46 protein-coding genes, 2 pseudogenes and 1 riboswitch are annotated in these 57,671 nt (G+C 71.8%); of the genes and pseudogenes, 23 read left to right on the top strand and 25 right to left on the bottom strand.

The window, feature by feature from the left end; translation table 11 throughout:
- Positions 1–29: 29 nt before the first annotated feature.
- Positions 30–1,517 (top strand): PASTA domain-containing protein, encoded by a 1,488-nt coding sequence (locus MXD59_RS17500; RefSeq protein ID WP_248825767.1) that lies wholly within the window; start codon positions 30–32, stop codon positions 1,515–1,517.
- A gap of 99 nt (positions 1,518–1,616) precedes the next feature.
- Here the strand turns inward: MXD59_RS17500 and MXD59_RS27010 are convergent.
- The 5 genes and pseudogenes from MXD59_RS27010 to MXD59_RS17480 all read right to left on the bottom strand — a co-directional run.
- A pseudogene (locus tag MXD59_RS27010) lies at positions 1,617–2,294 on the bottom strand (rhomboid-like protein); the annotation flags it as partial.
- A gap of 459 nt (positions 2,295–2,753) precedes the next feature.
- Positions 2,754–3,908, bottom strand: a complete 1,155-nt coding sequence (locus MXD59_RS17495) for an alpha/beta hydrolase (RefSeq protein ID WP_248825766.1) — start codon at positions 3,906–3,908, stop codon at positions 2,754–2,756.
- Positions 3,909–3,982: 74 nt separating this feature from the next.
- The gene (locus MXD59_RS17490; protein ID WP_283097065.1) at positions 3,983–6,160 is read right to left on the bottom strand and encodes a phosphatidylglycerol lysyltransferase domain-containing protein; all 2,178 of its coding nucleotides are present in this window, start codon (positions 6,158–6,160) and stop codon (positions 3,983–3,985) included.
- A 229-nt stretch (positions 6,161–6,389) separates the two neighbouring features.
- Complete coding sequence (locus tag MXD59_RS17485) at positions 6,390–7,889, bottom strand: MFS transporter (RefSeq protein ID WP_372512120.1); 1,500 nt, start codon at positions 7,887–7,889, stop codon at positions 6,390–6,392.
- Positions 7,890–8,222: 333 nt separating this feature from the next.
- Positions 8,223–8,846, bottom strand: a complete 624-nt coding sequence (locus MXD59_RS17480) for a TetR/AcrR family transcriptional regulator (RefSeq protein ID WP_248825765.1) — start codon at positions 8,844–8,846, stop codon at positions 8,223–8,225.
- A 271-nt stretch (positions 8,847–9,117) separates the two neighbouring features.
- Between MXD59_RS17480 and MXD59_RS17475 the strand changes: the two genes are divergently transcribed.
- The 12 genes and pseudogenes from MXD59_RS17475 (at position 9,118) to MXD59_RS17420 (ending at position 22,827) form a co-directional block, all read left to right on the top strand.
- On the top strand, positions 9,118–9,954 hold the full coding sequence (locus MXD59_RS17475) for a sulfite exporter TauE/SafE family protein (protein WP_248825764.1): 837 nt from the start codon (positions 9,118–9,120) through the stop codon (positions 9,952–9,954).
- On the top strand, positions 9,951–10,400 hold the full coding sequence (locus MXD59_RS17470; RefSeq protein WP_248825763.1) for a DUF1634 domain-containing protein: 450 nt from the start codon (positions 9,951–9,953) through the stop codon (positions 10,398–10,400). The genes MXD59_RS17475 and MXD59_RS17470 overlap by 4 nt, the downstream gene beginning before the upstream one ends.
- A 148-nt stretch (positions 10,401–10,548) precedes the next feature.
- Positions 10,549–10,663, top strand: a riboswitch (SAM riboswitch).
- A gap of 47 nt (positions 10,664–10,710) precedes the next feature.
- Positions 10,711–12,153 carry an aminotransferase class V-fold PLP-dependent enzyme gene (locus MXD59_RS17465; RefSeq protein WP_248825762.1) on the top strand — a complete coding sequence of 481 codons (1,443 nt, stop codon included), beginning with the start codon at positions 10,711–10,713 and terminating at the stop codon, positions 12,151–12,153.
- Between the two features lie 63 nt (positions 12,154–12,216).
- On the top strand, positions 12,217–13,308 hold the full coding sequence (locus MXD59_RS27005; RefSeq protein ID WP_248825761.1) for a methylenetetrahydrofolate reductase C-terminal domain-containing protein: 1,092 nt from the start codon (positions 12,217–12,219) through the stop codon (positions 13,306–13,308).
- Positions 13,309–13,482: 174 nt separating this feature from the next.
- Entirely contained in the window at positions 13,483–14,775 is a 1,293-nt protein-coding gene (locus MXD59_RS17455; RefSeq protein WP_248825760.1) for an amidohydrolase family protein, read from the top strand.
- Between the two features lie 209 nt (positions 14,776–14,984).
- A complete protein-coding gene (locus tag MXD59_RS17450; protein ID WP_372512122.1) occupies positions 14,985–15,743 on the top strand; it encodes an ABC transporter ATP-binding protein in 759 nt (252 codons plus the stop codon).
- A gap of 5 nt (positions 15,744–15,748) precedes the next feature.
- Complete coding sequence (locus tag MXD59_RS17445) at positions 15,749–16,714, top strand: ABC transporter permease (protein ID WP_248825759.1); 966 nt, start codon at positions 15,749–15,751, stop codon at positions 16,712–16,714.
- A gap of 107 nt (positions 16,715–16,821) precedes the next feature.
- Entirely contained in the window at positions 16,822–18,018 is a 1,197-nt protein-coding gene (locus MXD59_RS17440; RefSeq protein WP_248825758.1) for an ABC transporter substrate-binding protein, read from the top strand.
- A gap of 60 nt (positions 18,019–18,078) precedes the next feature.
- A complete protein-coding gene (locus tag MXD59_RS17435; protein WP_248825757.1) occupies positions 18,079–19,494 on the top strand; it encodes an FAD-binding oxidoreductase in 1,416 nt (471 codons plus the stop codon).
- 118 nt (positions 19,495–19,612) lie between these two features.
- Positions 19,613–19,961, top strand: a pseudogene (locus MXD59_RS17430) (toll/interleukin-1 receptor domain-containing protein); the annotation flags it as partial.
- A 112-nt stretch (positions 19,962–20,073) separates the two neighbouring features.
- Positions 20,074–21,510 (top strand): FG-GAP repeat domain-containing protein, encoded by a 1,437-nt coding sequence (locus MXD59_RS17425; protein ID WP_248825756.1) that lies wholly within the window; start codon positions 20,074–20,076, stop codon positions 21,508–21,510.
- 261 nt (positions 21,511–21,771) lie between these two features.
- On the top strand, positions 21,772–22,827 hold the full coding sequence (locus MXD59_RS17420) for an ABC transporter substrate-binding protein (protein WP_248825755.1): 1,056 nt from the start codon (positions 21,772–21,774) through the stop codon (positions 22,825–22,827).
- A gap of 34 nt (positions 22,828–22,861) precedes the next feature.
- On the opposite strand, the gene MXD59_RS17415 is transcribed toward MXD59_RS17420, so the two are convergent.
- The 5 genes from MXD59_RS17415 to MXD59_RS17395 form a co-directional block, all read right to left on the bottom strand.
- Positions 22,862–24,193, bottom strand: a complete 1,332-nt coding sequence (locus tag MXD59_RS17415) for an MFS transporter (protein ID WP_248825754.1) — start codon at positions 24,191–24,193, stop codon at positions 22,862–22,864.
- 119 nt (positions 24,194–24,312) lie between these two features.
- Positions 24,313–25,275 (bottom strand): tyrosine-protein phosphatase, encoded by a 963-nt coding sequence (locus MXD59_RS17410; protein ID WP_248825753.1) that lies wholly within the window; start codon positions 25,273–25,275, stop codon positions 24,313–24,315.
- A gap of 157 nt (positions 25,276–25,432) precedes the next feature.
- The gene (locus MXD59_RS17405; RefSeq protein ID WP_248825752.1) at positions 25,433–27,058 is read right to left on the bottom strand and encodes a phytoene desaturase family protein; all 1,626 of its coding nucleotides are present in this window, start codon (positions 27,056–27,058) and stop codon (positions 25,433–25,435) included.
- Positions 27,059–27,063: 5 nt separating this feature from the next.
- Positions 27,064–27,942: a creatininase family protein gene (locus MXD59_RS17400; protein WP_248825751.1), complete on the bottom strand. Its 879-nt coding sequence runs from the start codon at positions 27,940–27,942 to the stop codon at positions 27,064–27,066.
- Between the two features lie 31 nt (positions 27,943–27,973).
- Positions 27,974–29,188, bottom strand: coding sequence for an LLM class flavin-dependent oxidoreductase (locus MXD59_RS17395; RefSeq protein ID WP_248825750.1), 1,215 nt, complete (start codon positions 29,186–29,188; stop codon positions 27,974–27,976).
- A gap of 199 nt (positions 29,189–29,387) precedes the next feature.
- Between MXD59_RS17395 and MXD59_RS17390 the strand changes: the two genes are divergently transcribed.
- The gene (locus MXD59_RS17390) at positions 29,388–30,611 is read left to right on the top strand and encodes an amidohydrolase family protein (RefSeq protein WP_248825749.1); all 1,224 of its coding nucleotides are present in this window, start codon (positions 29,388–29,390) and stop codon (positions 30,609–30,611) included.
- Positions 30,612–30,798: 187 nt separating this feature from the next.
- On the opposite strand, the gene MXD59_RS17385 is transcribed toward MXD59_RS17390, so the two are convergent.
- The 3 genes from MXD59_RS17385 to MXD59_RS17375 are packed head-to-tail and all read right to left on the bottom strand — an operon-like array spanning position 30,799 to position 34,373.
- Entirely contained in the window at positions 30,799–32,985 is a 2,187-nt protein-coding gene (locus tag MXD59_RS17385; RefSeq protein WP_248825748.1) for an amidase family protein, read from the bottom strand.
- Positions 32,982–33,464 carry a cupin domain-containing protein gene (locus MXD59_RS17380; RefSeq protein WP_248825747.1) on the bottom strand — a complete coding sequence of 161 codons (483 nt, stop codon included), beginning with the start codon at positions 33,462–33,464 and terminating at the stop codon, positions 32,982–32,984. The genes MXD59_RS17385 and MXD59_RS17380 overlap by 4 nt, the downstream gene beginning before the upstream one ends.
- Positions 33,465–33,467: 3 nt before the next feature.
- Complete coding sequence (locus tag MXD59_RS17375) at positions 33,468–34,373, bottom strand: cysteine hydrolase family protein (protein ID WP_248825746.1); 906 nt, start codon at positions 34,371–34,373, stop codon at positions 33,468–33,470.
- A gap of 458 nt (positions 34,374–34,831) precedes the next feature.
- On the opposite strand from MXD59_RS17375, the gene MXD59_RS17370 reads away from it, so the two are divergent.
- The 5 genes from MXD59_RS17370 to MXD59_RS17350 all read left to right on the top strand — a co-directional run bounded on the left by MXD59_RS17370 (position 34,832) and on the right by MXD59_RS17350 (position 40,746).
- Positions 34,832–35,002 (top strand): hypothetical protein, encoded by a 171-nt coding sequence (locus MXD59_RS17370; RefSeq protein WP_248825745.1) that lies wholly within the window; start codon positions 34,832–34,834, stop codon positions 35,000–35,002.
- Between the two features lie 1,177 nt (positions 35,003–36,179).
- Positions 36,180–36,398, top strand: coding sequence for a hypothetical protein (locus MXD59_RS17365; RefSeq protein WP_248825744.1), 219 nt, complete (start codon positions 36,180–36,182; stop codon positions 36,396–36,398).
- A gap of 491 nt (positions 36,399–36,889) precedes the next feature.
- On the top strand, positions 36,890–38,071 hold the full coding sequence (locus MXD59_RS17360; protein ID WP_248825743.1) for an acetamidase/formamidase family protein: 1,182 nt from the start codon (positions 36,890–36,892) through the stop codon (positions 38,069–38,071).
- Positions 38,072–38,228: 157 nt separating this feature from the next.
- The gene (locus MXD59_RS26530; RefSeq protein ID WP_283097070.1) at positions 38,229–39,017 is read left to right on the top strand and encodes a helix-turn-helix domain-containing protein; all 789 of its coding nucleotides are present in this window, start codon (positions 38,229–38,231) and stop codon (positions 39,015–39,017) included.
- 229 nt (positions 39,018–39,246) lie between these two features.
- Positions 39,247–40,746, top strand: a complete 1,500-nt coding sequence (locus MXD59_RS17350) for a hypothetical protein (RefSeq protein WP_248825742.1) — start codon at positions 39,247–39,249, stop codon at positions 40,744–40,746.
- A gap of 52 nt (positions 40,747–40,798) precedes the next feature.
- Here MXD59_RS17350 and MXD59_RS17345 read toward each other — a convergent pair whose 3' ends face one another.
- The 5 genes from MXD59_RS17345 to MXD59_RS17325 all read right to left on the bottom strand — a co-directional run bounded on the left by MXD59_RS17345 (position 40,799) and on the right by MXD59_RS17325 (position 45,659).
- On the bottom strand, positions 40,799–42,427 hold the full coding sequence (locus tag MXD59_RS17345; RefSeq protein ID WP_248825741.1) for a long-chain-fatty-acid--CoA ligase: 1,629 nt from the start codon (positions 42,425–42,427) through the stop codon (positions 40,799–40,801).
- A 154-nt stretch (positions 42,428–42,581) separates the two neighbouring features.
- Entirely contained in the window at positions 42,582–43,220 is a 639-nt protein-coding gene (locus tag MXD59_RS17340) for an ATP-dependent Clp protease proteolytic subunit (protein WP_248813769.1), read from the bottom strand.
- Positions 43,217–44,008, bottom strand: a complete 792-nt coding sequence (locus tag MXD59_RS17335) for an ATP-dependent Clp protease proteolytic subunit (protein ID WP_283097062.1) — start codon at positions 44,006–44,008, stop codon at positions 43,217–43,219. Before MXD59_RS17335 ends, MXD59_RS17340 begins: the two co-directional genes overlap by 4 nt.
- Positions 44,009–44,170: 162 nt before the next feature.
- Entirely contained in the window at positions 44,171–44,818 is a 648-nt protein-coding gene (locus tag MXD59_RS17330; protein ID WP_225438313.1) for a MerR family transcriptional regulator, read from the bottom strand.
- Positions 44,819–45,206: 388 nt separating this feature from the next.
- Positions 45,207–45,659 (bottom strand): MerR family transcriptional regulator, encoded by a 453-nt coding sequence (locus MXD59_RS17325; RefSeq protein ID WP_175084463.1) that lies wholly within the window; start codon positions 45,657–45,659, stop codon positions 45,207–45,209.
- Positions 45,660–45,956: 297 nt separating this feature from the next.
- On the opposite strand from MXD59_RS17325, the gene mce reads away from it, so the two are divergent.
- A complete protein-coding gene (mce, locus tag MXD59_RS17320; protein WP_248825803.1) occupies positions 45,957–46,382 on the top strand; it encodes a methylmalonyl-CoA epimerase in 426 nt (141 codons plus the stop codon).
- Positions 46,383–46,459: 77 nt separating this feature from the next.
- Here mce and MXD59_RS17315 read toward each other — a convergent pair whose 3' ends face one another.
- From MXD59_RS17315 to MXD59_RS17305, 3 genes are all read right to left on the bottom strand, one after another.
- Positions 46,460–46,981, bottom strand: a complete 522-nt coding sequence (locus MXD59_RS17315) for an LppP/LprE family lipoprotein (RefSeq protein ID WP_248825740.1) — start codon at positions 46,979–46,981, stop codon at positions 46,460–46,462.
- A gap of 191 nt (positions 46,982–47,172) precedes the next feature.
- A complete protein-coding gene (locus MXD59_RS17310) occupies positions 47,173–48,756 on the bottom strand; it encodes an aldehyde dehydrogenase family protein (protein WP_372512118.1) in 1,584 nt (527 codons plus the stop codon).
- 32 nt (positions 48,757–48,788) lie between these two features.
- Complete coding sequence (locus MXD59_RS17305; protein WP_248825739.1) at positions 48,789–50,057, bottom strand: thiamine pyrophosphate-dependent enzyme; 1,269 nt, start codon at positions 50,055–50,057, stop codon at positions 48,789–48,791.
- 332 nt (positions 50,058–50,389) lie between these two features.
- Here MXD59_RS17305 and MXD59_RS17300 point away from each other — a divergent pair, with 332 nt between their 5' ends.
- Both MXD59_RS17300 and MXD59_RS17295 read left to right on the top strand, forming a co-directional pair.
- On the top strand, positions 50,390–50,899 hold the full coding sequence (locus tag MXD59_RS17300) for a protealysin inhibitor emfourin (protein WP_248825738.1): 510 nt from the start codon (positions 50,390–50,392) through the stop codon (positions 50,897–50,899).
- A gap of 286 nt (positions 50,900–51,185) precedes the next feature.
- Positions 51,186–52,400 (top strand): RtcB family protein, encoded by a 1,215-nt coding sequence (locus tag MXD59_RS17295; protein WP_248825737.1) that lies wholly within the window; start codon positions 51,186–51,188, stop codon positions 52,398–52,400.
- A 38-nt stretch (positions 52,401–52,438) separates the two neighbouring features.
- Here MXD59_RS17295 and MXD59_RS17290 read toward each other — a convergent pair whose 3' ends face one another.
- The 3 genes from MXD59_RS17290 to MXD59_RS17280 form a co-directional block, all read right to left on the bottom strand.
- Entirely contained in the window at positions 52,439–53,086 is a 648-nt protein-coding gene (locus MXD59_RS17290; RefSeq protein ID WP_248825736.1) for a methylated-DNA--[protein]-cysteine S-methyltransferase, read from the bottom strand.
- Between the two features lie 64 nt (positions 53,087–53,150).
- Positions 53,151–53,735, bottom strand: coding sequence for a GNAT family N-acetyltransferase (locus MXD59_RS17285; RefSeq protein ID WP_248825735.1), 585 nt, complete (start codon positions 53,733–53,735; stop codon positions 53,151–53,153).
- A 242-nt stretch (positions 53,736–53,977) separates the two neighbouring features.
- Positions 53,978–54,868: an NAD-dependent protein deacetylase gene (locus MXD59_RS17280; protein ID WP_248825734.1), complete on the bottom strand. Its 891-nt coding sequence runs from the start codon at positions 54,866–54,868 to the stop codon at positions 53,978–53,980.
- A 114-nt stretch (positions 54,869–54,982) separates the two neighbouring features.
- Between MXD59_RS17280 and MXD59_RS17275 the strand changes: the two genes are divergently transcribed.
- Positions 54,983–56,272 carry a hypothetical protein gene (locus MXD59_RS17275; RefSeq protein ID WP_248825733.1) on the top strand — a complete coding sequence of 430 codons (1,290 nt, stop codon included), beginning with the start codon at positions 54,983–54,985 and terminating at the stop codon, positions 56,270–56,272.
- A 31-nt stretch (positions 56,273–56,303) separates the two neighbouring features.
- Here MXD59_RS17275 and MXD59_RS17270 read toward each other — a convergent pair whose 3' ends face one another.
- Complete coding sequence (locus tag MXD59_RS17270; RefSeq protein ID WP_248825732.1) at positions 56,304–57,515, bottom strand: YihY/virulence factor BrkB family protein; 1,212 nt, start codon at positions 57,513–57,515, stop codon at positions 56,304–56,306.
- Positions 57,516–57,671 lie beyond the last annotated feature (156 nt).

The raw sequence follows: 57,671 nt of genomic DNA, 5'->3' as shown, positions 1-57,671 counted from the left end.
GCGCGCTACGTTTCCCGGTCACATGGACGATGAACCGGGATCCCGCGGCCCGCCCGAGCGCCACCGCCCTGCTGCTCCGGCTGACCGGAGCCACCCCGCACCCCGTCGTCGCGGCCGATGCGGCCCCTGCGCCCCCGACCGCCCCACCACCACCGACGGCGACACAGTGGTCCCCCCTCGCCAGGGCGGACCACGCGTCCATGCCTCGCCCGCTGGACGTCCCATCGGCGGACGCGCCGACGAGCCTGACCCCCGCGCCGGTGCTGCCCCCGCCCCCGGCCGTCGGGCCGACCGCTTCCGGGCCTACCAGTGCCGGGCCTACCAGTGCCGGGTCGACCCGTGCCAGTGGGGGGAGGCGTCCGTGGCTGCGGCCGGCGCTGGCGGCGGCCGTCGTCGTCGCGGTCGCCGCGGCCGGGGTGGGGCTCGCGGTCGGGCTGCGTGACGATCCACCGGCCAACGCGACTCCCCCGGTCTCGCCCACGCCGTCCGCGAGCGCGTCCGCGTCCGCCGGGCCATCCGCCGGATCGGTCACCCTGACCGACTACCGGGGGCGGGAGAGCACGCTCATCGTGGCGCGGCTGCGGCGTGCCGGACTCACGGTGCGGACGGTGTCCGAACCGAGCGTGACCTCCGCGCGCGGCCGCGTCCTGGACACCACGCCGCCGTCGGGGACCCGGGTGGCGCCGGGCAGCGTCGTGGTGGTCAAGGTCGGCGACGGATCGCGGGCCGAGGCGCGTGGCTGGCGGGTGTTCCCGCGCTACGCCGACGGCGCCTCGATGAACGGGAGCCCGATCATCGTGGTCGACCCGGCCGGCACCGAACATCAGGTCGGCGTCGGCGACCATCCGTCGCTGTCCCCGGACGCGTCCCGGGTGATCTTCACCGGCACGGACGGCGAGATCGTGAGCGTCCGGACGTCCGACGGCGGCGACCCCCGCCAGATCACCGACGAACCCGACGGCTCGTCGGACTACGCCACCTTCTCCCCCGACGGGCGCACCATCGCCTACGCCCGCAACATCGGCGGCATCTTCCTCATCAACACCGACGGCAGCGGACGGCGCCGCATCAGCGCCCTCCGCGACGCCTTCGAACTGTCCTTCGCCCCGGACGGCGACCGGCTCGCCTACCGCTCCGGTCGCGACCAGGCGCTGCACGTCGTGCGCCGCGACGGCACCGACACCACGCTGGCCACCTCGCCCGTCGCCGGTGACGGCATCGCCGAACCCACCTGGTCACCGGACGGCAGGACGATCGCGTTCAGCACGGCGACCGGCGGCCTCTACCTGTACACCGTCGACGGCGGTGGGACCCGCGCCGTCGGCCCGCCCGGATCATGGCATCCCAGCTGGTCGCCCCAGGGCGGGCTGGTGTACGTCCAGGACACGTCGGCGGGACGTTTCTTCGCCGCCACCGGCCCCGTGCGCGTCCGCAACCCGGACGGGACCGGCGACAGTCTCCTCGACACCCACCCCGCCAGCGGACCCGTCCGCTGGGCCGCACCGACCGGCAGCTGACCTGACCGCACGGCCGACCGACCCGGCCGTGGCGTGGCTGGCTGACCCGGCCGCGCGGCGGCGCAGGGCCGGCAGGGCGGCGGCCAGGGCGCCGAGGGCGAAGGCCGCGGTGTGGCCGATCCCGTCCACATCGCCGTAGACCAGGTCGAACATCATCGCCGGGGCGATGGCGCCCAGGGCGACAGCGCAGCTCAGCCGCAGCCGGCGGGACGTCGGCAGGACCGCGACGGCGGCGAGCGCGGTCGCGACGACATAGCTGGGACCGACATCCAGGATGTGCAACGCGCTGGAGGGCAGGTTGCCCGTCGCGACCCGCAGGCCGAGTATCCCCTCGGAGATCAGGGTGGCACCCGTGTGCCCGCCGAACACGACGGCGAACGCCGCCACGCTGCCCAGGGTCGCCTCCAGCCCTCCCACCGCGAGCGCCGCCAGCGCCAGCCACGGGATGACCGGACCCCCCGTCACCCACGGGATACTGCCGAACAGCACCCCCAGCGGATGATGCGCCAGCTGGTCGAGGCTGGTGCTGGTCGCCCACCACCACCGGTGGACGAGCTCCGGGGTCACATGCCGCAGGATCCGCGCGGTCAGCAGCGCGGTCATCAGCAGCGCCGTCACCGGGTAGGCGCGTGGCGCCCCGACCAGCCGGACCGCCACGCCCGCCGCCCGCCGTCGACCCGCCGACACCTCCCGCACCGCCGACACCTCCGGCACCGCCGACACCTCCGGCAGCGCCACCACCGCACCCGGTGACCGGGCCCCGGCGGGTGGTGTCATGTGCCGCCCGTGCTGCGCGGGCAGGGCACCAAGCGTGCGGAATCCGGCGATCGGCAGACAGCACATCATCTCGGACCTGCGCCACGGTCGTCTCACCAAGCACCCCCACCCCGGAGGACAGTCACCCGTCGGCAGGCGCCACCTGCCGCTGTCACACCGCCGCCCACGAGGACCGGCCATCCACCCGGGACCGCACCAACCGCGGGTACGCCTCCCGGCGACGGCGGTGGTCCCTGCCTGAACAGCGGTGCTCACTACACGGTGATGCTCACTGAGATGACGCTGCGCTGAGCACGGACATTCCCCGTTGAGCCGCGAGGCACTCCTCACGTCCCTACCCGCACTCCCCCGTTCACCCTCCGCGACCGTCCCTCGCGGTCTGGGCAACCCCTACCGCCCTGGTTTCCCCAGGAGTCCCCAGCCGTCCCCAGGTGTCCCAGGGGGCGGCCCGCGGGGTGATCAGGCGCGGGCGATGTGAGATGCCGGGTGACGAGCGGGGACCGAGGACGGACGGCGATCACCTACGGCGACCGAGACGGGGCTGGAGGTGTCGAGGGTCCAGGCGAGGCTTTCACGCAGGGCGGGGCGCCACACGGTGAAGTCGTGGCCGCCGGGGCGCAGGTGCAGCTCGACCCGGAAACCGGGGCGGGCACCGAGGGTGGCGGCGAGATAGCGGGTGTCGGAGTACGACTCGCGGTCACTGCGGCCACAGTCGAGCCAGACCCGCATCGGTGGGGACGCCGCCAGGTGCGCCGCGTACCCGGCGGGGGTGTTCGCCGCGACGACCTGGGCCAGGTCACGGCGGCGGCCGAACAGGCCGATCATGCCGCCGTCATGGGTGGGGCGGTCCATCCCGGACATATCGATGATCGTGGCGACCTGGTCGCGGTGGCGCAGGCCCAGGTTGAGGGCGCAGAATCCGCCGGCGGACATCCCGGCGAAGATCCGGTCGGCGCGGTCCGTGCGGGCGCGCAGGTCGGCGTCGACGGTGGGGATCACGTCCTCGACGACGTAGGTCTCGATGCGCTCGCCGGGGCGGTCGACGCATTCGGAGTCGTCCAGCCAGCCGTGGCTCAACCGCGGGGCGACCATGATCACCGGATGTCCGCTACCGGCGAGCCAGGAACCGGTCTGGGCGGCCCGGTCCGCCCGGAACCAGTCGACGGGCACTCCCGGTGATCCGTGCATGAGGTAGACGACGGGGAAGCGGGCGTGCGGCTCGGTGAAGTACTGCGGCGGCAGGTACACCAGGGCCTGCTGGGTGCCGAACCCGCTGTGCACGCCGGGTACGGACAACCCGATGACGGTGCCCTGCGGATGTCGGCGCACCGGCGCGGCGACCACCGCCTCCCGCGCGGACGCGGTGGGCCAGGAGTGCACACCGAGCGCATCGTCGAGTCGCGGCAGGTAGCTGTAGTGGGCGTTGACCAGGTCCGCGGCCATGGCCAACGTCAACGTGGCCGCCAAAGCGCCGGCCCCCGCGGCCAGCACCCGCCCCTCACGTGGACGCCGCCGCAGCCGACGGACGGCACAGCCGCAGCCCACCCAGGCCACAGCCGAAAGCGACCCGAGCGACAGCAGGAACCACCGCCCGATGATGACCAAAGACCCCACCGATCCACCCCCCTGCGCGTGCCGACCCCGCAGCGTCCGCCGCGCGGGTCAGGGGCCGCCTCCGGCCGACCGTGTCACTCCCGCTCCGTCCGGCGCAGTCGGGGACGCCACCGCGGCCAGACCAGGAACGCCTCGGCCTCGAGTATCGCCAGGGCGATCCGGGGCAGTTCCGCGCTCGCTGGATAGCAGACGAAACGGGGTGTCCACCGCGGGGCGAACTTGGCGTTGAAGCGGTACAGACTGTCGATCTGGAACCAGCGGGACATGAACATCAGCAGCCCACGCCAGCAGCGGATCACCGGGCCCGCACCGAGGCGCTCGCCGCGTTCGAGCGCGGACCGGAAGAACGCGAAGTTCAGCGAGACCCGGCGAACCCCCAGGTCGCCAGCCTGGCGCAGCGTGTTGACGATGAGGAACTCGTTCAGGCCGTTGTCGGCGTCCCGGTCGCGGATCATCGCGTCCAGGGAAAGCCCGTCGGCGCCCCACGGGACGAAGTGCAGCAGCGCCCGCAGCCGTGGTGGCGCACCGGTGGCGCCCGCCGCCGCGACGGACTCGCCCGCGCCGGCGACGGATACGCCAGTGACAGATGGGCCGGCGACGGATGCGCCGGTGTGGGCGGTCGACTCGTCCGCGCCGACGGCGGTGGCTTCGGGGACGCTGTCGTAGGCGAGCACGAGGACGCAGTCGCCGTCGGCGGGATCACCGATCCGGCCCAGCGCCATCGAGAAGCCACGTTCGGTCGCCGCGCCGCGCCAGGTCCTGGCCTGGGCCTCCACGGTGGCGATGGCCGCCGGGTCGAGGTCACGCACCCGGCGGACGCACACCGTGTACCCGGCCCGTTCCACCCGCTTGACGGCCTGGCGGACGTTGCGCATCGAGCGGCCCTCCAGCGAGAAGGCCGCGGTGTCGACGACGGCCTCGTCGCCGAACTCGAGCGCGGTCAGACCGGCCCGGGTCCAGGCGAGACCGGCGGGTTCGGAACAGCCAATGACGGCGGGGGTCCAGGCGTGGTCGGCGGCCTCGCGCAGGAACGCGCTGATCGCGCCGGGCCAGGCCTCCCGGTCACCGAGCGGGTCGCCGCTGGCGAGCATGACGCCGTTGACCACCCGGTAGGCGACACATGCCTTGCCCGACGGCGACCAGATCACCGACTTGTCCGAACGCAGCACGAAGTAGCCGAGTGAGTCGGCGCTGCCGTACCGGGCGAGCAGGTCGCGTACCCGGGTCTCGTCGTCCTCGGTGAGCCGCGGCGCCGGGCAGGGCGGGCGAAGCGCCAGGTAGCCGGTGACACCGATGGTGACGACGCCGAGGGTGAGCAGCACCCGTTCGGCGAGGTCGGCGAAACGGTCGGAGCTGAAGTGCAGCGGGCCGGGGATACCGACCAGGCCCAGCAGGATCTGTTCGAGCTGCGCCGACCAGGAGTGCGCGCCGACGATCCGGTGCTCACGCAGGTGGAAGAGCAGAAAACCGCAGCAGATCGACAGCGCGGCCAGCGTGACCGCGGCGCCCAGCGCCCGCCATCGGGTGGACGGATCGCCCTTGGCCCGGAACTCGCCGCGGGCCAGGACCAGCATCGCCAGCAACCCCGCCGACACCGCGGCCTCGTCGTAGTCGAGGCCCTTGGCGACATGCAGGACGACACCGATGCCCAGCAGGCTCACCACCGCCCGCCACGCCCGCCTCTTGCGCCGACGCAGGCCGGCGGCGAGCAGCATGAGCAGCAGGCCGACCACGACCGTGAACGCCGCCGCCTGGCGGGACGCGGCCGCCGGCACCAGCGCCCGCAGATCGGCGAGCCGGGTGCGCCACTCGGGTGTGAGGGCGGAGACGACGTCGAGCAGCCCGACGACGAAGGTCAGCAGCGCCGCGACCCGCGGCACCCACGGCCGACCCCACGCCGGCAGACCCGGCGTCCACCGGGGACGCCCTCCGCCGCGTGGCCGCTGCGCGCTCCCCCGCTCCCGCTCGCCGCGACTGCCACCCGCCTGATCCGGACCAGCCGGACCAGCCGGATCACCCGGACCGGGTGAACGCCCCGAACCACCCGCACCCGCCGGACCACCCGGGGCGTCCCGGGTGCCACGTCCGCCGCCGGGATGGGGAGCGGAACCGCCGCGGGCGGAGCCACGGCCACGGGCCCCGGGCGCGCCGACGAGGCGCCGACCCACGGCCGGACGGTCCGCGGCAGGACGCTGCGGGCCGGTCGAGCCTGGGGTGCCCGCGATGCGGCCACCCCCACTGGACGTACTCATGCAGGCATCGTCCCCCCGACGGGTGACTGGGACAGCACGGGACCCGGGAGACGATAATCCCTTGCGCTCCAACCGCCCCGTAAACCACCCCGAACGAGGTGGCCGAGGGTCGAACCGACCGCATCGACCCGCCGGGCTTACCCCGCTGGCCCGGTCCGGGCCACCCCGCGGGATGGCGCGAACCGGGCCAGTCGAGGGCCAGACCAGCCGACGACGTCAGCCGAGGATGTCAGCCGACGTGCACGGGTGTTCCTTCGGCCGCGGTGGCCGTCTCCCGCCCGGCGTTGACCATCACGAACGTCACGACCGCGGCGATGGCGATCAGCACCGCGCTCCAGGTGAAGGCCGTCGTGTACCCCTCGATCTGGGACTGGGCGACGGCCTGACGGGAGTTGCCGTGATCGGCGAGGTAGCCGGAGACCGCCGTCGCGAACACCGTGTTGAGCAGCGCCGTGCCCAGCGAACCACCGACCTGCTGGGTGGTGTTGACCAGGGCGCTGGCCACCCCGGCGTCCTGCGGGTCGACCCCGATCAGCGCCACACTCGACAGCGGAACGAAGGAGAATCCCATCCCGAAGCTGATCAGCAGCACGGAGGGCAGCACGTGCGAGGCGTAGCCGGTGTCGAGGCCCACCCGCAGCAGCAACGCCATGCCGACCGCGGCGAGCACGGCACCCCCGCCGGCCAGCAGCCGCGGCCCGACCCGGGGCAGCAGTTGGCTCGCGACCCCGGCCGAGACGATGATCCCGCCGCTGAACGGCAGGAAGGCCAGGCCGGTCTTGAGCGCGCTGTAGCCCAGGGTCTGCTGGAAGTAGAAGGTGAGGAACAGGAACATCGCGAACAGGCCGGCGCCGGTGAACAGCGAGGCCAGGAACGACCCGCCGCGGTTACGTTCCAGCGCGACCCGCAGCGGTAGCAGCGGCGCGGAGGTCCGCATCTCGATCACGACGAACGCGACGAGCAGTGCGACCGCACCCGCGAGCAGCCCCAGCGTGCGGGCGTCGCTCCAGCCGTCGTCGGCGGCCACGGTGAAGCCGTAGACGAGCGCGACGAGCCCCGCGGTCACCGTCAGCGCGCCGGGCAGGTCGTAACTGGCCCTGCCCTCGGTGCGGCTCTCCCGCACGACCGGCGCGGCGGCGAGTGCGGTGACCAGCGCGATCGGTACGTTGACCAGCAGGCACCACCGCCACGAGGCGTACTCGGTGAGCAGACCACCGAGGATGAGGCCGATCGCCGCGCCACCGCCGGAGATCGCGCCGTACACGCCGAAGGCGCGGGCCCGCTCCTTGCTCTCGGTGAAGGTGACCGTGATCAGGGAGAGCGCGGCCGGTGCGAGCACCGCGGCGAACGCGCCCTGCAGCGCGCGGGCGGCGAACAGCAGCCCGGCGTTGGGCGCGAGACCACCCAGCGCCGAGGCGAGCGCGAACCCGATCAGACCCCAGATGAAGGCGCGCTTGCGGCCGACATAGTCGGCGATCCGGCCGCCGAGCAGCAGCAGACCGCCGAAGGCGAGGGTGTAGGCCGTCACCATCCACTGCCGGTTGGCGGTGGAGATGTGCAGCGCGTCCTGCGCGTGCGGCAGGGCGATGTTCACGATGGACGCGTCGAGCACGACCATGAGCTGCGCGACGGCGATGATCGACAGCGCCAGCCAGCGCCGTGGATCGGGAGCGTCGTCAGCCAGCGGCGCCGGATCATGATCTGTCCGGGCGGCGACGGTATCGGTCACGAGTGGGCTCCTAGCCACAACAGTCGAATTGCCGGATGTTCACGTCGGATGGCCGCGCATGGGCATACCGGCGCAGAACCGCGCACGACGACATGGCCGTCGCGTACGGGTGGGACGGACCGAACCTGGCTGGACGGGCACCAACCGGGCTGGTCAGACCGGGCTGGCTTGCTGGCTGGGTTGGCTTGCTGGCGGCATGACAAAGGGGACGTCTGACCAGGAGGACGGAACACCGCCCAGTGACGTGACACGATCAGCGCCCGCCGCGGACCACGGCGCGCACCCGACCGACGTCGACCCGAGAACCGATCAGACGTTCGGACAGATAATAGCTCAGACGTTCGAGGGGGCTGACGCTCGGGCCGCCAGGCCCGCGATCAGCGGCATGGCGACGTCATCGACGACGTGCGTGACGAACCGCTCGTCGAGCGGGCCGACACCGAACATCTGCCGGGTCAGGATCATGGACAGAATCGCCTCCGCCAGCGGGACGGCGTCGAGATCGGCGGGGATCTCACCCCGCCTGGCCGCCAGCACAAGCGCGTTTCCACACAGTTCGGCCTTGTTACGCACCATGTGCTCCTGGATGACCTCGGCCAACCGCGGGGACTCGGAGGCCGCGCGCAGCACCCCCATGAGCAGCCCACCGCCGACGTCGACGATCGAGCGAGCCATCAGCCGGACGTCGACCATCAGGTCGTCGCGCAGACTTCCGGTGTCGGCGGCGACATGTTCGGCGGGCGCCCGACGACGCAGCGCCTCGACGACCATCGCGTCCTTGCAGCTCCAGCGCCGGTAGATCGTCGCCTTGCTGGCCCGGGCCCGGTTCGCGACGGCGACCATGCTCATCCGCTCGTAGCCGACCTCGACGAGCAGTTCCAGCGCCGCGTCGAGAATCGCCTGCTCGCGGGACTCATCCCGAGGACGGCCCCGGCCCGAACCCTCCGGAGACGACACACATGCCTCCCTTCGCATCCGCGCGCACCACGGTCACAGCTCGATCACCACACCCACAGATCCCGCCAGGCGGACCACAGCCAGGTCAGGGACCGTCGACCACCAAACGAAACAGTACTGTGCCGTACTCATATTCAGACCCCCCGAAACGCCGTGACCCCTGCCACACCTGTGCGCGGACGCCGAGCCCGCGCCGTCTTCCCTCGCCAGAAAGGTCCCATCCGGATATTGTCTGTATCAGACATAAACAACAGAAGGCGAGGTGAGTACCGTGAGCCCGTTGGCGGAGATCGCCGTCATCACCGCCGTGTGCGTCGCGTCGGGGGCCCTGGGGAGCCTGCTGGGGCTGGGCGGTGGCACCTTCATCGTGCCGATCCTCACCCTCGCCTTCGGGCTGGACGTCCGGCTCGCGATCGGCGCCTCGGTGATCTCGGTCGTCGCCGGCAGCGCCGCCGCCTCACCCCGGTACCTGGACGAGGGCTTCGCGAACCTGCGTGTCGCGGTGACCCTCGAGGTCGCCACCGTCATCGGGGCGGTGATCGGGGCGCTGCTCGCCGGCCACCTCGGCACCCATGTCCTCTACACCATCTTCGGCGTGGTGCTCGCCTTCAGCGCGATCCAGATGCTGCGCACCCGCCGCGACGCGACGACCGACACGCTCGCGGTCCCCGGTGATCGCCTCGCCGATGTCCTCACCCTGCACGGCGACGTCGCGAACGGAAGCGAACGGCGTGCCTACCGGGTGACCAGAACCGCGACCGGCCTGACGATGATGACCGCCGCGGGCACGGTCAGCGGCCTGCTCGGCATCGGGTCGGGTGCGATGAAGGTGCCCGCGATGGACCTCGCGATGCGACTTCCCCTCAAGGTCTCGACCGCCACGAGCAGCCTCATGATCGGGGTGACCGGCGCCGCGAGCGCCGTCGTCTACCTGCAACGTGGGGACGTGGTTCCGGCCCTGGCCGGCGCGGTCGCGATCGGCACGGTGGTGGGCGCCCGACTCGGCTCCCGCCTGCTGTCCGTGGTGCCCGTCGCGACACTGCGCCTGGTCTTCCTCGCGGTCCTGCTGGTGATCAGCGTCCAGATGCTGCTGCGGGGTCTGGCATGACCCGCCCGCCCCCACCGCCGCAGGACCCACCCGAGGCGCCTGCGGTCTCCCCCGGACCAGCCGGGGCGCGGTGCGGCCATGAGGTCGGGGCGCGACCGGTCGCGTGGGTGCTGCGGGTCGGGGGGATTCTCGGGGTGCTGCTGGTGGTCGCCGGGCTGATCGCGGCGTTCGGCCAGAACGGCGCGGCGTGGACCGGCCGTTCCCACGGCGACATCCTCGGCCCGGGTGCCGCGCTGCGGCTGTCCGACCTGGCCGGTGGGCTGCGCCACGCGCGGGCGGACGCGATCGTCCTGCTCGGGATGGTGGTGCTCGCCGCCACCCCGGCCGCCGGGGTCGCCGCTGCCGGCTGGTGCTGGCTTCGCGGACGTCAGCCGCAGCTGGCCGCGGTGGCCGCGCTCGTCCTGGTGCTCCTGCTGGTCGCAGGTGCCCTCGGCGCCGCCGAGTAGCCCCCGACGTCACCGAACCGACGCCACCCGAAGCGACGCCACTCGGGCCGATGCCGTCCGATCCGGTGGGATCGGCGTGGACGATGTCCGGCGTGGCCATGTTCACCGTGCCGACCGGGAATGGCGGGCTTTGCTAGAGTCCGATCACTGTCCTGAGTGCCAGCGTCCAAGCCCCGGCTTGCTGGCCGGCAACCCTCCTCACGCAGCGGGGTGCCCCGGGTGACGACAGGGCCGCGGCGACCAGCCGATGGCAAGTGCAGACCCGACACGGGTTGTTCTCGGAGCAATGATGACCTCGATCATTTCTGCCGTGCCCACATCCACGCCCGCGCAGGCGGCGTTGCTCCCGGTGGAGGGGGCGGGGCTACAGGTGCCGCTGGCCGGCGGCGGCCAGGTGGAGTACGCCAACCTTGACTACGCGGCGAGCGCGCCGTGCCTGGAAGCCGTGGCCGATCATGTTCGCCGGGTGCTGCCGTACTCGGCGAGTGTGCACCGCGGCGCGGGGTTCGCCTCGGCGGTGTGCACGTCGCTGTACGAGGGGGCACGCCACGACGTCGCGCGTTTCCTCGGTGCCCGCGCCGAGGACGCCGTCCTGTTCACCCGCAACACCACCGACGCGGTGAACCTGCTGGCCCATGCCGTGGCGTCCACCGGCACCGGGGGTGCGGGCGGCGCGGCAGCGCAGGTCGTGCTGTTCGACCTCGAGCATCACGCGAACCTGCTGCCCTGGCGGCGGGTCGGGGCGCGCTGCGTCACCGTCCGCGCGACGTTGGGCGAAAGCCTGGAGGCGCTGGACGCCGAACTGCGGGCCGCGCCGGTGCGGCTGCTCGCGGTGACCGGGGCGTCCAATGTCACCGGGGAGGCGCCGCCGCTGCGGCGGCTGGCCCGGTTGGCCCATGACGTCGGCGCCCGGCTGTTCGTCGACGCGGCGCAGCTCGCCCCGCACCGGCGTATCGACATGGCCGCCCTCGGCATCGACTACCTGGCCTTCTCCGGTCACAAGCTGTACGCGCCGTTCGGCGCCGGGGTCCTGGTCGGACGGGCCGACTGGCTGGACACGGCCCCGCCGTACCTGGCCGGTGGCGGCGCGGTACGTGAGGTCGGCGCGGCCTCGGTCGACTGGGCCACCGGGCCGGCTCGACACGAGGCCGGCACGCCGAACCTCGCCGGCGCCACCGCGATCGCCGCCGCCTGCCGCACCCTCGCCGAGATCACCCCCGAGGTGTGGCGCGACCACGAGTCGGCGCTGCGCGACCGGCTGCTGCGGGGACTCGCCGCCCTGGACCAGGGTGCGCCGGGCCGGGTCGTCGTCCACCGCATCTGGCCCGAGAACAGCCAGCCCGAGGACGGCGCTTCCGACGGGGGCCGCGCGCAGGGGGTGGGAGTGGTGGCGTTCTCCCTGCCGGGACACGATCCGGGGTTGGTCTCGGCGTATCTGTCGGCCGAACACGGGATCGGGGTACGGGCCGGACGGTTCTGCGCGCATCCGCTGCTGGCCCGACTCGGGGCACCGGGTGGGGCGCTGCGGGCGAGCATCGGGGTCGGCACGACGTCGGCGCATGTCGACCGGCTGCTCGTCGCGCTCGAGGACTACCTGCGCACCGGTCCGCGGCTGTCCTACCACCAGCGCGACGGTGGCTGGCAGCCGGTGCGGGACGAGCGCCGCCTGCCCGCCTGGGCCGAGCAGTACGCCCAGGTCCCGGGCCAGTCCGCCGGGCAGGTAGGTGCCGCCCTGGCACCCTGCGGGACCTGAGGCTTTACCGCGGGCTCATCGGGGTGAAACCGTCCGTCGACGGCACGGCCGGACAGTGACGGCGTGCCACACAACGGGGGATTCACCGGGGCCAGTTGGAGCGACGCGGTCGCCCGCTGTCCCAAGTCGATGCTGCACGGGCCGTGTGCGGGAGTGGGAGCGGACGGTGACTGTGAGGTGCCCGGCGTGGGCGCCTGCTCCTTCCTGGCCGCGCTCGACAGCTGGCCCTATCCCCCTCCCCCGGTGGAGGCGACAGGACCGGCGGGGGCCGATGACCAGGTGTGGGATGTGGGTGAGCTGACGGAGGTCGCGGCGCGCAGGCCGGTGATCGTCGCCGATCTGCCCGCCGCGGCGCTGTCCACCGACAGCCTGCTCGACACCGCGGAGATCCTCGCCCCAGCCGTGGACGCCTGCCTGCTCGGCGATCACGGTGGGGCGCGGGTCCAGTTCCCGCCGTCCTACCGGTCGGGGTTGCTCACCCGGCGTGGGATAGCCGTCTGGGTCGGGGTGAACTGCCGGGACCGTAACCGGGTGGCACTCGCCGGTGAGGTCGCCGCCTGCCTGGACGCCGGGGTCACCGGGGTGCACTGCGTCACCGGTGATCATCCGGCGTTGGGGCATCGCGACGACACCCCCGGCGTGTTCGATCTGGACAGTCTGGATGTCGTCGCGCTCGCACGGGGGCACGGCGCGCATGTCTCCGTCGCGCACGCGCCGGCCGCACCACCCACCGCCCACCGGCTGTCCCGCCTGATGGCCAAGATCGACGCCGGGGCGGACACGGTGTTCGTGGACCACTGCGGTGGGCCCGGACCGGTCGGCGAGGCGGTGGCGGGGCTGCGCGCCACCGGTTTCACCGGGCTGGTACTGGCCTGCGTGCCGGTCGTGACCAGCGCGGCGACCGCCGCCGTCGTCGCCTCGTTCGCCGGCCCCCGACTGCCCGCCGGCTTCCTGGACGCCATCGTGAACGCCCCCGATCCGACCGCCGCGGGGATCACGGCGACCGCCCGGCTCGCGACCCGGATGCTGGCGCTGCCGGGCGTCGACGGCGTCAACCTGTCCGGCGGCGCGCAGTCCGGCCACGAAAGGGCCGCGGCCCGGGCCACCGCCGCCATCGCCAACCGCGTCTTCGAGGCCGCCCGCCACCCCACCTGATGGAGAGCAACCTTTAACAGGTTTCGGCAGGCGTTTTACAGGATCTCCATCGAATGGAAACCGTACGTAGATGGTCACGCCGGAGGGTGTTGGCGTGCTGAACATCGAACGCGTGCGGCAGGCCACGACCTGTGGCGACGCACCCCGATGGACCTCCGCGCAGGACGGCAGGTCATGACCTGGCTACGAAGCGCCACGACCACGGACGGCCGCCTGATCGACGTCGAACTCCGAGATGGGTTCATCCGCCAGGTCGTCGCCGTGGACGACCGCCGCTCGCACGGCAACGGGGCGGCGACCGGCGACGAGGTGGATCTGCGGGGGCAGGTGCTGCTGGCGTCCTTCGTGGAACCGCACGCCCATCTGGACAAGGCGCTGACCGCGACGGTGGCCCGTAACGTCACCGGTGATCTCGCCGGAGCGATCACCGCGATGCAGACCCTGCTGGCAGCGATGACGGTCGCCGACGTCGTCGCCCGCGCCGAGGCGGCGCTGCGGATCGGCCTGGCGGCGGGCACGACCCATGTGCGCACCCACGTCAACGTCGGTGAGCTCGCCGGGATGCGGGCCCTGGAAGCCCTCGTCGACGTGCGGGAACGCTGGCGTGGGCTGGTCGAGCTGCAACTCGTCGCGCTGGTGTCGCATCCGCTGTCCGGTCAGCCGGGCCGGGATCTGCGCCGCGCCCTCGCCGAGGGTGCGGATGTGGCCGGCGGCTGCCCGCATCTCGATCCCGAGCCCGCGCGGGCCGTCGCGATCTGCCTGGACGCGGCCGGTGAGGCCGGTCGCCCGGTCGACCTGCACACCGACGAGACCCTCGACCCGCGCCTGCTCACCCTGGCCACCCTCGCGGATCTGGTCATCCGCACCGGGTTCACCCCGGGCGCGGCGGCGAGTCACTGCGTGAGCCTGTCCATGCAGCCGCCGGACGTGCAGGCTCGGGTGAGCGAGCAGGTCGCGGCCGCCGGCATCGGTGTCGTCGCACTGCCGCAGACCAACCTCTACCTGCAGGGACGCGCCCATCCGGTGGGCACCCCGCGTGGGCTGACGGCGATCGGCCCGCTGCACCGCGCCGGGGTGACCGTCGCCGCCGGCGGGGACAACCTGCGTGATCCCTTCAACCCCGTCGGCCGCGGCGATGCCCTGGAAACGGCGTCGCTGCTGGTCACCGCCGGCCATCTCGACCCGCTCGCGGCGCTGGACGCCGTGACCGCCGCGCCCCGACGGGTACTCGGCCTGCCCGCGGTCACGCTCACCGCGGGCAGTCCCGCGGACCTGGTCGCCCTGCCGGGACCAACCGCTTTGGACGCGCTGGCCGCGGCGGGCCCGGCCCGAACCGTCTGGCGCGCCGGTCGTATCGTCGCCCGCACCCACGTCCACACTGATCTCGCTGCCGTCCCTGCTGTCCCAGCCGTCTCTGCCATCCCAGCCCCGCACCCGCTCTCGCGACCGTGGGAGGCCGCTCTGTGACGCCGACCGACACCACCACCGGCACCTCCACCGACACGCCCACCGGCGCTGCCGCCAGCACGGGATCAGAAGCGCCCGCCGACCCTGGAACGGGCACGCGCGCGGGCACGGGCGGTGACGTGTCGGCTGGCCCCGGCCCGTCCAACGGCACGCACCCCTCTCCCGGCAGCGCGCCCACCGCCGGCAGCGGCGGCGAATCCGCTGACGGTGTGGAACCCGCCGGTGACGGGGCTGCGCGGACAGTGCCGGCGCTGCGGTTCACCGGGGTGAGCAAGCGGTTCCGCGACGGCACGGTGGCGCTGGTCGACACCGATCTCACCGTCCATCCGGGTGAGTTCGTCTCGATCGTCGGGCCGTCCGGATGCGGAAAGAGCACGTTGTTGCGCCTGGCCAGCGGCCTGGACGCGGTCACCGACGGCACGATGGACGTCGCCTCCCGCAACGTGGGCTACGTGTTCCAGGACGCGACGCTGCTGCCATGGAGAACGGTGCGGGCCAATGTCGGGCTGCTCGCCGAACTCGAACATCTCTCCCGGGCCGAACGCGCCCGGCGGGTCGCCGAGGCGATCAGCCTGGTCGGACTGGACGGTTTCGAGAGACATCTGCCGCATGAACTGTCCGGCGGGATGCGGATGCGGGCGTCGCTGGCCCGGTCGCTGGTCCTCGACCCGTCCATCTTCCTGTTCGACGAGCCGTTCGGCGCCCTCGACGAGATGACCCGGGAACGACTCAACGACGAACTGCTGCGGATGTTCGTGCTGCGCCGTTTCGCCGCCCTGTTCATCACCCATTCGGTCGCCGAGGCGGTGTTCCTGTCCACCCGGGTGGTGGTGATGAGCGGACGTCCGGGGCGGGTGAAGGCGGACGTGCCGGTGCCCTTCGGCTATCCGCGTGCCCCCGAGCTGCGCTACTCCCCCGAGTTCGCGGCGCTGTGCGGCCAGGTCTCGGCCCACCTCAGGAGCGAGTGATCATCATGGCCGCCTCCACCGCCTCCACCACCGCCCCGGCCGGCACCACCACCTCGGACGCCGTGGCCGCCCCGAGCACCACCCGCACCCCCACCGGCGCCGGTGGCGCGTCGGCCACCGATCCGGGCGGGATCGCGCCGCCCGGTGCCCCGCCGACCCCTGGCCGCGGTGGGTCGTCCCGCAGGCGGGCCGGGCTGGTCAGCCTGGTCGTGCTGCCGGCGGCGGTGTTCGCGGTGTTCGTCGGCATCTGGTACTGGGTGTCCGACGGTGTGCTCAACGAGCAGCAGCGGTTCATGCTGCCGCCGCCGCACGAGGTGGTCCGGATCGGTTTTCTGGACTGGACGAACTTCACCTCGATGATGAGCGCGCTGAAACTGACCTGCGAGGTCACCTTCGCGGGCCTGGCGATCTCGATGGTGCTCGGTGTCGCGGTCGCGATCGCGATGAGCCAGGCCCGCTGGATCGAGCACTCGCTCTATCCGTGGGCGGTGGTGGTGCAGACGGTGCCGATTCTCGCCCTCACGCCGGTCCTGAGCTTCTTCTTCGGTTTCGCGCTGACCAGCCGCATCATCGTCTGCATCATCATCTCCTTCTTTCCGATCGTCTCGAACACGCTCTTCGGTCTGCAGTCGGTCGATCGGAGCATGCACGAACTGTTCAGCCTGCATCACACCAACCGGTGGACCCGGCTGTGGAAACTGCAGCTGCCGGCGGCGCTACCGTCCATGTTCAACGGGTTTCGCAACGCCGCCGGGCTGTCGGTGATCGGCGCGATCGTCGGTGAGTTCTACTTCAAGCAGGGCGATCCCGGGCTCGGGACGAACCTGTCGGTGTTCACCTCCCGGCTGGAGGGTGAACGGCTGTGGGCGACCACGCTCACCGCGAGCCTGCTCGGCGTCGCCGTGTTCGTCTTCTTCGGCTGGCTGGCCCGCCGCGTCGTCGGCCGCTGGTATCAGCCCGACCGTGGCTGACCCGCCGCATCCCCTCAGCCAGCCGCGTTCCCACCGAACCGCCACGTTCCTTTCCGCCCGACCGGACAGACCGGCCGGGACGTCCACACAGCACGGGGAGTACCACCTTGATCAGATCTCGGCGACGGCCCGCCCGACTCGTCGCGGCGACGGCAGCCGCGACGGCGCTCGCTCTCACCGCCGCCGCGTGCAGCAGCGGTGGCAGCGACGGCGACAGCGCGTCCACCGGCGCCTCGGGGACGGTGCCGGCCCAGTACGACCTGGCGGCGGCGGGCTGCCCGTCGACGATCGTGTTGCAGACCGACTGGAACCCCGAAGCCGAACACGGCGGCCAGTACCAGCTGCTCGGACCCGACCCGAAGATCAACGCGGGGGCGAAGTCGGTCAGCGGTGACCTGGTCGCGCACGGCGGGGTGAAGACCGGGGTGAAGCTGGAGATCCGCGCCGGTGGGCCCGCGGTCGGCTACGAGACGGTGACCTCGCAGCTGTACAAGGATTCCGACATCACCCTGGGCTATGTGAGCACCGACGAGCAGATCGCGCTGTCGAAGACCCAGCCGACCGTCGCCCTGCTCGCCGGCCTGGAGAAGAGCCCGCAGGTCATCCAGTGGTCGCCGGACAGGCATCCGGACTGGAAGACCATCGCCGACATCGGCAGGACCGACGCCAAGGTGCTGTACTTCCAGGGCGGTGCCTACATGGACTACTTCACCGGGTCCGGCATCCTGAAGAAAAGCCAGATCGACGGCAGCTACGACGGCACCCCGACCACGTTCGTCGCCTCCGGCGGCACCGACGCCGTGCAGGGTTTCGCCACCTCCGAGCCGTACACCTGGTCACATGAGGTGCGTTCCTGGAACAAGCCGCTGAAGTACCAGCTGATCGCGGACGCGGGCTTCAACTTCTACCAGCAGGCCATCGGTGTGCGTAAGGACAAGCTCGCCGCGCTGAAGCCCTGCCTGACCAAGCTCGTCCCGATCATGCAGCAGGGCATCGTCGACTTCGCGGCGAGCCCCGACGCGACGAACAAGCTCATCCTGAACCTGGTCGACAAGTACAACAACGGCTGGGTCTACACCGAGGGTGTCGCCCAGTACGCGGTGACCACGATGAAATCCCTCGGCATCATCTCCAACGGTGCGAACAGCACCCTCGGCGACTTCGACAACGCCCGCCTGCAGAAGCTCATCGAGATCCTCGACCCGATCTACAAGGCGCAGAACAAGCCGATCGCGGCCAGTCTGAAGCCGTCCGATCTGGCCGACGGCAGCTTCGTCGACCCGAAGATCAGCCTGGGTTCCTGAGCTTCCTGGCCCCGTAGCCGGGGCGACGTGATTGACGCGACCGGAAGGCGGAGCGCCACGATGTCGGACTCGACCCTCGCGGCATCGCGGGGTGGTCTCGACGGTGGGGCCGGGCGGCGTGCGCTGCCCGGCTTCGACCGGGCCCGCCTCCCCACCGACGTCACCCCCCTGGACCCGGCGGTGCTCGACGCGCTCGCCGCCGAGCTCACCGCCCGGTGCGGCGCCGACACGGTGCGCCGCGACGAGGCGTCCCGGCGGTCGGCGTCCGCCGACTGGGCGCACATGAGTCCCGTGCTCACCCCGCTGCTACCCGGCGGGGTCGCCGACCTGGTCGTGCGGCCCGCCGACGCAGGCGGGATCGCCGCCGCCGTCGGGGCCGCGCACCGCCACCGGGTACCGGTGACCGTGCGCGGTCAGGGCACCGGCAACTACGGCCAGGGCATCCCGCTGCACGGCGGGCTGGTCCTGGACACCTCCGCCGCCCACCGCATCCTCACCGTCGAGGACGGCTGGCTCACCGCCGAAGCCGGCGCCTCGTTCGTCCTGATGGAGAAGGCGGCCGCGGCCACCGGGCAGGAACTCGCGATCCTGCCGTCCACCGTGGGCAGCACGATCGGCGGTTTCATCGCCGGCGGTTCGGGCGGCACCGGCAGCATCGCCAACGGCGCCATCTGGGACGGCTACCTGCGCAGCCTGCTCGTCGTCCCGTGCACCGACGACGCGACGCCGGTGGCCGTGCCCTACCCGGAGAACACCGTGCACGCGCACGGTTTCGGTGTGTGCGGTGTGCTGGCCACCGCCACGGTGGCCCTGCGCCCGGCCCGCCGCTGGACGGGCCTGTTCACCTCGTTCCCCACCCTGTCCGGCGCGGTGGCCGCCGGCGAGGAGCTGTTCGAGCTGACCCCCACCCCACGGCTGCTGTCCCTGGACGAGGCCGGCATCGTCGCCACCTACCGTCCCCTCGACGACGCGCTGCCCGTCGACCGGGTGAGCCTGCGCGGCATCGTCACCGAGGACAGCGTCGACGCCGCCACCGACGTGATCCGCCGCCACGGCGGACGGGTCGACGCGGTGCGCCCCAAAGGACCCGCGCACATCGCGTCGCTGTCCTACAACCACACCACCTACCGTGTGCGCAAACTGCGCCCCGAACTCACCCACCTGCAGTGCATGGGCCCGGGCCTGACCCGACGCCGCGACGAGGTCGCCGCACTCGCCCCCGAATCCCTCATCCACCTGGAGGGATTCCGCACCGACCACGGCCGCGACTGGGTGAGCATGCTGTTCCTGCGCTACGACGGCCCCGACGACCTGTACGCCCGGATGGAACGCCTCGCCGACATCGAGGTCCACGTCGACGACCCGCACACCTGGGAACTGCACCACGGCCGCCTCGACGCCGTCCGCGCCGCCGCCGCCCGCTTCGACCCCGACGGCCTGCTCAACCCCGGCAAACTCCCACCCCCGCGCCCCTGAACCACCGCCTTCGGACAAACGCCGATGGGCGTCGCCGGATAGTCGGCATGGGCGGGTCTGCCGCGATGTGTGCCGGTGGCACACTGATCGGGTGGCAGGCGGGGGCAGCGCACACGACATGACCGGTTCCGCTGTGGGCTGGGATTTTTTCGTCTCCTACACGGCGGCAGACCGCGAGTGGGCGGAGTGGATTTCCTGGCAGCTCGAAGACGCCGACTACCGCGTCCTCGTCCAGGCCTGGGACTTCGTCGCCGGCTCCAACTGGCAGATCCGCATGCAACAAGGCGTCCAACACGCCCGGCGCACCATCGCCGTGCTCTCCCACGCCTACCTGACCTCGATCTACGGACAGGCGGAATAGGCAGGCCGCGCAGGCCGCCGACCCCCACGGCTTCGAACGCAAACTCCTACCCGTACGCGTGGAGGACTGCCCACGGCCGGGCCTGCTCGGCGCCGTCGTCTCCATCGGATGGCCAGTGAGACTGGCATATCTGCGCAGTAGCGCTCTCATACGCCTCGTCGAGCAAGTAGACCTGCTGTCTCGCGAATCGCTGGCAGTCCAACCAGGTCAGCATCGCCATGAGCGACCAGTTCCTCGACGCCGCCCTCCGAGACGCTTACCTCGCCCGCGACGTCGTCACCGCCCGGGCTGGCACGGCTCTCACCACGACTTGCAGGTCCCAGCAGACGAGCGATCTGCCATCGTCCGGATCGGTGGAGTGTCGCTGCGGCGCCGCCGCGGGCTGGCGGGTCACCATCGGCCAGGTGGGCAGCTGGTGGCGCGATGACCTCGGACGTGCGGTGTCCGCGCTGGTCGCGCTGCTGTCGGCCGCGGCCTTCACCGTCGTCGGCGCACCCGCTTCTGCCCCCACACCGGCCGCTGTGACCGCCTCCGTTTCCGCATCCGTCCCGGCCTCGGCGTCCGCGGGGGTGTTCGGGGTGCCGTTCGAGGTGTTTTCGGGTCATGGGCCGGGGTCGGTGGCGTTGGACGACCTGCGCGGTGACGGTCGGACCGACATCATCACGGTCAATCTCGGCGACGCGACCGTCGCGGTGCTGCTCGCCGATGGGCATGGCGCGTTCGGGCCCCCGCAGCTCTATCCCACCGGGCCTGGTCCGTCCGGGCTGGCCACCGGGGACCTCAACGGCGACAACGTGGTGGATCTGGCCGTGTCCAACCAGTACAACGCCACGGTGACGGTGCTGCTCGGACGTGGGGACGGAACGTTCGGCGTGCCGGTGGCCTACCCGACCGGATCAGGGCCGTCCGGTGTGGTCATCGGTGACCTGACCGGGCGGGGGACGGCTGACCTGGCCGTCTCCGATCAGTTCGACGGGACGGTGGCCGTCCTGCTCGGCCGTGGTGATGGCACGTTCGGGCCGCCACGGCTCCTGCCGGCCGGGCCAGGGCCGTCCGCGCTGGCGGTGGACCGTCTCAACGACGACGACTGGTCCGATCTGGCGGTGACCAATGTCGCGGACGGCACGGTCGTCGTGCTCGCCGGTGCCGGCGACGGTCGGTTCGGGGCGCCGCGGCCCTACCTGACGGGGCCGGGGCCGTCCTCGGTGAGCACCGGGGATGTCACCGGGGACGCGCGGGCCGACCTGTTGGTGACCAACGCCGGCGATGCCACGGTGAGCGTCCTGCCGGCTACCGGCCATGGCACGTTCGGGGCAGGCTGGTCCTATCTGACCGGCCCCGGACCGTCCTCGGTGACCCTGGGTGATGTCACGGGGGATGAGGTGGATGACCTCGCCGTCGCCAATGCCGGCAACGCCACCGTCTCGGTTCTGGTGGGTCGGGGCGACAGCAGCTTCGCGCCGCAGCGGATCTACCCGGCGGGGCCCGCGCCGGCCTCGCTGGCGGAGGGCGATCTGACCGGTCGCGGTGGCACCGACCTGGCCGTCGCGAACGGCCGCGGCAGCACCGTCTCCATCCTCCCGGCCGGGGTCGGCGTGGGGCAGCGACAGCCGACCTGTGACGCACACCCCGGATCACCGGATATCGCCTGGTAGTGGGCGTTTGGCCGATACTCTGGCCGCGCCATCCGCATTGTGCGGATGCACCATCCAGCGGTGTGCCTCCGGTCCGGCGGCCGCGACATGGGCGCGTGGTTCTGTTTCGCGCGCCCGTCAACGCGGAGGAAGACGTCGATGAGTTGTACTGCCAGCCGGTCCGGGGCGCGGGCACAGAGTGCGAGCGGGAGGTCACCGAGACCACGGCGGGGGCGGGGACGGCGGCGCGGCGCGCTGGTGGCGGCGGCGCTGACGGGAGTCATGGCGCTGGTGGCCGCCGGCTGCGGCGGGTCGACGGACGGCGCGAGCGACGGTGCGCAGGCCAGCCCGTCCACCTCGGCGACACCACACACGGTGACCGACTCGACGGGTGCGGCGGTGCGGGTCCCCGGGGTGGTCAACCGGATCGCCGACTCGTGGCCGGCGCACAACGAGGTCGTCCAGATGCTCGGCGGCGGCGACAAGATCGTCGCGACGGTGCTGACGCCGGCCTCGGTGCCGTGGCTCTACACGATCAGCCCGAAGATCCGCCAGGCAAAGACCGTGTTCACCACGACGACGGCGAACACCGAGGAGCTGCTGAAGACCCGTCCCGACGTGTTGTTCAACAACGCGGGCACCCAGGTCGGCTCGAAGACGTCCCAGGTGGGCATTCCCACCCTGCAACTGAGCTTCCAGACCTTTGACGGGTTGAAGAAGGTCGTCAACACCACCGCGGACGTCCTCGGACCCGAGGCGAAGGCCCAGGCCGCGCGCTACAACACCTATCTGGACGGCGAACTCGCCGCCGTCCGGGCGAGGACGACGCCGATCGCGGCCGACCAGCGGCCCAAGGTGCTGCACATCTACTCGCTGAACCCGCTGGTCGTCGACGGCACCAACAGCATCATCGACGAGTGGATCACCGCCGCCGGTGGTCGTAACGCCGCCGAGGTCAAGGGCAACGCCCGGCAGGTGACCAAGGAGGCCGTCGCCAGCTGGAATCCGGACGTCATCATTCTGGCCAGCAGCGCGTTCACCGGTAACGACACCGGCGCGCAGACCCTGGAGAAACTGACCACGGACCCGTTCTGGAGCAACCAGCCGGCCGTGCGCAACCACAAGGCGTACATCAACCCGACCGGCGGCTGGCACTGGGACCGTTACGGCATCGAGGAGGCCCTGCAGATCCAGTGGGCGGCGAAGACCCTGCACCCCGAACTGTTCACCGATCTCGACATCGTCGCGGAGACAAAATCCTTCTTCCGCGACTTCCTGCATTTCACCCTGACCGATGACCAGGCCACCCGCATCGTCAACGCCCAGGACCCCGCGTAGGCAGCACCGCCGGTGCTGGTGTCAGGGCGGTTCGCTACGCCCCGACACCAGCACCATCCACTCCGACGTCAGCGCCGGCGCCAGTGGCGGTCTTGGCGGTGCCGCTGGTCTCGGTCACCTCGTCGGCACCGCCGCTCTCCCAGCCGGCGCCGGGCGCGGCGGAACCCGCCGGGATCACCCCGATGGCGAGCCCGGCCAGGGCCGCCGACAGCAGGAACCCGGCCGTGTAGTCGGTGGCGCCGACCAGCCATCCGACCGCTGCCGGGGCCAGCGATCCGACCACGTTCTGCCCGGTGTTCTGCACCCCCAGCGCCCGGCCCGCCCACAGCGGCCCGGCCCGTTCCGCGATCGCGGTGAAGGACAGGCCGTTGGTGCTCGCCGTCAGCCCGCAGGCCGCCACCAGCAACAGATCACTCACCGCGGACGGACGTAGCGCCGCCAGCCCCAGCGCCACGAGCAGCACCCCCGTGGCCGCGGCCAGCTGACGCATCGGCCGCAGCCGACTGCCGACCCGGTCCGACCACACGCCCGTGCCGATCCGGCTCGCCGCCCCCAGCGCCTGCCCCAGCGCCATCACCTGCCCGGCGGACGTGGCCGACCAGCCCCGCACGTCCACCAGGAACAGCAGGCCGAAGGCGCTGATGGTGAACTGCGGCCACACCAGCAGCGCGCTCGCACCGTGGATGCGCCACAGCACCGCCCCACGGTAGGGGTTCACCGCCCGTCCACCGCCCGGGCCCGCGGCCGCGCCCACCGGACGCGGCGGGTCGACGACCAGCAGCCCCGCCGTGACGGCGACCGCCGCCATCATCGCGGCGAGCACCAGCACCGTGGTCCGCAGCCCGAACCGTTCGGCCAACGGCGGCACCAGCAGCGCGGCGATGCCCATCCCCAGCGGCGTCGAGATCTGCCGGACCCCCATCGCCAGGCCCCGCTCACGGCGGGAGAACCAGCCCATCACCACCCGTCCGCTGGCCGCGAACACCGACGCGCCCGCCGCCCCCGCCAGCACGAACACCACCCCGAGCGCCACCGCCCCGTGGGTGAACCGCACCCCGCACAACAGCAGCGCCGACAGCAGCAGACCCCCGCCGAGCACCAGCCGCTCGCCGTAGCGGTCGGCCAGCGCACCCCACCCGACCAGCGCCAGGACCAGCCCCAGCGTCGGAGCACCGACGACCAGCCCGGCCTGGGCCAGCGACAGCCGCTCGCCGTCCCGCAACTGCGGCACCAGATACGGGACGCCATAGACGAAGGCACACGCCACCGTCTGCGACCCGGTCCCCAGCACCAGCATCAGCCAGCGCCGCCGCCCCGGATCCGACGGGCCCGAACTTCGCGCCGCGCCGCGCTCCACGGCCACCACCTTCTCACATTATGAGATGCACGATCCCCTATCTGGGACGATAATCCCACCGGACGGCGCGGCACCCGCCGATCCGTCCCACTGTGAGCCGTCGAACCACCGCCTCCCAGAGCAGCGGGTCAGTCGGTGGCGGCGGTGGAGGTGGCGTTGGCGGGCGCAGGGGCGGGGGCGAGCAGGGTGTCGCGAAGCTCGTCCAGGGCGGTGGGGGTGGCGCCGTGGGCGAGCAGGAAGGAGCGGACGTCACCGTGGCGGTCGCGGATGCGCGCAAGGGTCGCGACGATCAGCTCCGGCGGGCAGGTCAGGAGTTCGGCCGGTACCGGCTTACCGTTCGGCGCGGTCGACAGTGCCTCGGCGATCTCGCCGACCAGGTAGCGCGCGGTCAGCGCGTAGTCGGCGGCGATGGTCTCGTCCGGTACCCCGAGCAGAGCCAGCGTCAGGGCGATCACCATGCCGGTGCGATCCTTGCCGGCGCTGCAGTGCACGACGGCGGGTAGCGCGTCGGGTGCGGCCAGGGCGAGCACCGCGGCGGTCAGGCGCTCCCCGCGCTCGTCGACGGCGAAGGTGTAGAGCTTCTCCAGCGTGAGGGGGGTGTCATCGTCGACGAGTGCCCTCAGCGCGGAGACGGCACCGGCCGCGACCGCCTCGCCCGCGGTGTCCACCCGAGGGTGCACGGCCGCGCCGGGCCCGGCGGAACCGGCGGGTTCGGCTTCGGTCGTCGCGGCGGTGCTGGGGAGCACCGCGGCGTAGACGGGAATGTGCGCGATGGTGACCGGCACCGGGCCGAGCATGTCGGGCTCATGCTGGAACTCGGAGAGTTCCCGCAGGTCGACGACGGTGCGCAGGCCGATCTCGGTGAAGGCGGTGTGGGCCGGCTCGCCGAGGCGGTGCATCGCCCCGCAGCGCAGCAGCATCCGCCAGCGCACCGTCCGGCCGTCGACGGTGCGGTAGCCGCCGACATCACGCAGGTTGATCGCCCCTGGCAGGTCCAGCACCCGCGCCGGATCCCCGCTGACGACCGGGGCGGCACCGGGATCCGCCGCGGCTGCTTCGACGGTGTCACCGGACACGTTGTTCGGGATCACGCTGGTTCCTCCACGGATCGTCGCGTTGACTGCGGAAAGTCCTTTCCCCCATCCTCGCTACCGGGCCGAGGCTCCCGCCCGGTGAACCACGCACAGCCCGGCGATGAACAGCGACCGTTACCAGGTCAGCAGGTCAGCAGGGCGGGCGGTCAGCCGGTCACCAGGTCAGCCGGTCGGGGCGCCGGGCGAGGATGACCGCGGCGGTGTTGCGTCCGCTGGCGCCCCAGACGCCGGCGCCGGGGAACGTGCCGGCGCCGGTGAGGTACAGGCCGGCGACGGGGGTGCGGTAGCGGCTGAGTTCACGCTGGCGGCCGAGCAGCGCGGCGACGGCGCCGCCGGGGAACGACGGGGCGTAGCCGCGGGCCATCGTGAACTCGCGTTCGTAGTCCGGTGGGGTCATCACCCGCCAGTCCCGCACCGCGGCGAGCAGCCCCGGGTCACCGAGCGAGGCCAGGCGGCGCAGCCATGACCAGGGACGGGACTGGTCATCCCAGCCGCCCGCGACCTGGTAGGGCGTCCACAGCACCTCGAGGCTGAGCAGGTGGGTGTCCGAGGTCGGGCGCAGGGTCGGGTCGAGCACCGAGGGGACGTTCAGCAGGAGCATCGGCGGGTCACGGACCCTGCCCGCGTGGCGTGCCGCGGCGGCGCTGACCTGCTCGGCGGGGGTGGGGCTGACCAGGACGGTCGGCACATGCCGGGTGTCGGCGGGCAGCACGTCGACCGGCAGCCGTTGCAGGGCGCGCAGTCCCGGCAGGGCGGAACTGACCGCGTCCAGCTTCGATTCGTAGCCGTCGGCGGCGGGGACGGCGGCCCAGCGGGCGCGCAGGCGGGCGGCGGCGGGCACACCGTCGAGCCAGTCGACGAGCACGGTCCGCGGGTCGGTGGCGGTGACCACGGTGGGTGCCCGCACCGAACGTCCGTCGGCGAGACGCACACCGCGGACCCTGCCATCGCGGATCTGCACCCCGGCGACCCGCGCACCGGTGATCAGCTGGGCACCGTGCTGGCGGGCGCAGGCGGCAAGCGCCGCCGGCAGGGCACCGCTGCCCCCGGCCGGACGGGCGACGCCGATCAGGTGACGCAGGGCGAAGCCGAGCGCGCCGAGGCCGCTGCCGGGCGCGTCGGGGGCGAGCCCCCAGACCGCGGGACCGTTGGTGTGGGCGGCGGCGATCAGCCACGGCGGCAGGCCGAACGACCCCAGCACGTCCTGCAGGCTCGCGCGGGCCCAGGCGAGCACGGTCGCCGAACCCCGCAGGCGGCGCCGGCCCGCGCTCGCGGCGATCGCCAGGCTGGACGGCCGGGACTGCTGCACCGCCTGGACCAGCCGGGCGGCGGGCAGGGCCACGTCGAGGTAGCGCCGGTAGGCGGCCGCGGCCGCCGGGTCCGTTCGGGCCAGGCCGTCCATGGTCCGTTCGATGGAACGCCAGTGGACGAACACCGGCTCGTCGCCCCAGCCCATCGCGATACCCATCGGGTCGACGTCGAGGTAGCGCAGCCCGTAGGCGCCGAGTTCCAGTTCCTCGACGATGCCGCTGGCCAGGACCATCGTGTGGTCGCAGTTGCAGATGTTGACCCGGGCGCCGATCGCGTCCACGGTCGACGCGCAGCCGCCGACCTCGTCGCGGGCCTCCAGGAGCACGACCCGCCGGCCCGCCCGGGCCAGGTAGGCCGCGCAGGCCAGCCCGTTGTGACCACCACCGACCACCACGACGTCCGCCACCGCCGGCAGGGCGTCACCACCGAAGTCCCGTCGATGCTCCGTGGCCGGCCGCAACTCCAGCATCTGCGTCACCGGGACGGCCCGGACGGACCAGCGGAAGGGGCCTGGCCGGCGGAAGAGGCTGGGTCGGCGAAGGGGGCTGGGTCGGACCGTCCGGATGGGCCAGGGGTGCTGCCCGGGCGGGGGCGGGGGTCGAAGCGGGCGATCTCGGCGAAGGACTCGCCCGCGGTGGCGAGCATGGCCGTGTAGAGCGCCTTGCCGCGTTCGGCGGTGGCGCCGGTGGGATCGCCGATCGTGCCGTCGGTACCGAAGTCGTCGGACAGCCAGCCGAACGACACCGCACCGCCGAACCGGACCCGCTGGTAGTCGGCGATCTGCTCCGGAACGCTGCGCACGGCCAGGTCGAGCCGGACCAGTTCCGGTCGCAGGTGCAGCAGCAGCGACGTCTCGTCGATGCCGGCGTGGATGCCCATGCCGCGTTCGGCCGCGGGCGAGGTGCCGCCGTGGTCGGCGGGCAGCGACGGGTGCATGACGAAGGTCCGCAGCCCGTGGGCGAGGCGGATGTCACGGGCGGCGACCTGGAGCAGCGCACTGTTGCCGCCGTGGCCGTTGAGGAACACCAGCCGGCGCAGCGGCGTGGTCGCCAGGCACCGGGCCAGATCGTCCAGGACGGCGAGCAGGGTCGTCGCGGACAGCCACATCGTGCCCGGTGACCACGCGTGCTCGTTGGACTTCGAGTAGCCCAGTTCCGGTAGCTGCCACAGGTCCAGGGCGTCCCCGAAGGCGTCCATGCTGTCGCGCACCAGCGAGTGCGCGATGATCAGGTCGGTGTTGACCGGCAGATGCGGACCGTGCTGCTCGATCGACCCGATCGGCAGGACGGCGACCGCGTCCGGCGACAGTCCGGCGACCTCGGGGCCGCGCAGCTCGCCGAAGTGACGGCTCATCGGAACACCTCGCGGCTCTGGTCCGAGTGGGTCATGGCACGGGCACGGTCGCCGGTCCCGGTACCGATGCGGGCCCGGGGACGTGGGTGGGCAGCAGCGGGACGACCTCGCGGGCGAACCGTTCCAGCTGTGTGCGCACCCGGGGGTAGGGGTCACCGGGCATCCCGGGGAAGATCACCAGATCGGTGAGGCCGAGCAGGTCGTCGAGCTCGGCGATGTGCGCGGCGACGTCGTGGGCGGTGCCGACCGCCCACGGGCCCTGCGCCATCGAGTCCTCCAGGGTGGGGACGAACGTGCCGCTGGCGGGGCTGCCGTCGGGGCCGAGGTAGCCGCGTCCCCAGCCGTAGGGGGCGAGGAAACGCCAGAACTCGTCGTGGCCGGGTCGCACGGTGGCCATCGCCGCGGCGCGGGTGTCGTCCACGGCGACGTTGAGGACCAGCATCCGGCGTTCACCGCGGGCGAGGGTGCGGCCGTGCGCCGCGGCGAAGGTGTCGGCGAAAGCATCCCAGTCGGCGGCGAGACGCCGCTTCTCCTTCAACCAGAACACACCACCGAGGCCACGGGTCGGCACCGCGCGCAGCGTCGGCGGGCTGGTGACGGCCTGCCACGTCTCGTACGGATGGCGCGGCCGGGGGACGAGGGTCAGCTCGCGGGTCTGGCCGCCACGGTCGGGGATGCCCGGTGGCGGCAGCTGGAAGTGCTCGCCGGCGTACCGGAACCGTTCACGGGTGAGCGCGAGGTGCAGGATGTCGAGGCTTTCCTCGGTGATCGCCCGGTTGCGCGCGTCGGCGGCGGCCGCGGACGGGTTGTCGTAGGAGCCGACGGACACCGCGCCCGCGGTCAGCGGCAGCATCTCCCGGGGCACCGTGCCGCGGCCGACACCGAGGATGCCCCGCCCGCCGGACAGGTTGTGCAGGACGGCGAAGTCCTCGGCCAGCCGCAGCGGATGCCACTGGCCGACGACGTTGAACATGGTGCCGATCCGGATCCGGCTGGTCCGCGCGGCCAGGAAAGCCCCGAACAGCAGCCCGTTGGGCACCACCTCATAACCCTCGTGCTGAAAATGGTGTTCGGTCAGCCAGAAACTGTCATAGCCGAGTTTCTCGGCGAACTCGCCACAGGCCAGAAGTTCATGCTGAGCGTGGTCGAACGCCGCCTGTTCGTAACGGCGTTCGGTGGGTTCGGTGCCGCCAGGTCCGGCGTCGGTCATCTCGACTCCACCGAACAGGAACACGCCGATCCGCACCCGGGCACCTCCGCATGTTGATAGGATCAACACGCTCGTCCGGCGCCGTGACGCCACCGTCAGGTCCAGATTTCGCCCAGGCAAAACCTGGCCGCCACGGCGGTTCGTCGATCGATTTCCGCAGAATCCGCGCCGGGCTGGCCAGCCGTGCGGTGGCGGCTCGCTCCGCCCCGCTCACAGCACCTCACGCGGAGGACCGATGACGGACGCCGACCGACCCAACCTGTTCGACGCGGACAATCACTACTGGGAACCGAGCGATGCCTTCACCCGCTATCGCGATCCGGCATACGCCGATCGCGGCGTGCAGTTAGCGATGGTCGATGACCGACTGCGGTATGTCGTCCACGGTGAGTTGCATCCCTGGATTCCCGGCCCGGGTGACGTGAATCCGCGGCCACGACCTGGGGCGTTGTTCGACTACTTCGCGGGCCGGGGCACCAGGAACGAGGTGGCGGCCAGCCTGACCGCGGAGAACCCGGCCGAGCACCCGGAGTGGTTCGACCGGGACGCCCGACTGAAGGTCATGGACGCCCAGGGCCTCGACGCCTGCTGGATGTTCCCCTCCCAGGGGGTGTGCATGGAAGGTCCGATGCAACCCGACATCGACGCGGCGGTGTCGATTCTGCGGTCGTTCAACCGGTGGCTTGACGACGACTGGGGTTTCGCCTACCAGAACCGGATCTTCAGCGCCCCGTACATGACCCTCTCGGACATCGACGCCGCCGTCGCCGAACTCGACTGGAGTCTCGACCGGGGTGCCAGAATCGTCGCACTGCGACCGGGTCCGGTCTTCACCGTGGACGGTCTTCGCTCACCCGCCGATCCGGCCTTCGATCCGTTCTGGGCACGTGTCGCCGAGTCCGGTGTCGTCGTCGCCGTGCACGGCGGTTTCGAGGACGGTCATCACGAGGTCGAGGACGCGATTGCCCGCACCTGGGGTTACCGTAGCCGGCGACGCGAGGGCGCGGTCAGTTCACTTGCCTATTACGAGCCTTTCGTGGACGCGCTCATTCACGATCGCCGCACCCACGACTTCCTCGCCGCGCTGATCACACATGGCCTGTTCGAACGCCATCCCGGCGCACGTGTCGCGAGCATCGAGAACGGTGCCACCTGGGTGCCCGGGCTGCGCCGCGTTCTCCTCAGACTGCACACGCAGAACCCCGGAATGTTCCGCCGGCATCCGATCGACCAGCTCGACGAGAACGTCTGGATCGCGCCCTTCGTCGAGGACGACGTGACGGAACTCGCCCGGCACATGCCCGTGGAGCGCATCCTGTTCGGCTCCGACTGGCCGCACGCGGAGGGCTTCGCCGAACCGAACCAGTTCCTCGCCTGCCTGACCGGTTTCTCGGCGGAGGACCAGAGAAAGATCATCCATGGCAACGCCGCCGCGTTGACCTTCGCCACCGCGCACTGACCTCACGGACGCGCACTGATCTCGCGGGCGCGCACTGACTCTCGCGGGCGCGCCCTCAGTGGTTCTGCCGGACGACGACGAGGCGGACCTGGTCGTCGTCGTCCAGCGCACGCCAACGGTGTCGGCCGGGCCAGGCCGCGTTCGAGCTGGCTCAGGAACGGGTGGCTCAGACCCGCGCGGACGCCGGTCAGGTGGCGCCAGGACGGCCGAACGCGACCGCCGCGTCGAGCAGCAGCCGGTCCGCGCCGGGCGGGCCGACGATCGCCGCGCCGACCGGCGCCGCTCGGTCTGGGCCGCCCGACTCGCGGCCGCTGGGCGCGGTCGGCACGACGCAGCTTGGCAGCCCGTAGGCGCTTGCCACCACGGTGGCGCGAAGCGTCGCCCGTCGCCAGGCCTCGGTGTCGTCCCGGCCCGCGTCCCGTGGATGCCCCGGGCCCCCCGCGGCGGGACGCACCACCCACGTCGTCAGGCCGAGCCGGTCGAGCAGGCGGGCCCGGCCCTCGGCGATCCGGCCGGCGGCGGCCTGTTCGACGTCCGCGTCGATGGTCGCGCCGACGCGGAACCGGGCCGCCACCGTCTCCCCCAACGCCCCGGGATGCGCCCGAATCCAGCCGCCGCGCAGCCGCCACGCCTGCGCGGCCTGGACGACACGAAACGCCTCGAGCAGCCCGTCGACGTCGTCGTCCTCGCGTACCGGCCCGACCACCAGGTCCGCCCCGAGCACGTCGGCGAGCCGGGCGGCGACCGTGACCAGCCCCGCCGAGTCGACGACCAGCAGCTTCGTCGGTTTCGTCGGCTCCCCCTCCGGCGGCGGTCCGGACGGCAGCAGCACCTCACCGACGCCGCGCAGCACGTCGGCGTCGGCGGCGAGCCAGCCCACCGTGTCGAAGGACGGTGCCAGACCGAGCAGCCCGCCGGTGGGCACCAGGCCAGGGGTCGGACGCAGTCCGTACAACCCGCACACCGACGCGGGGACCCGCACGGACCCCGCGGTGTCCGTGCCAAGACCGATGTCAGCCTGCCCGGCGGCGACGGCGGCCGCCGGCCCGCTGCTCGACCCGCCGGTCACCCGATCCGGAGCCGCCGGATTGGGGGGTGTGCCGTAGTGGACGTTCACGCCGCTGAGCCCGAAGGCCAACTCGTCCGTCTGGGCGATGCCGACGATCGACGCCCCGGCCGCCCGCAGCATCGCCACCGCGTCGGCGTCGCGCGGTTCGACCGGGGCCCGCGCCAGCCAGGTCGGATTGCCGGCGCCGACGCGGTAGCCGCCCACGGCGAACAGGTCCTTCACCGCCACCCGCAGCCCGGTGAGCGCCCCGTCGGCCACCGGCCCCACCAGCGGCTCCCCCCGCTCCCGCCAGACCGACGACACCCCGATCCCGGCGGGAACACGGTCGGTGTTGGGGGCCGGGGCGGGATCCGTCGGGGTGACGCCGGCGGGGAGCGGACGCAGGATGCTGAAGTCGGCGAAGTCGTGGCGCAGAGCGGGACGGCGCAGCAGGTCGGTGCCGGGGCGCCCGGGGGCGCGTCCGGCGACGACCTGGTCGAAGGCGTCCGCGGCGCGGCGCAGGAAGTCCGGGCCAACCCGGTAACGCAGGGTGTGCGCTGGGAAGATCTCGCGGATCGAGCCGGCCAGGCGCTGGTGCAGGGTGCGCAGGGTGGCGGCGAAGATCTCGATGGCGGCGTCGGGCTGGTGCACCCAGAAGTCGCCGGTGATGAGGGTGTCGCCGGCGAACAGCAGACCGGCGCGCTCGTCGAACAGGCACAGCGAGTCCGGCGAATGGCCGGGGGTGTGCAGCACCGTCAGTTCGCGTCCACCGAGGTCCAGGCGTTGCCCGTCGGTCAGCGGGGCGGGTGTGGGGCCGGCGGGCACCGTCCAGGCGTCGGCGGCCGGGGGAACCGGGCGGGGGGTCGTCTCGGCGGTGAACTGGTGGAAGAAACGTTCGTCGTCGGCGCGCCGACGACGGTAGGCGGCGTACTGCTCACGGGCGACACCGAGGTAGGCGGCCAGCCGCTGCGGCGCGACGGCGCTGGTCACGGCAGGTGCGGCCGCGGGGTGGGCGGCGATGTCGTCGAACAGCCAGTTGCCGCCACGATGGTCGTCGTGCCCGTGCGAGTTGACGGCGAGAACCGGCCGGTCGGTCAGCGTGCGCGCGGCGGCGTGGATGTCGGCCAGGCCCAGGCCGGTGTCGACGAGCACGGCCCGCTCGTCGCCCTCGATCAGGAAGCAGTTGACATGGCCCGGTTCGGCGACGAGCCAGGTCCGCGCGGCCAACGGGCGCAGCGCGAACCAGTCCGCGACCGCCAGCGGCGGCGCGAGGGTGGCGGGGGTGGCGGGGGTGGCGGGGGTGGCGGGGGTGGCGTCCGACGTCACAGGGCGGCGTCCGGAGATCCGGGCGAAGATCCGGATGGGATTGCGGGGAGAGCCGCGGGAAGGGCGGCGAGGACGGCGCGGTCCTCGGCGTCGGTGCTGGCCCGCGGGCCGCGGCGCACGAGGGCGGCGAAACCGTCGTCCGGGCACATGAGAGTGAGGGCGTAGAGCCGGCCGGGACCGGTGTTGCGGATGTGGTGCAGCGAGGTCGGCGGCAGCACCAGGGTCGCCCCGGCGGCGACGGGAACCCGCGTGTCGTCGCAGACCGCCAGGCCCGTCCCGCGCAGGAACACGAACAGTTCGGTGGAGATCGGATGGCTGTTCGGGGGCTGCGCGCCGGCGACGTCCCAGGCCTCGAGCAGCACCGTGACCGGGGAGATCTCCGGCCCGGCGAGCACCCCGAGGCGGACGCTGTCCCCCGCGCTGATGCGGCGCATCTCCAGGGCGTCCGGCCCGATCAGCACAGGTGGCACGGCGACCATCGGCTACCTCCCCCCATCGGACGTGGCGCCGCCGGCATCCGAGGCCAGGGCGGCGTCCGAGGCCAGGGCTGCGTCCGAGGTCAGGGCTGCGTCCGAGGTCAGGGCTGCGTCCGAGGTCAGGGCTGCGTCCGAGGTCAGGGCGGCGTCCACGGTCAGGGCGTCCACCAGGGGGGTGGAGTCGGCGACGAAACCGAAGCACTGGGCGACGTTGTAGACGGTCGCGTCGTGGCAGAACGGCGGGGAGGTCGTCGCCGCGCAGTCCTCGAGCAGCACGACGTCGTAGCCCAGGCAGGCCGCGTCCGTCAGGGTCGCCAGCACGCACTGGTCGGAGTTGACCCCGCCGAACAGCACGGTGGTCACCGCGAGGTTGCGCAGCACCGCGTCCAGCGGGGTGTCGAAGAAGCCGCTCATCCGGTACTTGTCGACGCGCAGATCGGTGGCCGGCGGGGTGAGTTCGTCGACGATCGCCGCCGACCAGCTGCCCGCCTGCAGCGTGGGGCTGCCCCCCGGGCGCGCCGGGGCTCCCAGCCCGCCGCCGCTGCCGTCCGGATCGTAGACGTGGCGCACGCCCGGCGGGACGTTCGCGAGATCCGCCCGGTTGCCCCAGTTCAGCCAGATCACCGGCACGCCGGCCATCCGCAGCGGTGGCAGGACGCGGCGCAGCGCCTCGATCGGCCGGCGGGCCGGCGCGATGTCCACCCCGATCGAGGCGAGCCAGCCCGCCGGATGGCAGAAGTCGTTCTGCATGTCGACCACGACGAGCGCGCTGCGGGCGAGATCGAGGGTCACCCGCTGTGGACGGGCGTCGAGGGTGACCGGCCGCGGTGTGACCGGTTCACGGCGCAGATCGACGTGCCCCGCCGTAACCCCCCAGGAGTTCCGGGCGGCGCCCAGCCGGATGTTGACCACGCGAACATCCTGCGACCAGCCCTTTTCCCCCGCGTTGCCGCCCCGTTGCGCCCCGATGCCAACCTCCGGCCAACCCTGGCATGCTCAGCTCCTGGAGATCCCGTGGTAGACCGCGTTCGCGATCTCCTCGAGCCAGTCATCGATGAGCAGCAGGTTCTTCGCGGTCCAGGACACGCGCAGGTCGTAGGCGGCGTCGCCGTCGAGCTCGGCGAGCTCGGCGAGCCCGTCGAGGATCTTCCGCTGGCCGCGACCAGCACCAGCACCTCGCCAACCGGCTCGTCCGCGACCAGGTCGACAGCCGGGTCGACGGCGAGTAGCTCACTATCGATAGCGATTATGACGGTGATATCGATCTAAATGATCAGATCACATATCATGTTGCCGTTGCCTCACAGCAGGAAGAACTAAGCGAAGATTTTACGATCGATGGCGACAGTGGCTCTGGCGTATATCGATCTTTGTCGAGCACCAACCTGCGCGTCTACGGCATACTGGGCGGCACCTGGCTTGAATTTGTCGATCCAGATGATATTTTTTCCGATATTGATGAAGCGGGATTTTACTACACATTCGACCAGGAAATTCAAGATGACATCGGTACGTCGGTTCCAACTGACGCGGTATCCTAATATCAGGTACCCGCAGGACAGGACCAGCGTCTGAAGGGTGGGATCGGTGGAGATGGCCAGAAGGCTCGATGTCTCCGCCGTTCCACCTCGGCTGTTCGCATCCTGGTTGCTCCTTCCCAGGGGCGAAGGGCTGCAACGGGCGTGGAGCGGACAGCCACCAGGTCCGGAAGCCGGCTTGCGCTCCATGGTCTGCGACTTCACTGACCCCGTGTCGGCTCCACTACTGTGGAGTGGTTGGCCATCCCATTCCAATCGCGAGTACGACGGTAGCGTCGAGGTGCCGTTGCTACTCACTGTGAGCTGGGCCGTCGCCGAACACTTCAGGCCGGACCGAGAGTTCGACGTCTACCAGACAGCGATGCACACGCCCGTTCGCCGCTGGCCTGCCGGGACGCTGATTGCACCGGCGATGGAACCCCTGTGGCTCACCGAGCGCCTCGCGGAACATCTCGCACCGATCCGGGAGCCCAACCCTGCCGTACAGTACCGTTGGCCGGCAGAGATCCAGACAGCGGAGATCGATTCCACTGGGCGAATACTCGGCCTGTCGGGCGTCATGGGCCCGGGCGAGGTGGTAGCAAGGCTCGACTTCGAGGAGGCCGCTGACCAGGTCACAGTGCGTGTATGGATTGGCATCGACCCGTCCCTCCCGCAGCGGCTTTCGCGCACGTTGGCCTCCGGCCCAGCTTCTTCTCGTAGCCGCGGCCGCACGAGGCCCGGGCGGCGGTGGCGGACCAACGTAGTCCTGGCTCGTCCACTGGGGTGTCGTCTCCTCTACGACGGCGGTTACCGGGACACCGCGGCCCGAAGCGCGGCGCGACGCGCATGGTTGGCGGGCGGTCTCGCACCGTCGTAGGGCAAGGGCCACGCTCCGCGCTGGGCATCAAAAAGCGGCCGTGCGATAACCCAGAGGGCGACCTGCTTGTTGTGCCGGAGCGTGACGTGTCTGGGGCTGTAAGAGGGACGCACCCGCTCGGCCGAGGTGTTGGAGTTCGAGGCGGATGGTTCGGCGACACTGCATGTGGTGACTGCGCCGGAGACGGCGTGTCGATGTCCCGGCTGCGGGACCGTGGCGGTGCGTGTGAAGGAGCGTGTCGGGCTACACGGCGCGGCACTTTGTGATGGCGCCGTTGCGGGTGACGCTCGACAAACGGGTGTTGACCTGTGGGAACGGAGCATGCGAGCGGGGTCGTTCGTCGAGCCGGTCGGGTTCACCGCGTCGGGTGGGCGGGTGGCGCTGTCCGCGCTCGACACGGTCGGGTATCTGGTCGGTGATGGTGTGGTGTCCGTCGACGTGGCCGCGCGGTGGGCGCGGATGGCGTGGCACACGGCGCACGGCGCGTTCGTCGCCCTCGCCGAGCGGGCCGGTATCACAGTCAGTGACCAGGGGTGGTGAGTGAGCTGCTCGCCGTCGACCCGGCTGTCGACCTGGTCGCGGACGAGCCGGTTGGCGAGGTACTGGTGTTGGTCGCGGCCGGCGCGTCACCGCCGGCGGACGAGCCCTGGACCGAGCCGGCGGATAAGCAGGAGAGCCGACGCCGGTTGACGAATGCCCCTGTGACCGCCTGGATCCGTCTCAGGAACGCGCTGGGTTACGGGCCCGGCCGGCTCTCGGACCGCGGCCGGCGGAAGATCCTCGACAGGCTCGGCCCCCGGAGTGTTCGAGCTGACCTGGGCCGCGGACGGAAGAGCACTTTGGACGTACGGTAGGCCGCTTCCAGATCGGCCAGGCACGCACATCGTCTGGCTGCATGTTGGCACACATCAGATCTTCGACCAAGAGCCAGCGTGACCTGTTTGTCCCGATACGGGGCATAGCGGAACCGCGGGATAGCGAAGGCGGTGTAACGCCGGGGACATGCGGGTGTGGGAGGGTCTGCGGCCGTGATGCCGCAGCTGAGCGAGGTTCTGGCCGCCACCGCCCTGCGACACCGCGGGGTGGGTGTTCCCGCGGACGCGCCGTATGTTCCGGCGCGGGCGGACGAGGTGGGCTGGGGGCTGTTGCCGAACGCGGTGAGCCGTCCGGTGCTGCGGGTGCCGTCCGGGGCGGCGGTGCGTTTCGACACGATCAGTCATGAGGGGCTGCTCGCCGACCAGGGCAGCGATCCCCGGGGTTTCTTCGGCGCCGCGGGCATCCGGTCCGACCAGATCCTCGACGACGCGCTGGCCCTGCTCGACTCCGGACGCCGGCACACACCCGAGGCCGCCGGCCCGCATGTGGTCACCGGCCCGGTGGCCGTCCGCGGCGCCCGGCCCGGGGACGTCCTCGAGGTCGAGGTGCTGGAACTCGTCCAGCGGGCACCGTACGGGGTGATCAGCAACCGGCATGGTCGGGGCGCGCTGCCCGGCGAACTGCCGATCGCCCCCGCCGACCTGCCACCGGGGGTGGACGTGCCACCGGTGTGCCTCGTCGCGCACACCGACGGCGGTGGGCACGGGGTCCTGCCGGTCGGTGACGGCCGGGCGATCCGGTTCCCGCTGCGTCCCTTCCTGGGGATCATGGGGGTGGCGGTGGCCGGGGGCGGCCCCGTCCACTCGGTGCCACCCGGGCCGCATGGCGGCAATCTCGACATCCGCCATCTGGGCGTCGGCGCCCGGCTCTACCTGCCCGTCCAGGTGCCGGACGCGCTGTTCTACGTCGGCGACCCGCATTTCGCCCAGGGCGACGGCGAGGTGGCCCTGACCGCGTTCGAGGCTCCCCTGCGCGCGCTGCTGCGCCTGACCGTCCACGCCGACGACGGCGCCCGCAGGCTCGCCTGCACGCTGACCGCGCCCTGGGCGGGCACCGACTCCCTGCACATCGTCGCCGGTCTGGACCCCGACCTCGGTGCCGCGATGCGGGCCGCGACCCGCAACGCCATCGCCTTCCTCGGCGATCGGTACGGCCTGCCACCCGCGGTGGCCCTCGCCTATCTCTCCGCCGCCGGCGACTTCGCCGTCAGCCAGGTCGTCGACCAGGTGGTCGGCGTCCACTGCTGCCTACGCCGCGCCGACCTCGCCACCCTCACCTCTCCCCCGCCTCCCGCTCCTCCCCCGCCTCCTGCTCCTCCTGGCCACGGCGGACGTTGATGGCGCTGGTGGCGGGGCTACCGGTGGCGGGGCTGTTGGCGGAAAGGGCTGGAGCGCTGGGACGGAAGTGTCCGCGGAACCGGGGGACGAGGTCCGGACGGTAGGGGAAACGGATACGCTCGATGTCTCGGAGTGGCGGAGGGTGGTCCCGGTGGCGATGACGAACCCGCGGGTCGAGGTGCCGCTGCTGCGGCGGCTGGTCGGTCAGGCGCTGCGCCGCCACCGCCAGGCCCAGGGGCGTACCCTGCGCGACGTCGCGGATGCCGCACGGGTGTCGATGCCGTATCTGTCCGAGGTGGAGCGGGGTCGTAAGGAGGCCTCCTCGGAGGTGCTCGCGGCGATCTGCCGGGCTCTGGGTATCCGCCTGGCCGACCTGCTGGACGAGGTCCGCCTCGAACTCGCCCGGGTGGAGCCGCTGGTCGTGCCGTCCGCCGCGGCCGGTGCCCACCCGGCCCGCACCGCGGCGCTGACCGACCCCGGGTTCACCAGTTCGGGTGGCCCGCAGCTCACCGGCCCGACCGCGGTGGTCGAGGTGCTGACCGGCGCCGTCACCGGGCAGGCCACCGCCGGCTTCCTCGGCCAGCTTCGTTCCCGCGCCGCGGAGCCGCTGGTCGGCGGGTCCGTCCAGGATGCGGGGCGGAACGGCACTTTTGTGTCACTGGGTGTGCCGGGGCAGGGTGTCGTGGGGCAGATCGGCATCGGGCCCGTCGGCGGGATGTCCGGCGCGGCCGGCGACATCGGGCTGTCCGCCGACGGGGTCGGCAGCATCCGCCGTCTGGACGCGACGGGGGTGGGCCGGATGGGTGCGGCGCGGATCGTCGTCGCCGCTGGTGGCGGTGCTATCGCCCGAAGCCGGGCGGGGATGCGTCGGCGTGCCGGGTACGGGCGGCCCCGCTGCCGGCGGTCGGTGGCGGGGCGTTCCCGTCCCACCGCGGCCCACGTCTGATTGCGGCCGACGCCTCCCACCGGGAGAACGGCGAATACCGAGAAGCGTGGTTCGCGGACCTTCGACGCTCCGAGTCCGATATGCGCGGTATCGACGGGACGGTAGTTCGTGGCGGCCACGAACAACGACGGTCATTGTCACCGGATCACGAAACGTTCGGCGGTGACACGGCGGGGCATGCGACTATTGGCGCTGTTTTTCCGGCGCACTCCAGCGGATTGGTGGAAGCATGTCGCAACGAACCGGGACGAAGCTGCTCACGGCGCAGGAGAGGCCGACCGTCCGCGCGCTGTTAGGCCTACCGATCCCACCCGAGGAGCTCACCCCGAAGCCGGCTGACGCAAACCAGCCCGATCACCATGTCTGGGAGCGCACCCATGACTCGGCCGCGGCGAAGGACGCGTTCGCGACCGAACTCAAGGCCGCGCTGAAGACGGCGATCGACGACCAGGAACCGGCCATCCAACGTAAGGAGAACGCCCGCAGCATCGACCTGAGAAGCCTGCTGCCCGCGGCGGCGGCGGCCCGCGAGATCGTCGACGCGTACTTCGCCGACTGGACCCGCACCGCGGCCCTGCCGGCCAGCCTCCTGAACACCCGGCAACATTTCAGCTTCACCGTCGACGGAGACGCTCCCACCATTGTCTCCATGGCGGACCTCCCGACCCGGACCCGGCTGAGGTGGACGACCGAGCCGGCCAACGTGATCGGTTTCCTGATGGGCACCGACGGGCCCCGGGCGGTGGCCACCAGGCACTCGTTCCACCACGAGAACGGCACCACCGAGGAGTCCGCCTTCTACCAGCAGGCGGTGGTGGAACCGTTCCTCGCGGCCCACCGGGACGCGCTCATCCGCTATGAGAAGTTCGTCATGTCCATGACCGACCCGAACACCGCTCGGGTCTTCATCGCACCCTGGGTGCCGGACTGGAAGGCGACCGAGACGGAGCTGACGTCCGCGGCGGTCGCGCAGAAGAAGTGGAACATCTTCGCGAACCTGGTACACGAGTACATTCACGTGCTGCAACATCCGCTGCTCCCGACCGCGACCGGGCGCAGCGTCGTCGTGCGGGAGGGAATCTGCGAATACCTGGCCGTGCAGGTGGTCCGGCATGTCGGCACCTGGTCGGACGAGCAGCTCACCGACCTGAACAAGCGGATCGTCGGCGCCGGAAACTTCCGCGCCAGCCGGAACTGGCTGACCGGTTACACCGCGACCGAGGAATACCGCTCCTACGTCGACCGGGTCACCCAGGCCATCCAGACCGTCGGCGTGAACGCGATATACGCCGCTTTCTTCCAGGGCCACACCGAGTTCCTCGGCACCGCCGTCGGCCACGGCGGGTGTCAGTTCGCGCTCCCCGCGGTGGCCACCGCCGCCGGCGGCACCCGGCGTCTCCCCTTTCCCGCGACCAGCGGTCGCCGCGGCCACGACTGGATCTCCCGCGGCACCGCGATACCCGCGCCGACGTTCGCCGAACTCAACGCGGACGTCGAACTCACCCTGGCGCAGGGCTTCGTCGACGACGGCCTGGACCTACAGATCTCCGTTCCGAATTTCCGGGCGCACCGGGTACTGACCTTCGACGGCGTCAGCGAGACCTGGGAGCAGATCGCCGCCCAGAACGGCACCTCCGTCTCCGACCTGCTGGCCATCAACAGCCCGGACGGCAGACTCCCACCGCTGGAGGACCTCGGCCTCGAATGGCTCCTCGTCCGCGACATCTGAGCTCACCCGCCCGTGCGCCCACGGTCACCACGGCGGGCCGCGCGGGCCCTGTTCAGTGCGTGTCGGACGGGCGCAGGGCCACGAGCTGACGCTTGAGGATCTTGCCGGCGGCAGTCATGGGCAGGGTGTCGCGGAACTCGACGTGGCGGGGGTACTTGTAGGCGGCCATGGTCTCGCGGCACCAGGCGATGAGCTCGGCCGCGGTCAGGCAGGCGCCCGGTCTGCGGATCACAAAGGCCATGATCTCCTGGCCGTGCCGTTCGTGCGGGATACCGACGACCGCGGCCAGGCTGACGTCGGGATGGGTGAGCAGCACCTCCTCGATCTCCCGTGGGTAGACGTTGAGACCACCGCGGATGATCATGTCCTTGAGGCGGTCGACCAGATAGTAGTAGCCGTCGGCGTCGCGGCGGCCGAGGTCACCGGTGCGCAGCCAGCCCTGGGCGTCGATGGTGGCGGCGGTCGCCTCGGGCTGGCCCAGGTAGCCGCGCATCACGTTGTGGCCGCGCACGCACAGCTCACCGGTCTCGCCGTCGGCGGCGGGGGTGCCGTCCGCCCGGGTGACACGGACCTCCACTCCCCACACGGGCAGGCCGATCGACCCGGCGCGGCGCGGCCGGTCGGCGCGGTTGAAGGTGGCGACGGGGCTGGTCTCCGAGAGCCCGTAGCCTTCCAGGATCGCGACGCCGAAGCGCCGCTCGAACGCCCGCAGCACCTCGCCGGGCATCGCCGACCCTCCGGACACGCAGATCCGCAGGCTGGACGCGATGTGGTCCAGGTCGGCGGGCGCCACGTCCGAGCAGTGCAGCAGAGCCCAGTACATCGTCGGGACGCCCGCGAAGAAGGTGACGGCGTGGCCGCGCAGGGCGGCGAGGGCCGTCCGCGGCTCGAACCGGGGCAGCAGCACCAGGGTGGCGCCGCTGGTGAACCCGGCGTTGAGGTTGGTGGTCTGCCCGAACGCGTGGAACAGCGGCAGGACGACCAGGTGGATGTCATGCTCGGCGGCGTCGAAGAGCCGGGTGGAGACCACGGCGTTGTGCACCATGTTGGAGTGGGTGAGCTGCGCGCCCTTGGGGGATCCGGTCGTGCCGCTGGTGTAGAGGACGATCGCGATGTCGGATTCGCTGGTCGGGACGGTGTCGAAGTCCGCCGCCACCCCGGCGGTGAACGCCGCCAACGTCTCGACCCCCCTCGCCGCCTGGTCGCCGGCCGGCGGGTCGTCGGCCGGCAGGTCGTCCGGTCCCAGGGCTGGTGACCGGCCGCCGGCGGGGTCGGCGGTGATCAGGACGAACGTCTCGCAGCTGGGCACGGCGGCGAACGCGGCCTGCCCCGCCCGGCCCGTCGGCAGCTCCGGCGTCCCCTCGAAGCACAGGTACGCCCGCGCGGACGCGTCCGTGAGGTGGAAGGTGATCTCGCGTTCGGTGAGCAGAACGCTCAGCGGGACGACCGTCGCCCCGGCCTTGAGAACACCGAAGTAGACGGCGGGAAAGGCCGGCAGGTTCGGGCAGGTCAGCGCCACCCGGTCACCGGGCCCGATACCGCGGGCCGCCAGCGCCGCGGCGATCTGGCGGGCGGCGGCGTCCAGCTCGGCGTAGGTGAGGTGGTGCTCGCCGAACACGAGCGCGTCGCGCCGCGGCCAGGTGCGGGCCGCCTCTTCCAGAACGACCGCGAGGTTGAGCATGGACCCTCCTGAGAGTGCGCCACGTCACACCATAGCCCGATCACCCCGGATGACAACCCGCCAGTCGGGCGCGGATGGTGACGGGGCGATCGGGCGGCCAGGCGATCGGGCGGTCAGGCGGTCAGGCGGTCAGGCCGACGGGCCGACGGGCGGGTCAGGCGAAAGCCGGTCGGGTGGCGGAGAGCTTGCGGCTGGTCAGGACCTCGTCGATCAGGCCGTAGTCCTTCGCCTCCTCGGCACTGAAGATCTTGTCGCGTTCGGTGTCGCGGCGGATCCGCGTCTCGTCCTGGCCGCTGTGGCGGGCCAACAGCACCTCCTGCAGCGTGCGGATACGCAGGATCTCCCGGGCCTGGATCTCCAGGTCGCTGGACTGCCCCTCCGCCTGCGCGGACGGCTGGTGGATGAGGATCCGGCTGTGCGCGAGCGCCAGGCGCTTGCCGGGCGCCCCGGCGGCGAGCAGCACCGCCGCCGCGGAGGCGGCCTGGCCCATGCAGATCGTCGAGACGTCGGGCCGGACGAACTGCATCGTGTCGTAGATCGCGGTCAGCGACGTGAACGACCCACCCGGGGAGTTGATGTAGATCGAGATGTCGCGGTCCGGGTCCTCGGATTCGAGGAACAGCAGCTGCGCCATCACGTCGTTGGCCGACACGTCGTCGATCTGCACGCCGAGGAAGATGATGCGTTCCTTGAGCAGCTTCGAGTACGGATCCATCGAGTACTCGCCGCGTGAGGTGCGCTCGACGATGTTCGGCAGCACATGACGTGCGGACGGCCGGATGCCGGCGGTCATCGGGCGCCGACCTCGGACTCGAAGCCGGCGTGGCCAGCGGCGCGGCGCGGACCGATGCCACCGGCGTGGGAGCCGGGCACCTCACCGACGCGCTGCACGACATGGTCGACCAGGCCGTAGTCGCGGGCCTCGACGGCGGTGAACCAGCGGTCCCGGTCGGAGTCGGCGGCGATCTGCTCGGCGGTGTGGCCGCTGTGCTCGGCGGTGCGTTCCTGGAGGACCCGCTTGGTGTAGAGCATCTGCTCCGCCTGGATGGAGATGTCGGCCGCCGTCCCGCCGATGCCGCCGTGCGGCTGGTGCATCATGATCCGGGCGTGCGGCAGGGCGTAACGCTTGCCGGGGGCGCCCGCGCACAGCAGGAACTGGCCCATGGACGCCGCCAGCCCCAGTGTCACGGTGGCCACGTCGTTCTCGATGAACTGCATCGTGTCGTAGATCGCCATCCCGGCGCTGACCGACCCGCCCGGCGAGTTGATGTAGAGCCAGATGTCGGCCCGCGGGTTCTCCGCGGCGAGCAGGAGCAGCTTCGCACTGATCGCGTTGGCGACGTCGTCCTCGACGACGGTGCCGAGGAAGATGATCCGGCTGTCGAGCAGCCGCGCGTAGACCTGGTCATCGAGTCCGGCGGACGGATTCCCGCCACCCGCCAGCCGGATGGCACCCCCCGACGCGGCCAGCGGGGCGGGTCCGCCCGGGTAGGCCGGGGAGGCGGCATGGCCCGCGATGGCCAGGCGGTGCGATGCGCCTGGGACGGTCAGTCCCCGGGACGGCGCGGACGGGTCGGTCATGAGGGTGCCTTTCCGCCGGCGGGGTCGGGAACCGCGGTCGCGGCGCCGGCATCTCCCAGCCTCGCCGTCGCGGCGCCGATCCAGGCGTGGATCTGCCTGTGGCAGATCTGCCGACGGCAGACATCATCGTCCGACCGGCTGCGGCGGGCCGGACGAGCCGGATCAGCCCTCGGTACGCGGACCCGTACCGTCTCCGACGTCGCCCTCGTGGGACGACCCGTCGGCGCGGCCGGCGCTGCCATCACGGCCGTCGACGTCGCGCAGGGGTTCGGTGAGGAAGTTGAGGAACGTGTCGTCGAAGAAGTCCTGGGCGCTGTGGGCGTCGGGGTCGGCGCGCAGCGAGCGGGCCGCGTCGTCGCGCAGGCCGAGCATGAAGTCCTCGGCGAGACGCACCTGCTCCTGCAGGGAGGCGAGTTTCTCCTCGGCGAGACTCACCCATGTCTGCAGCCGCTCGCGGACCTGGGCCCGATCCAGCGCGGTCAGACCGGGCTTGCCGATCTCCTCCCGCAGTGTGAGCAGCGAACGCATCTCCTCGACGGTGAAGCCCAGCGGCTTCATCTTCTTGATCAGGAAGAAGCGGTCAAGTGCGTCGTCGTCGTAAAGCGGGAAGCCGCTGTCGGTGCGGCCCACCGCCACCAACAACCCCTCCTGCTCATAGAAACGGACAGTACGCAGCGACAACGTCACCATGATGGCAACATCACCGATCTCATACCGGCCCTCGCGGGCGTCAGCGGACGACCTGGCACTGCTGGCAGTGGACAATTCGACCCTATTCACGGTGAGTGGGACGGTCGGAGCTTCGAGCATCGGTCGTGCCACGGTAATGCCTGGACAGCGGATATCTGGCCAGCGTGATACCCGGTCAACGTCGTACCTGGCCGGCGTGGTTCCGGATAGCCCGGCTTCGCGGTAGCCCACCCCTCACACCGAGGCGCGCCCGTCCGAGGGGCGTTTCGTGGACCCACGCCCACCGGGGACCACAGCGCGTCACGAAACCCCTCGGCGAGCCGTCCGCCGACACCTCGGACCTCGACAACCGCGCCCTCGACGACCGCGCCTTCGACGCCGCGCCATCGGTGGCCGCGCCCTCAGTGGCTGGACCATCGGCAACCAGGCCATCAATGGCTGGACTATCGGTGGCTGGACTATCGGTGGCTGGACTGTCGACCGCCGGGCCGTGGAGACTGCCGGCGTCTCACACCGAACGGTCCGCGTCGGTGTGCAGGCCGATGACAAAGTCCTCGGCGACGCCGGCCTGCGCCCGCAGGGTGGCGAGTTTCTCCTCCGCGAGCACGACCCAGGTGCGCAGCAGTTCGCGCAGTTCGCCGCGGCGCTCGTCCGGAATGCCCGAACTGGCCAGTTCATCGCGTACGGACAACAACGAGCGCATCTCCTCGAGGGTGAACCCGAGGGACTTCATCTTCTTGATCACCATCAGCCGGTCGACCGACTCGTCACCGTACAGACGGAAGCCGCCGGGAGTACGGCCCGCCGTCGTGAGCAGACCGGCCTCCTCGTAGTACCGCACCGTCCGCAGGGACAGCCCGACCCGCTCGGCCACCTCACCGATCTGGTAGCGGGTTACGCCCGTGGCCTGGCCAGACTGAGGTGAGTGGACGGTGGACGAATCGCGACGCGTCGTGGACAAGATGACCCTAACGTTGGTGTCTCGACGTCTGGAGCAAGGAGGATAACGGCTACTCTACGACGTTCCGGACAGCCTACCGATACCACCCGCTCGCCGCCCTTCGTGTCGCCTTCCTCCGTGCGCGGATCCCCCACGGCTCCCCCACCGATCCGCGCGGCGGGCGACGACGATCACGTCCGCCACCAGGCCGCATCGGTCGACGCCGGCATCATCACCGGGCACGCTGGGAAACCAGGCTGGCGGGAGCCAGGGGTGCGGGCCGGTGGGGCATGCCGGCGAAGTGAGGAGAACGTTGTGCTGCTGAGCAGGATCGACCATGTGGGTATCGCGGTGGCGTCGCTGGCCGACACCATCCCGCTCTACGAGGAGGCGTTCGGCCTCACCGTGGTGCACCAGGAGGACAACGACCGCCAGGGTGTGCGTGAGGCGATGCTGTTGGTGAACAACGGCGAGGCCGGCAGCTCCTACGTCCAGCTGCTCGAGCCGCTGCGTGAGGACAGCCCGGTCGGGAAGTTCCTGGCCAAGCGAGGCCCCGGCATCCACCACATCGCCTACGGTGTCGCCGACATCGACAGCGCCCTCGCCGCCCTGACCACCACCGGGTTCGACCTGGTCAACAAGACACCCGTGCACGGCACCGCTGGCAGCCGGATCGCCTTCGTCCACCCGAAGGCCCTCGGCGGCGTCCTGACCGAGCTGGTCGAGGCCGTCGAGGGCCACTGACGGCTCACCCGTGCGTCCTGGCCGGACGTCCCGGGTGGACGTCCGGCGCACCGCGCCCGGCTGTGTCGGGGCACTGATCAGCGTCTGCTGGTCGCGGCCGAGGTGGCGGCGCTGGGCAGCGAGTCCAGCCGGCTCACACCGGAGCCGTTCCAGGCGTAGCGGACGGTGGCACCACCGGCGCTCGGGCAGCACATCGGGTCACCCGGCCGGTACAGGTCGTACTGCAGTGCGACCTGCCGGTCGGTGGACCAGATCCAGCGGATCGTCGCGCTCGGCTGCGGCGCGTCATAGCCGACCAGGGTCGCGTGATGGAACAGGAACGCCCGCTGCGGATGCCCGTCCCCCGACGTCGACAGCAGCCCGATGATCACGCTGAGATCGTTGGCCGCGTCGTAACCACCGAAGGAGATCGGTGTGTAACCCGCGGCCCGCACGACCGCGGCCGCCTTCGCCGTGCTCTGCGCGGCCGCCTGCCCGGCACTCGGCGCGTCCGAGACAGTGGACGCACCCGTGGCGGCGGTGGCGGTGGCAGTGAGCCCGCCGGTGAGGCTGAGCGCACCGACCAGCACCGACATGGCCAGTCCGTGACGTAGAGTCATGAGCCCCCCTAGGTTCGGTATGGCCTCGACCACGCTAGATGCGCCGTTCGACGGATGCCGACCCCGCGGTCGCTACGCGCGGTATGTCGCCCGATACCTCCCCCATCCTCCCCCAGTCGGTGACATTAAGTGACAGAGAAAGCGGGCCGGGGTGCTCGATCTGGGCCCCGATACCGGACTGGTCGGACGGACTAGTCGGACGGGGTGGTGGAACGGCCGTGGCGTAGGCGGGTCAGGCGGGTGACGGCTGCGAGGAGGCCGGGTGGGCGACGGAAGGTGGTCAGGGTGGTGCCGGGCAGCGCCAGTCGCCGGGTGGCCACCGAGCGGGGACGGACGAACTCGCGTAGCCCGTCCGCGCCATGCACCCGGCCGAAACCGCTCTCACCGCGTCCCCCGAAGGGCAGGGCGGGGATGCCGGCGAAGGACTGCACGGCGTTGACGGTGACCATGCCGGTGTTCAGCCGGGCGGCGATCTCGTCGCCGTGGTGGCGGGAGAAGACCGTGGCGCCCAGGCCGTAGGCGGTGTCGTTGGCGAGGTCGACGGCCTCGTCGATGTCGGTGACGGTGCGCACGGTGACGACCGGGCCGAACGTCTCGTCCCGCATGACCTCGGCGTCGTCGGGGACGTCGACGAGCACGATCGGTGCGATGGCCCGCTCCCCCACCGCCTGGGAGCCGCCGACCAGGGCGGTGGCGCCGCGGGCGAGCGCGTCGTCGACCTGGCGGCGCACCACGTCGAGCTGGCCGGGCATCGTCATCGGACCGTAGGAGGCATCCGGGGTGGTCCCGGGGTGGATGCCGTCGAGGGCCCGGCACAGGGCGTTCAGGTAGGGCGCGGCGACGGAGGCGGTGACGTAGACGCGTTCGACGCCGACGCAGGTCTGCCCGGCGTTGGCCATCGCACCCCAGGCGGTCGCCCGCGCGGCGGCGGTCACGTCGGCGTCGTCGGCGACGAGCAGGGGATCCTTGGCGCCGCATTCCATGATGAGCGGGGTCAGCCGGGTGGCGCAGGCGCCCATCACGGCACGTCCGGTGCGCGCGGAGCCGGTGAAGGCGATCTTGTCGACGCCGGCGGTGCACAGGGCCGCGCCGGTGGCGCCGAGACCGGTGACGACGCCGAAGAGGCCGGCGGGGCCGTCCGGGTTGGCGGCGGCGAAGGTGGTGGCCAGCCGGGTGCCCAGGGCGGGGGTGTACTCGCTGGGCTTGAACACCACCGCGTTGCCGGCGGCCAGGGCGTAGGCGATCGACCCGATCGGGGTGAACAGCGGGTAGTTCCAGGGCCCGATCACGCCGACGACGCCCAGGGGCAGATAGTCCACGCGGGCGGTGTGGTCGGCGAGGAAGGGTCCGGGCAGGACCCGTCGGGAGCGCAGGATCCGTCCCGCGTGGCGGGCCGCCCAGCGGATGTGCTCGAGCACCAGCAGCAGCTCGAGGCGGGCGTCGGCGGCGGTCTTGCCGTTCTCGGCGTGCAGCAGATCGACGAGGTCACGGTCGTCGCGTACCAGCAGCGTCGCCCAGCGCAGCAGACGTTCGCGGCGCCCGGCGGGGCCAAGGCCCACCCACCAGGGTGCGGCGGCGCGGGCGGTGGCGACCACGGCCGCGACCGCGGCGTCGTCGTAAACGGGGAAGTGCCCGACGACCTCGCCGGTGGCCGGATTGAGGGAGGCGAACGTCGCCCGCGCCCCGTCCACGGCGGTGGGGACGGGGATGGAGCTGGCAGCGGCGCCGCCGGCACGATGATCCTCGGTGCTGGTCTGCTCGTCAGATCTGGTCACGACACCAGCATCGACCACCGGAGGTCATCGGGTCACAGGAAGGAGTCGCGGTAGGCGTTGAACCAGGTGCGCTGGTCACGTTCGTCGGCGGTCTCCTCGGCGTACACATGGCCGAGCATGCTGGAGGGCTCCGGCGGGTCGAGGGCGAGGCAGTCGCGGCGCAGCTCGGTGGCGGCGGTGGCGGCCTGGTCGTCGATCTCGTCGAACCAGGCGGCGTCGACGTCCGTGGCGAGCAGTCGGCGCAGCCGTTCGATCGGGTCACGGGCCGCCCAGGCGGCGACCTCGTCCGCCGGCTGGTAGCGGGTGGCGTCGTCGGACGTGGTGTGCGGGGCCATCCGGTAGGTGTTGGCCTCGATGAGCACCGGGCCGCCACCGCCGCGGGCGTGGGCCAGCGCCCAGCTCGTCGCGGCGTGCATGGCGAGCACGTCGTTACCGTCGACCCGCAGGCCGGGGAAGCCGAAGCCGTCGGCGCGGCGGGCCAGCGGCACCGGTGACTGGCGACGACTCGGCGTCGAGATCGCCCACTGGTTGTTCTGGCACAGGAAGACGACCGGAGCGCCGAAGCTGGCCGCCCAGACGAACGCCTCGTTCGCGTCGCCCTGACTCATCGCCCCGTCGCCGAGATAGACCAGCACGGCGGTGTCGCGCGCGGGGTCGCCGGTGCCGACGTCCCCGTCGAGCAGGACGCCCATGCCATAGCCGACGGCGTGCAGGGTCTGCGAGGCCAGCACGATCGTGTAGTTCGCCAGGTTGTGGGCGGCGACGTCCCAACCGTCGTGGCTGACCCCACGCAGCAGACGCAGCACCTCGGCGGCCGGTACGCCCCGATGCCAGGCCACGGCGTGTTCGCGGTAGCTGGGGAAGATGAAGTCGCGCGGGCCGGCGGCCTGGGCCGATCCGACCTGGGCCGCCTCCTGCCCGCGCAGCGGAATCCACAGCACCAGCTCACCCTGTCGCTGCAACGCGGTGGCCTCGGCGTCCAGGCGGCGGGCGAGCACCATCGACCGGTAGAACTCCAGGCGCAGATCGTGGTCGGCGAGCACCTCGAACCGTGGCTCGGCCACGAGGGTGCCGTCGGGGGCGAGCAGCTGGATCCCGGTGTCGGCCAGCTCGGACGGCGCCGACGGATGCACGCACCCCGCCGACACCGGCCCCGCCGACACGGATGCCGCCGACACGGATGCCACCGGCACCGTCTGCGTGGGCGCGGACGCCTGCGTCACCGCGGTCACGACGGCGGCCGGGTCGGACCGCCGCCCCGGCCGCCCAGCAGTCAGCCCCGGCCGTTGCACGACATTCATGCCGACCACCTCTACACCCGTGGATCGCAGGACGTCCTACGATCGGAAACCATCGAAAATAGCCCGGTATACCGCTAGGGACACTACGCGGATTCGGGAACGGAGAGAACGCTCCCGGTACTTCTGTTATCGCGTCGTAGTCGTACCCGCCGGCCGGCATGGATACCTGGACGTCCAACCATCGGAAACCAACCAAATGACGTGCGGCCGGCGGTGAACGTCCGAAAGACGGAACAGATGTGGGTCGACGCTGAATGCGGATTATCCACCGGGACGGCGGCGTCTGCGCGCCGTGGCAGGACGACGACACCCAGGCGGCGGACGATAGTCCCATGAACGTGGACACCGGCCCCGCGAACAGCGCCAACCCAGCCGACAGCGACCCGACCACCAGCTCCGCGGACATCGACGGACCAGCCGCGAACACTGCCGCGGCGCAGGTGGGACGCGTGCGGGTGGCACTGACCCGCACCGGCGGCGTCCTGGGCGTGACGATCCGTCGTGCGCTCGACACCGCCGACCTACCCGTCCCCGCGGCCGACCGACTGCGCGCCCTCACCGCCAGCGCCATCGCCACCCCACCCCCGGACGCGCCATCACCGGACGCCCCGCCCCCGGACGCACCCTCCGACGCCGAGTCGGGAACATCGCGAGGGCAGGACATCAGCCCCGCCAGGCGGCCTGCTGGACGCGGCGGGGCCGATCGGTTCTCGTACGTGCTGGAGATCGAACAGGCGGGCCACCGCATGGTGCTGCGCGTGGACGAGCCGCTACCTTCCGCGATCCGCCCACTGCTGGATCTCCTGAACACGGCCCCCATCACCCCCCGGACCGACCCGTAACCCGACCGAAACATTTCATGCCGAGGCTACGCCGACGACCCGGAACACCGCACCACCGGAACACCGGTCGACCCGGTCGAAAATGGTTCGCGAAACCCGTGCTGTTCGGGCATCCTGAACAGGCCGACGGACACTGGGAGTCACCCGCACAGTCCGCCGGAATCACCCTGCCCGAGGCCCGGTGAATCGGGTTCCGGAAGGCAACAGAAATGAGCCGTTAACGCATGGCACGGGCCGGCCGGTACGTGAATATCCGAACGATGATCGCACGAGAGGATGAGCCCCGATGAGCCCTGTCGCGACGATTGCGGACGCCGCGCATCCGATCTGGCTGTGGAGCCGGCCCGAGGAGATCGAGTCGGCCGCGCTCGATCAGCTGCGCAACGTCGCCGCGCTGCCCTACGTCCACCACCACATCGCCGTGATGCCCGACGTCCACCTCGGCTACGGCGCCACGGTGGGGTCCGTCATCGCACTGCGCGACGCGGTGTCACCGGCGGCCGTCGGCGTCGACATCGGCTGCGGGATGGCCGCGGCCCGCACCAACCTCACCGCCGCGGACCTGCCCGACGACCTCGCGGGTCTGCGGCACGCACTCGAGGCGGCGATCCCGGTCGGCAAGAGCAGCCACGCCGAGGCGACCGCCCACGCCCGCGCGCAGAACGATCTGTGGAGCGCCTTCCCCGACCTGCACCCCGGGGTCCAGGCCCGGCTGGCGCGGGCCATGGCCCAGGTGGGCACCCTGGGTTCGGGCAACCACTTCGTCGAGCTCTGCCTGGACACCGACGACGCGGTCTGGATCATGCTGCACTCCGGCTCCCGCAACATCGGCAAGGAGCTGGCCGAGGCACACATCGGTGTCGCCCGCACGTTGGAGCACAACGCGGGCCTGGCCGACCCTGACCTCGCGGTCTTCCTCGCCGGCACCCCGCAGATGCGCGCGTACCGCCACGACCTCGACTGGGCGCAGACCTACGCCCGCCGCAACCGCGACGCGATGCTCACCGCCGCGGCGACGGCCCTGCGCACCCAGCTGCCGATGCTGCGCACACCCACCCCGCCCGAGCACGGTCCGCATGCCGGTGATCACACGTTCGCGCTGGTGAACTGCCACCACAACTACGTCGCGGCCGAGCACCACTTCGGCGCCGACGTCCTGGTCACCCGCAAGGGCGCGATCTCGGCGCGGGCCGGGGAGATGGGCATCATTCCCGGTTCGATGGGCACCCGGTCCTACCTGGTCCGGGGGCGCGGCAACCCCGACTCGTTCCACTCCGCGAGCCACGGCGCCGGCCGGACGATGAGCCGTAACCGGGCCCGTCGCACGTTCACCGTGGCCGACCTCGCCGCCCAGACCCGGGGCGTCGAGTGCCGCAAGGACGCCGGTGTCCTCGACGAGATCCCCGCCGCCTACAAGGACATCGACAGCGTCATCGCCGCCCAGACCGACCTCGTGGACGTCGTCGCCGAGCTACGCGCCGTCCTCTGCGTGAAGGGCTGACCGCCACACCGACGCCGCTCAGGCGGCATCGTGGAAGATCAGCCCGAGGGTGCGGCGCTGGCCCGGGCGGGTGCTGGGATGCGAGGTGGCAGGTCCAGGAATGTGCCGAGGGCGCCCTCGTGGCGCAGGAGGTAGTCCTTGCGGTCGAGGCCCGCGGCGAAGCCGCGCAGGTTCCCGTCGGCGCCGATCACCCGGTGGCAGGGCCGGATCAGCAGCAGCGGATTCGCCCCGACGGCGGTGCCGATGGCACGCGCGTCGGTGCGGCCGGTGCCGATCCGCGCGGCCAGCGCGCCGTAGGTGGTCGTCGTGCCGAACGGGATCGTCTCCAATGCCTGCCAGACCCGTTCCTGAAACGCCGATCCGCTGGTCCACACGGGCAGGTCGAAGGTGCGTCGCCGCCCGGCGAAGTACTCCTCGAGTTGTGCCGTGACCGGTGCGAACGGCTCCCGCGCGGCTCGCCACGTCGCCTGCGGACGGACCGCCTTCGGCTGGCCGACCAGCCAGGACAGGCCGGCCAGTGCGAACCCGGCCGGTAGGTCGGGACGCTCGACCCCCACCAGCAGCAGGTCACCGAGCGGACTCGACACGGTCGTGTGGACCACCGGCGACCCGCCCGTGACCCCTGCCGATTCCCTGCCACGCGTCGTCATCGTCGCGCTCACACCCCTGCCCAGCGTCGTCGTCATGGTCAAAGCCTGCGCCCCGCACCGCCCGGATGCTGGCGAGAATCCGACGTCGAACTCAGGCCCGTCAGCCAAGCCCGCGGCGCAGGACGACGAAGTACAGGTCGGGACGCAGCGGATCGCCGAACCGGCGGTCGGCGTAGGGAAACGGCCGCCGCCCCGACGTGGGCGCGTAACCGCGCCGCTGGTACCAGTCGAGTAGTTCAGCACGTTGGGCGATGACCAGCATCTCCATCCAGCCCGCCGCCCAGGCGCGGACCGCGTGCTGCTCGGCCCGGGCCAGCAGACTCCCCCCGATGCCGCTTCCCTGCAGACCCGGGCGGACCGCGAACATCCCGAAGTAGGCGCCCACCGCCCCCTCACCGCTGTGGTCCGTATCCCCCGAACCGGCCATGGCCTGCGCCGGCGGTTCGATCCGACGCTGCACGTGGCAACAACCCACCCGCTCACCCGCCCCGTCCGTGGCGAGCAGGAGCAGGCTGTGCGGGTCGGTGACCGCCGCCCGCACCTCGGCGACGTCGGTGCGCTGGCCGGCCAGCAGGTCCGCCTCGGTGGTCCACCCCGCCCGGCTGGACTCCCCCCGGTAGGCCGACTCGACCAGATCGACGATCGCGGCGATCTCCACGTCGGAGTCGACCGCGGCCCGAAACATCAGATCCCCTGCCGCGCCCCGACCCGACCCTGGCCCCGTCCCCGAGTTCGGCCCCATCCCAGGACCTGGCCCCGGCCCTTCGGACGTCGTACGTGCGGACACAGCACCTCCACCCACGGCTCCTGCGGGCACCGGACCTCCGGGCACCGGACCCGCGGGCGCCGGCTGGTCGGGTGGCAGACGGCCCGGGGGTAGCGACGGGACGGGGGGCATGGCTCCATCCTCACAGCCCATCCGGGCCATCATCCCGCCTGGGCAGCGGTGCCCCGCTCGACCAGCGCGTCGGCGAGGCGAGGCAGCACGCTACCCAGCGGCGCATCCACCCGCACCACCGCCCGGCCGTCCCCCCGGGTGGGACCCTGGTTGACGATCGCGACCGGAACACCGAGTTCGGCGGCCCGCAGGACGAACCGGTAGCCCGACATGACCGCCAGCGACGAGCCGAGGATCAGCAATGCCTGCGCGCTCTCCACCAGCGCGATCGCCCGGGCCAACCGAGGCCGGGGCACCGTCGCGCCGAAGAAGACCACGTCGGGTTCGAGGCGGTCACCGCCGCAGGTCGCGCAGCCGACCATGACGAACCGGGCGACGTCGGAGTCCGAAAGGGCCATGTCCCCATCCGGGTTGGTGGGCGCGTCGGCGACCTCGAGGTCGGGGTTCGCGGCCCGCAGGCGCGCGTCGAGTTCCCGGCGGGTGCTCTGCTGACCGCAGTCGGGGCACATCACCCGGGACAGCCGGCCGTGCAGGTCGACGACGTTGCGCGAGCCGGCCCGCTGATGCAGACCATCGACGTTCTGGGTGATCAGACCGGTGACGACCCCCGCCTGCTCCAGTCGGGCCAGAGCGTGATGGCCCGCGTTGGGGAAGGCCTCGGCGATCTGACGCCAGCCGGCGTGGCTACGCGCCCAGTACCGGTGCCGGGCGCCGGGCGCGCCGACGAAATCCTGGTAGGTCATCGGGGTGTGGCGGCGCAGTGCCCCGTTCGGGCCACGGTAGTCCGGGATACCGGAGTCGGTGGAGATCCCCGCCCCGCTGAGGGCCACCACACCCCCCGCGGCGACCAGCGCGCACAGCTGGTCGAACGACTCACCGTCGCCCCGGGCACCGTCGGTCCGTTCCGTCACGCCTCCCATGCTGCCCGATCGACGCAGGTCCGTCCCTTCGTCCCAGGTGGTGGTCCTACGGCACCGGTCGTACGGTCAGTTTGCACACCTTGAGGTGTGACCCCGTCCGAAAGGAGCAGGGTGATGAGGACGTCCCGAACATCATTTGATCGGGAGCGGGTGACCGATCGCCGTCGGGCGTACCAGCATCCGCGATCGGCCGGCGAGACCTCGGCCGACGACGGTTTCCAGGTCGGCGACGGTTCTCGCGCCGACGAGGAATGTCAGCCCTACCCCGACGCACAGCCCTACCCCGACGCACAGCCCTACCCGGACGCCCATGCCTACCCGGACGCTCATGCCTACCCGGACGCGCAGGCCTACGAGGACGTCCAGGCGTACGAGCGGGCCCAGGAGTTCGACCGGGCCGTGGCGCTCGCCGATTCCTCGATCTACCACGCCGGAGTGGGCCAGGCCGACCGGCTCGTCGCCGACCCGGTGGACGGGCCACTGGGCGTCCTGGCCCCACCGGGCCAGGCAGCGGGGCATGCCCTGGTGCGGGCCGCCGCGCGCACCGAGTGTCTGCTCGACGCGGAGCCGGAGACCATGCTGCGGGTCCGGGTCCGCTGGCTACAGCTGACCACCCGGGCCGAGGACGATCCCGCGGACACCGCCGGCTCCGAGCAGCCGCCATGGCTCGCGGACGTCCGTGGCGGCGCGCTCGGCCGCGGTCGCCCTCCGGCGCGACGCGTGGCCTACATTCCCCATGACCTCGAGGAACGTGTACCGCTGTGGGTGCTGCTCGCCGCACGACCCCCCGCCCCGCAGCCTCCGCCCGCCGGCTGGTCACGTGGCTGGCTGCCGCATCCGAGCGCGCCCAGGCCCGATCCGTGGGAGCCGCGGGTACGCGCCGTCGGCGGGCCGCAGGAGGCCGGCCGGACCCACGTCATGCGGCTGACCGCGCCGGCCGGACGCCATGTGCGTCCCGTGCTGCGTCCCGGGGCCGCACCGATCAGGGTCGCCTGGGACAGCTGGTCGGTGCAGGGTGAGCTGCGTCTGAGTGCCGGGCTCACCGGCGGCCCACACCCGTTGATCCGCCTGCGCGCCGAGCTGGCCAACACCTCCGGCTGGCATCCCCGGTTGGACGGGGCATCCCCCTGGTCCGCGCGGGACGCCGAAGGCGGGGAACCGACCCCGGGAGCCGGCTGGCCCGAACGGGCTCTGCGGCATGCCCTGATCGGGGCGCACGTCATCGTCGGTGTCGACGACGGCGGATTCGCGCCGCCCGAGGTCGCCCGCGCACGGGCGGTGCCCGTAGCCCGAACGGGCGTCGACGACGGGCTGTGGCCCGTGCTGGTGGGCGAGCTCTTCGCGCCGACCGTCGCCCTGTTCTCGCCGGTCCGACTCGCCGATCGTCGGCGCGCCCAACCCTGACCATCCATTCCGGCCATTCCGGCCGCTGGGCCTAACCGTCTTTCGAGCCAGCCGACTCCGTCGGGTCCGGCTGGCTCGTCGCGGCGGGCGGGTCCGGCTCGCCGGACGAATCCGATCGATGGGCAGGCGGCCGCACGGTGGCCGCGGCCTCAGACGAAGCGGGTTCCCCCACGGCCACGGGCTCCCCAGCGGCCACAGGCTGCCCGGACGCGGCATCGGAGGGAGCGGAATCGGAGGGAGCGGGGTCGGCTGTCGTGGGATCGGCGGTGGGGGGCTTTTCGCCGAAGGTGACGTCGACGCGTTGGAAGCTTTTGAACTGCTCCGCCTGGGCGTAGGAGGTGTAGGCGCGGCGGTCGGAGTCGGTGAGGTCGACACGGTCGACGAACGGCGACAGCAGGGAACGCGGGAACAGTCTGTCCACCCGCACCGCGTTGATCTCCATCGCGATCACGATCATCACCGCGAGGAAGTACAGCCAGGTGATCAGGCCCAGGACCAGCCCGAACAGGCCGTACACCTGGGTGGAACCCTGCAGCTGGTGGGCGATGTAGTAGCCACCGAGGATCTGTACGGCCTGCCATCCGGCGGCGGCGAAGACCGCTCCGGGCAGGATCTCCATCACCCGAACGGACCGGGCGGTCAGTACCTTGAACCCGACCAGGATCAGGGCCGCGTTGCCCACGATGGCCAGCACCACCGCGAGCGCCTGCAGCCCGGCCGCGAGCCGGCCGAACGCCGACGCCCCGGTGGTCACGGTCGACAGGACCGTGGTGAGGATGAGACCGAGGCCCAGCAGGCCGATCAGGCTCAGGCTGCGCAGCCGGGCGAAGAACGGGTTCGGTCGAGACCGTCGCGGCACCGCCCACACCGTGTCCAGCGCGTTGCCGATCGCGCGGGCCACCCCGAGACTGCCGAAGATCGCGCCGATCACACCGATCGCGACCGCGGTGCCGCTGCCCTTGAGGGCCTGCACGTCATCCCGCAGCTGATCGCCGATGATCGGGAACTGGCCGAGCGCGGAGTTCACCAGCTGCTCCTGCAGATGGTGATGGCCGTTCAGGACGAACGCGAGGCTCGTGGTGAGCAGCAGCAACAGCGGGAACAGCGACAGGAACGCGTAGAACGTGATCAGCGCGGCCAGGTAGCCGCCCTGGTCGTCGGCGAACTTGTACAGCACGGCGATGACGAACCCGAGGCCGCGATGGCGTCGCTGAGCCCGGTCCAACCGGGCACCAAGCGCCATCCCGCGTCTCCCCCACCCCTGCGCCGTCACTGCGTAGTCCCCCGTCCGGGCAGGTCACACACCCGCCGGACCAGACCATGTCATCGGATTTGCGCCGTGGATACCCTGGCCTTCAGGCCGGGGAGGAAACGGCGCCCCACGCTGGAACGCATGAGC

Origin of the sequence: Frankia umida, assembly GCF_023242945.1 — a bacterium.
Lineage (GTDB): Bacteria > Actinomycetota > Actinomycetes > Frankiales > Frankiaceae > Frankia > Frankia umida.
Note: the sequence above shows the minus strand (reverse complement) of the source record. Positions and strands in the feature narration are given on the sequence as shown.

Coding starts and splice junctions, on each gene's coding strand:
- MXD59_RS17335 (WP_283097062.1), bottom strand. CDS start 44,008: ATGACCGACCCGTCCGCGCCGTCCCGGGGACTGACCGTCCCAGGCGCA.
- MXD59_RS17390 (WP_248825749.1), top strand. CDS start 29,388: ATGACGGACGCCGACCGACCCAACCTGTTCGACGCGGACAATCACTAC.
- MXD59_RS17490 (WP_283097065.1), bottom strand. CDS start 6,160: ATGAGTACGTCCAGTGGGGGTGGCCGCATCGCGGGCACCCCAGGCTCG.
- MXD59_RS17420 (WP_248825755.1), top strand. CDS start 21,772: ATGGCGCTGGTGGCCGCCGGCTGCGGCGGGTCGACGGACGGCGCGAGC.
- MXD59_RS17330 (WP_225438313.1), bottom strand. CDS start 44,818: ATGCTCGAAGCTCCGACCGTCCCACTCACCGTGAATAGGGTCGAATTG.
- MXD59_RS17300 (WP_248825738.1), top strand. CDS start 50,390: ATGAACGTGGACACCGGCCCCGCGAACAGCGCCAACCCAGCCGACAGC.
- MXD59_RS17455 (WP_248825760.1), top strand. CDS start 13,483: ATGACCTGGCTACGAAGCGCCACGACCACGGACGGCCGCCTGATCGAC.
- MXD59_RS17470 (WP_248825763.1), top strand. CDS start 9,951: ATGACCCGCCCGCCCCCACCGCCGCAGGACCCACCCGAGGCGCCTGCG.
- MXD59_RS17435 (WP_248825757.1), top strand. CDS start 18,079: ATGTCGGACTCGACCCTCGCGGCATCGCGGGGTGGTCTCGACGGTGGG.
- MXD59_RS17400 (WP_248825751.1), bottom strand. CDS start 27,942: ATGAGCCGTCACTTCGGCGAGCTGCGCGGCCCCGAGGTCGCCGGACTG.
- MXD59_RS17340 (WP_248813769.1), bottom strand. CDS start 43,220: ATGACCGCCGGCATCCGGCCGTCCGCACGTCATGTGCTGCCGAACATC.
- MXD59_RS17305 (WP_248825739.1), bottom strand. CDS start 50,057: ATGAATGTCGTGCAACGGCCGGGGCTGACTGCTGGGCGGCCGGGGCGG.
- MXD59_RS17365 (WP_248825744.1), top strand. CDS start 36,180: ATGCGAGCGGGGTCGTTCGTCGAGCCGGTCGGGTTCACCGCGTCGGGT.
- MXD59_RS17345 (WP_248825741.1), bottom strand. CDS start 42,427: ATGCTCAACCTCGCGGTCGTTCTGGAAGAGGCGGCCCGCACCTGGCCG.
- MXD59_RS17445 (WP_248825759.1), top strand. CDS start 15,749: ATGGCCGCCTCCACCGCCTCCACCACCGCCCCGGCCGGCACCACCACC.
- MXD59_RS17275 (WP_248825733.1), top strand. CDS start 54,983: ATGAGGACGTCCCGAACATCATTTGATCGGGAGCGGGTGACCGATCGC.
- MXD59_RS17350 (WP_248825742.1), top strand. CDS start 39,247: ATGTCGCAACGAACCGGGACGAAGCTGCTCACGGCGCAGGAGAGGCCG.
- MXD59_RS17290 (WP_248825736.1), bottom strand. CDS start 53,086: ATGACGACGACGCTGGGCAGGGGTGTGAGCGCGACGATGACGACGCGT.
- MXD59_RS17380 (WP_248825747.1), bottom strand. CDS start 33,464: ATGGTCGCCGTGCCACCTGTGCTGATCGGGCCGGACGCCCTGGAGATG.
- MXD59_RS17405 (WP_248825752.1), bottom strand. CDS start 27,058: ATGCTGGAGTTGCGGCCGGCCACGGAGCATCGACGGGACTTCGGTGGT.
- MXD59_RS17500 (WP_248825767.1), top strand. CDS start 30: ATGAACCGGGATCCCGCGGCCCGCCCGAGCGCCACCGCCCTGCTGCTC.
- MXD59_RS26530 (WP_283097070.1), top strand. CDS start 38,229: ATGACGAACCCGCGGGTCGAGGTGCCGCTGCTGCGGCGGCTGGTCGGT.
- MXD59_RS17425 (WP_248825756.1), top strand. CDS start 20,074: ATGAGCGACCAGTTCCTCGACGCCGCCCTCCGAGACGCTTACCTCGCC.
- MXD59_RS17295 (WP_248825737.1), top strand. CDS start 51,186: ATGAGCCCTGTCGCGACGATTGCGGACGCCGCGCATCCGATCTGGCTG.
- MXD59_RS17285 (WP_248825735.1), bottom strand. CDS start 53,735: ATGTTTCGGGCCGCGGTCGACTCCGACGTGGAGATCGCCGCGATCGTC.
- MXD59_RS17270 (WP_248825732.1), bottom strand. CDS start 57,515: ATGGCGCTTGGTGCCCGGTTGGACCGGGCTCAGCGACGCCATCGCGGC.
- MXD59_RS17315 (WP_248825740.1), bottom strand. CDS start 46,981: ATGACTCTACGTCACGGACTGGCCATGTCGGTGCTGGTCGGTGCGCTC.
- MXD59_RS17280 (WP_248825734.1), bottom strand. CDS start 54,868: ATGGGAGGCGTGACGGAACGGACCGACGGTGCCCGGGGCGACGGTGAG.
- MXD59_RS17360 (WP_248825743.1), top strand. CDS start 36,890: ATGCCGCAGCTGAGCGAGGTTCTGGCCGCCACCGCCCTGCGACACCGC.